The organism is Streptomyces sp. NPDC002643 (assembly GCF_053592555.1).
Genome location: NZ_JBSFVY010000043.1, coordinates 1 through 45164 on the forward strand (window position 1 = coordinate 1; position 45164 = coordinate 45164).

The following is a 45164-nucleotide window of genomic DNA, read 5'->3' on the forward strand; positions in this document are numbered from 1 at the left end:
CTTTATTTCGGGCCTCCGGCCCTGAATGACGGCCCTGCGGGCCGATGAAAAAGCGGGGCGCAGCCCCCGCTTTTTCAGGGGCGCGGGGAACTGCGCGACCAGCCCCCACTCACCCGCACCCGCCCGACAACCTCACCCCCCGAGCTCTTGGGCGACAGTCCACCCCCTCAAGCAGCACCACCCTTGCGGCTCCTGAGCCACCACACCCCCGCGCCCAACACCAGGACGGCCCCGCCGATACCCAGAGGCACGGCGAGGGACATGCCGTCGACGTCCTCCGTGGTGTCGGCCGCCGCCGACGGAGTCGAGTCGTCGGCCTCGGCCGCCGGCTCGTCCGACGCCGCCGCCGTGGCCGAGGCCTCAGACGGGCTCGGCGTCGGGGACACCGGCGTCGCCCCCGGTGCCGCCGCCGCCAAGGCGAGGCGCGGTGCCGGATGGCCATGACCGTGGCCGTCCCCCTCGGCCTCCTCCTCCAACTCGATCCAGCGGTCGACCATGCCGTCGCTGTACGACTGGAGGGTCTTGAAGACGAGCGACTCGGCGTCCGGCAACTGTCGTACGGTGACCGTGTACTCGACGTCCTCGCCCACCGGGAGCTTCTCGCCGGAGACCGTCCAACCCCGGTCGGTGGGGGCGAACTTCCAGCCTTCGGGGCCCTTCTCGTAGGTGATGTCGGCGGGGGTGATGCCCTCGGGGAGGATCACCTCCAGCCCGGTGATGCCCGCGGACGCGGACTCCGACTCGGCGGAGAAGATCAGCTCGACATTCTGGTCGAGGGCCCGGGCGCCCTCCGCCTCGACCTCCGCGTGCGCCGCGGCCGGTCCGGCGGTGGCGACGGTGACCGCCAGCGCGGCCGCGGTGAGGACGCCGAGACGGCGTGTGCTGCGAGCCAAGGTCGGGCGGTGCACAGCTGACTCCCTGTGTCGAAGACGTGAAGACGGCATTCGGAAGACGACATTCAGAAGACCGCATTCAAGCGCAGGGCAAGGGAGTTGGCCAAGGGTGGCCCTGTGCCGCGTGTGACGGTGGAGGTGTGCGCCCGGGTGTGTGCTGTTCACCACCGCTTGCGCGCCCCCGTCTGCGCTTGTCAGCCCCCTTGTACGGGCACTACTGTCACCACGCCTCGGTGAACGGGAAATCCGGTGTGATGCCGGTGCGGCCCTCGCCACTGTGATCGGGAAGTCCGGCTCCAGCCCTTACGGGCAGCCACTGGGTCCTTGTGACCCGGGAAGGCGGAGCACGGGCGGTGGTACCCGTCAGCCAGGAGACCGGCCGAGGCGCGTCAACCATCCACGAGGTGCTGGAGAGGGTCTGCTGAGCCATGCACATTGCCGAGGGTTTCCTCCCCCCGGCGCACGCGATCGCCTGGGGCGTAGCGTCCGCGCCGTTCGTAGTCCACGGAGTACGGTCACTCACTCGTGAGGTCAGGGAGCACCCCGAGAGCACCCTGCTGCTCGGTGCCTCGGGGGCCTTCACCTTCGTCCTGTCCGCGCTGAAGCTGCCGTCGGTGACCGGCAGTTGCTCCCACCCCACCGGCACCGGGCTCGGTGCCATCCTGTTCCGGCCGCCGATCATGGCCGTACTGGGCACCATCACCCTGCTGTTCCAGGCACTGTTGCTCGCGCACGGCGGTCTGACCACGCTCGGCGCCAATGTCTTCTCGATGGCGATCGTCGGCCCCTGGGCGGGATACGCCGTCTACAAACTGCTGCGGCGGTACGGTGTGCCGCTGATGGTCGCCGTGTTCTTCGGCGCGTTCGTCGCCGACCTGTCCACGTACTGTGTGACCAGCGTGCAGTTGGCGCTCGCGTTCCCCGACCCGAGCAGTGGTTTCCTGGGCGCCCTCGGCAAGTTCGGCTCCATCTTCGCCGTCACCCAGATCCCGCTGGCCATCAGCGAGGGCCTGCTCACCGTGCTCGTCATGCGGCTCCTGGTGCAGTCGAGCAAGGGTGAACTGACCCGGCTCGGCGTACTTCTGAGCGGCGGCAAGCAGAGCCGGACCGGAACCGGGGCGGTGGCGTGATGAGCGAGAAGACCACCGGCGACAAGACCACGGGCAAGGACACCATCAGCAAGACCACCATCAGCAGGAACACGAAGATCAACCTTCTGCTGCTGCTCGTCGTGGCCGCGCTCGCCGTGCTGCCGCTGGCCCTCGGCCTCGGCGACCACAAGGAGGAGCCGTTCACGGGCGCGGACGGGGAGGCGGAGACCGCGATCACCGAGATCGAGCCGGATTACAAGCCCTGGTTCTCCCCCCTGTACGAGCCGCCGTCCGGTGAGATCGAGTCCGCGTTGTTCTCGCTCCAGGCCGCGCTCGGCGCGGGTGTCCTCGCCTACTACTTCGGCCTCCACCGGGGGCGCAGGCAGGGTGAGCGGCGCGCGCTTGAGCGGAATGCCGGGAGCCCGGCCGGTGAGACCGGGAGCCCGGCCGGTGAGACCGCCGACGAGTCCGACGAGTCCGCGGCCGAAGGGGCCTGATCTCCCGTGCTGCCGATCGACGCGGCGGCGCACAGCAGTCGCTGGCGCCGCCGTCATCCCGTGGACAAGGCCGTGCTCGGGCTCGGTCTCACCGTGCTCGCGATCTCGCTGCCGCCCTGGCCCGGTGCCGCACTCGTCCTGGTGACCGCGCTCGCCGCGCTGCTGGGCCCGGCCGGTGTCCCCGGCCGCCGCCTCTGGCGGGCCTACCGGGTGCCGTTGGGTTTCTGTGTCACCGGAGCGCTGCCGTTGCTCGTCCAGGTCGGCGGGCCGGACGGCTTCGTGACGCCGGCCGACGGCGGCCCGGCCCGTGCGGCGGAACTGCTGCTGCGTACCTCCGCCGCCTCCCTCGGCGTCCTCCTGTTCGCCTTCACCACCCCCATGTCCGATCTGCTGCCCCGCCTGGTCAGGGCCGGGGTGCCCGCGCCCGTCGTGGACGTGGCGCTGGTCACCTACCGGATGAGCTTCCTGCTCCTGGACTCGGTACGCCGTATCCGTGACGCCCAGGCGGCCCGGCTCGGGCACACCACCCGTGCGGCCACCTGGCGTTCCCTCGCCGGGCTCGGCGCCACGGCGTTCGTGCGGGCCTTCGACCGGGCGGCGCGACTGCAGACGGGGCTGGCCGGGCGGGGCTACGACGGCACCCTGCGCGTCCTGGTCCCCGAGGCCCGGGTCTCGGTCCGCTTCACCGCGACCAGCGTCGCCCTTCTCGCGGCCGTGGCCGCCCTCACCTTCGTACTGGAAAGGCCGCCGGCATGAGCGAGGCCGTACTGGTCGCCCTGCGGGGCGCGTCGTTCGCGTACGAGGACGGGCCGACCGTGCTCAGCGCACTCGACTTCGAGGTGCGCGAAGGGCGGGCGCTGGCCCTGCTGGGCCGCAACGGCACCGGGAAGACGACCCTGATGAGGCTGCTCAGTGGTGGACTGCGGCCCCACGACGGCACGTTGACGGTCGACGGGCAGCCGGTCACCTACGACCGCAAGGGGCTGACCCGGCTGCGGACGACCGTGCAGTTGGTGGTGCAGGACCCGGACGATCAGCTCTTCGCCGCGTCCGTCGCGCAGGACGTGTCGTTCGGGCCGCTGAACCTCGGGCTGCCCGACGAGGAGGTGCGGGCCAGGGTGGAGGAGGCGCTCGCGGCGCTCGACATCGGCGCGCTCGCCGACCGGCCGACCCATCTGCTGTCCTACGGGCAGCGCAAGCGGACCGCCATCGCCGGGGCCGTCGCGATGCGGCCCCGTGTCCTGATCCTGGACGAGCCGACCGCCGGCCTCGACCCCGACGGCCAGGAACGGCTGCTGGCCACGCTGGATCAGCTCCGCAGGTCCGGTACGACGGTGGTGATGGCCACGCATGACGTCGACCTCGCGCTGCGCTGGGCCGACGACGCGGCACTGCTCACCCCGTCCGGCGCCCGTACGGGACCGGCGGCCACCGTGCTGGCCCGCACCGACCTCCTCCAGCAGGCGGGGCTGCGGCTGCCCTGGGGGGTGGCGGCGGCCCGGCTGCTGCGCGAGCAGGGGCTGTTGACGCGGGAGGCTGCCGGTCCGCGTACGCCGGAGGAGCTGGCCGCGATGGTCGGCCATGCGTGATGAGGAACTGGCCGCGATGGTCGGGCTTGAGTGACGAGGAACTGGCCTCGATGGTCGGGCTTGAGTGATCATGACGGGATGGACACTCGTTTCCTTGGTATCGCCGAGCTGGCCGAAGTCCCGTCCGTGGCGGTCGTGGTCGACGTCATGCGTGCTTTCACGGTGGCCGCCTGGGCGTTCGCCCAGGGTGCGGAGAAGATCGTTCTGGCGGAGTCGTTGGACGATGCGCTGGCGCTTAAGGCCCGCCATCCGGACTGGGTGGCGATCAAGGACGGTCCGCCGGCGCCCGGGTTCGACACCGTCAACTCGCCGGGCCTGCTGCGGTCCATGGACCTCGGCGGTCGGACCGTGGTGCAGAAGACCACGGCGGGGACGGTCGGCGCCCTCGCGGTCAAGGAAGCGTCGCTGGTGCTGTGCGCAGCCTTCGTCGTGGCGGAGGCAACGGCCCGGCTCCTGCGGACCCGCGAGTGCGACGGTGTCACGTTCGTGGTCACCGGCGAGGACGGGCGGGCCGACGAGGATCTGGCGTGCGCTCAGTACATCGCTCGGAGGGCCACCGAAGACGGGACCGACGCGACCGGCTCCGGGACGGACGCGACCGAGTTCCTGCGCCGCGCCGCCGACTCACGCGCCGCCGCCGAGCTGACGGAGGGTGTGCGTCAGGGAGTCCATCCCGACGACGTCGCGCTCTGTGTCGAACTCGACCGGTTCCCCTTCGCCATGGTGGCGGCCCTGGAGGACTCGCTCATGGTCCTGCGTCCGTGCGCCGTGTCTTCGTGAGGTCAGGACGGTAGTCGGTAGGCGCGGACGGCGGTGCCCGCGAAGACCTCCTCCCGTTCGGCCGGGCTCAGGCCTGCCGTCAACGAGCGAGCCGCGTCCAGGACCTGGGTGTAGTCGGCGGCGAGACGGCAGACCGGCCAGTCCGAGCCGAACATCAGTCGGGCCGGGCCGAACGCCTCCAGCACGGTGTCGGCGTACGGGCGGAGGTCCGCGACGGTCCACCTGTCCCAGTCGGCCTCGGTGACCATGCCGGAGAACTTGCAGGTCACGTTCGGGAGGGCGGCGAGGGCGCGGATGTCGTCCGCCCACGGGTACAGCTTCCCGTCGGCGATGGGCGGCTTGGCCAAGTGGTCGAGGACGAAGGTCAGTTGGGGCAGCCGTCGTACGGTCTCGATGGCGGCGGGCAGTTGGTGGGGGGTGACCAGGAGGTCGTAGGCGAGGCCCGCGTCGGCCACGGCGGTCAGGCCGCGCTGTACGGCGGGGCGGAGCAGCCAGCGGGGGTCGGGTTCGCCCTGCACCTGATGGCGGATGGCCACCAGGTGTTCCCCGCCGGGGAGTTCGCGCAGTTCTGCGAGGGTGTCGGCGATATCGGGGGCGGTGAGGTCGGTCCAGCCGACGACCCCGGCGATCAGATCGCTGTCGGCGGCCAGGGCGAGGAACTCCGGGGTCTCCTCGGGCACGGTGATCGTCTGTACCAGCACCGTGGCGGTGATCCCGGCCGCACGGGCCTCCGGCTCCAGGTCGTGGAGGAAGAAGTCGCGGCGCAGAGGGGCGAGTTCGGGGCCGGTGATCCAGTCCTGGTCGCGGACGGAGAGGTCCCAGACGTGGTGATGGGCGTCGATGAGTCGTGGGTTCTCGGTCACAGCTCCCACACCACCGGAAGCGAGGCGTCGGAGCCCTCGGTGGAGTAGTCGTGGACGACATCGAGGAGTTCGGCCATCCGGGCCTGCCAGGCGATGTTGACCGGCAGCTTCTCCAGCTCCGCGATCATCGCCGCGTAGTCCTCCACTTCGAGGAGGTGGAAGAGGTCCGTACCGCTGCGCCAGATCGTCCACTCGCTGACCCCGGCGGCCCGGATGGCGGCGGTCAGCTCCTCGGGGACGTCACGGTGGGCCGCCTCGTACTCCTCGATGCGGTCGGCGCGGACCTTGGTGTGCAGGGCGACCCTCACGACGGCTCCTTGGACTGGGGGACGGGGGTGTCCTGGGCGAGCAGCCCCTCCGCTCGCAGCTCGTCCCACAGGGCGTCCGGGATGGGCTGCCGCATCAGACGGGCCGCGTCGCGCACCTCCTCGGCGGAGCGGGCGCCGCTCAGTACGGCCGCCACCGCCGGATGGGCGGCCGGGAAGCGCAGGGCGGCGGCGCGCAGCGGCACACCATGGCGTTCGGTGATCGCCTTCAGCCGTAGCGCCCGGCCGATGACGGCTTCGGGCGCGGGCGCGTAGTCGTAGGTGGCACCCGGTTTCGGGTCGATGAGCAGGCCGGAGTTGAAGGCGCCGCCGATCAGCACACCACGTCCCCGGGCTGCGGCTTCCGGCAGCAGTTCGGCAAGGCCCTCCTGTTCGAGGAGGGTGTAGCGGCCCGCCAGCAGGACGACGTCGATGTCGGTCTCGCGCAGGAAGCGCAGCGGGACCGCGCACTGGTTCATGCCGACGCCGATCGCGCCCACGACGCCTTCGCCGCGCAGTCGCTCCAGCGCCGGGTAGGCCTCGCGGAGGGCCTGTTCGGCGTGGTCGTCGGGGTCGTGGATGAGGGCGATGTCGACGCGGTCCAGGCCCAGGCGCTCCAGGCTGGCCGCGAGCGACCGTCGGACGCCGTCGGCGGAGAAGTCCCAGACGCGCCGGTGGGTCGCCGGTACGGCGAAGCCGTGGGCGAGGTCGTCCCCGCGCGGGCCGTCGCCCGGGTCGTCGGGGACCAGGAGCCGTCCGACCTTGGTCGAGATCGTGTACGACTCCCGGGGGCGCCCCCGCAGCGCGGCGCCCAGTCGGCGTTCGGAGAGGCCGAGCCCGTAGTGGGGTGCCGTGTCGAACGTACGGATGCCCTCGTCCCAGGCGGCGTCGATCGCGGCGGCGGCCTCCTCGTCCGTGACCGGGCGGAAGAGGTTGCCGATGCCGGCGGCGCCGAAGGCCAGCTCGGTCGTGCGGACGGCCGTACCGGCCAGTGTGCTCGTCCTCATGAGTTCGTCGCCGGGCGCAGGCGCAGGCCCTGCATACCGCCGTCGACGGCGAGGGCGGTGCCGGTGACGGAGGCGGCGGCGGGGCTCGCGAGATAGACGATGGCCGCGGCGACCTCGTCGGCGGTGACCAGGCGGCCCATGGGCTGGCGGGCGTTGAGGGCGGCGCGCTCGGCCCGGGGGTCGTCGGCGGCGTCGAGGAGGCGGCCCACCCAGGGCGTGTCGGCGGTGCCGGGGTTGACGCAGTTGACTCGGATGCCCTCGCGGACGTGGTCGGCGGCCATGGCGAGGGTCAGCGAGAGGACGGCGCCCTTGCTGGCGGAGTACAGGGCGCGCTGCGGCAGGCCGGCGGTGGCGGCGATGGAGCAGGTGTTGACGATCGCCGCGTGGGAGGAGCCGCGCAGATGGGGCAGCGCGGCTCGGCTCATGCGGACCATGCCGAGGACGTTGACGTCCATCACTCGCTGCCACTGGAGGTCGGGGTTGTCCTCGACGGTGCCCTGGGCGCCGATGCCCGCGTTGTTGACGAGGATGTCGAGGCCGCCGAGCCGTTCGACGGCCTCGGCGACGGCGGCCCGTACGGAGGTGTCGTCGGTGACGTCGGCCTTGAGGGCGAGCAGCGGGGCCGATGCCCCGGCGGGGTCCACGTCGAGGACGGCCACGGCGGCGCCCCGCGCGGCCAGCAGCCGGGCGGTGGCCAGCCCGATCCCGGACGCGCCTCCGGTGACGATCGCGCGGAGACCTGACAGATCCGTCATGCGACGTCCTCCCGTCCGGCGAGATCCGCGGCCCAGAACTCGCCGTCCGGGTAACGGTATTCGGCGAGGGACCGGGGGTGCATGGTGGCGGAGAATCCGGGGGTCAGCGGGGCGGCGTAGTGGCCCTCGCGCATCACCACGGGTGCGGTGAAGTGCTCGTGGAGGTGGTCGACGTACTCGATGACCCGGTCCTCGGTGGTGCCGGAGAGGGCGAGGTAGTCGAACATCGACAGATGCTGGACCAGTTCGCACAGGCCGACGCCGCCGGCGTGCGGGCAGACGGGTACGCCGAACTTGGCGGCCAGCAGCAGGATCGCCAGGTTCTCGTTGACGCCGCCGACGCGGGCCGCGTCGATCTGGAGGATGTCGAGGGCGCCGGCCTGGAGGAGCTGTTTGAAGACGATGCGGTTCTGGACGTGTTCGCCGGTGGCGACTTTCACCGGTGCGACGCCCCGGCGGATCGCCGCGTGGCCGAGGATGTCGTCGGGGCTGGTGGGTTCCTCGATCCAGTAGGGGTCGAGGTCGGCGAGGGCGCGGGTCCATTCGATGGCCTCGTCGACGTTCCAGCGCTGGTTGGCGTCGATGGCGATACGGACGCGGTCGCCGACGGCGGCGCGGGCGGTGCGCATCCGGCGGAGGTCGTCGGCGAGGTCGGCGCCGACCTTGAGCTTGATCTGGGTGAAGCCGTCGGCGACGGCCTGCTTGGCGAGCCGGGTGAGCTTCTCGTCGGAGTAGCCGAGCCAGCCGGGTGAGGTGGTGTAGCCGGGGTAGCCGCGCTCCAGGAGCCTGCTCTCGCGCTCGGCGAGTCCGGTGCGGCCCTCGCGGAGCAGTCTCAGGGCGTCCTCGGGGGTGAGGGCGTCGGTGAGGTAGCGGAAGTCGACCTGGGAGACCAGCCACTCGGGTTCCGCGTGGGCGAGGAGGCGCCACAGGGGCTGTCCGGCGCGTTTGGCGGCGAGGTCCCAGACAGCGTTGACGACGGCGCCGATGGCCATGTGCATCACGCCCTTCTCGGGACCGAGCCAGCGCAGCTGGCTGTCGCCGATCAGGTCGCGGTTGACCGTGCCGGGGTCGGCGCACAGCTCGTCCACCGAGCGGCCCAGCAGGTGGGGCCGCAGGGCTCCGATCGCGGCGACCTGGATGTCGTTGCCGCGGCCGATGGTGAAGGTGAAGCCATGGCCTTCGAGCCCGTCGGCCGCGTCGGTGCGCAGCACGACGTAGGCGGCGGAGTAGTCGGGGTCCGGGTTCATCGCGTCGGAGCCGTCCAGTTCCCGTGAGGTGGGGAAGCGGATGTCGTAGGTGTCGACCGCGATGATCCGGGCGGGGGTCGGTGTCAAAGGGGTGCCTTTCACGCTTGTCATGCCTGCCCGAAGGTCTGGCGCTGGCCGCCGAGTCCGCTGATCTCCAGCTCCACGGTGTCGCCGCGGCGGAGGTAGGGGTTGCCGGGCAGTCCGAGGGCGACACCGGCGGGGGTACCGGTGTTGATCAGGTCGCCGGGCTCCAGGACCATGTAGCGGCTGAGGTAGGCCACGACCTCGTGGACCGGGAAGATCATGTCGCGGGTGTGTCCGTGCTGGCGTTTCTCCCCGTTGACGCTCAGCCGCAGTTCCAGGTTCTGCGGGTCGGTGATCTCGTCGGCGGTGACGAGCCAGGGGCCGAGCGGGTTGAAGGTCTCGCAGGACTTGCCGAGGTCCCACTGGGGTGAGTACTCCAGCTGGAACTCGCGCTCGGAGACGTCGTGGCTGACGGCGTAGCCCGCGATGACGTCGGCCGCCTCCTCGGGGCCCGCCAGATAGCGGGCGCGGCGGCCGATGACGACGCCGAGTTCGACCTCCCAGTCGGTCTTCACCGAGCCGCGCGGGATCAGTACCTCGTCGTGGGGGCCGATGACGGTGCCCGGGTCCTTCATGAAGATCACGGGGCGTTCGGGGATGGCGGCGCCGGTCTCGGCGGCGTGGTCGCGGTAGTTGAGCCCGACGCAGACGATCTTGCCGGGGCGGGCGACGGGGGCGCCGATCCTGAGGCTTTCGGGGTCGAGTTCGGGCAGTCCGCCCGCCTCGACCGCGGCGCGGGCCCGGTCGACTCCGCCAGAGGCGAGGAAGGCGCCGTCGATGTCGGGGGCCACGGAGGACAGGTCCAGCAGTCGGCCGTCAGCAGTGCGGACAGCGGGCCGCTCCTGTCCCAGGGTGCCGACACGTAGCAGTTTCACTGGGGCAGCTCCCTTGCCATGGAGGTTTCATCATTCATCGGAGGAATGGCGCATCGTGACTCTAGGCGCAGGACGGCGCCCTGACAACGTGTTCCTCGGCCGACTTTGATCCACACCAGGCACAAGCACACCCCGTACCGTTACGCGATTGGGCGGGGACGACCTCTTGTCAGCCGTGTCACAGCGGTCGTAACGTCCTCGACGACCCGAGATACATCGGAGGAATCCCCCGGCAGATACACCAGGGCAGTGGCCGTTCCACGATCCGCCGCCCCTTCACCGGTTGCCCCTCATCCCTCCCCCGCCGATGGCCGGAGCATGCCCGCGCACGGTCGGCTCACGGGGCTCCGCCCTGCTCACAAGGACCGTCCTGACCAAGGACCGGCCAAGGACCGGCTAAGGAGAGAACCCGGCCATGAAGCTCGTTCGCACCCGCTCCACCGCCGCAGCGGCCTGTGCCCTCGCGGCTCTCAGCCTCCTCACCGCATGCAACCGCGACAGTTCGGGGTCGAGTGGTGCCGGCGGCTCGGGCGGTGACAAACCGGCCATCGGCATCGATCTGCCGCGTTCCGACTCGGACTTCTGGAACTCGTACGCCGACTACCTGGAGAAGGACATCAAGTCCGACGGCGTCAACGCGCTGCCGCTGAGCAACTCGCAGAACGACATCACCAAGCTGGTCGCCAATGTCCAGGTCTTCCAGAACACGGGCGCCAAGGCCGTGGTGATGGCCCCGCAGGACACCGGCGCCATCGCCTCCACCCTGGACACCCTGGCCTCGAAGAAGATCCCCGTGGTCAGCGTCGACACCCGCCCCGACAAGGGCGATGTCTACATGGTCGTACGCGCCGACAACCGCGCCTACGGCACCAAGGCCTGCGAGTTCCTCGGCGAGCAGCTCGGGGGCAAGGGCAAGGTGGCCGAGTTGCAGGGCGCGTTGGACTCCATCAACGGGCGGGACCGCTCGGAGGCGTTCGCCGAGTGCATGAAGGAGAAGTTCCCGGACATCAAGGTGTTCGAGCTGCCCACCGACTGGAAGGGCGACGTGGCCTCGGCCAAGCTGCAGAGCCTGCTCGCCCAGCACCCCGATCTCAACGGCATCTACATGCAGGCCGGCGGTGTCTTCCTGCAGCCGACCCTCGCCCTCCTCGAACAGAAGGGCCTGCTGAAGCCCGCCGGCGAGAAGGGACACATCTCGATCATCTCCAACGACGGCATTCCGCAGGAGTTCGACGCCATCCGCAAGGGCCAGATCGACGCCACGATCTCCCAGCCGGCCGATCTGTACGCCAAGTACGCGCTGTACTACGCCCAGGCAGCGGCGGACGGCAAGACGTTCGAGCCGGGGAAGACCGATCACGATTCGACGATCATCGAGATCCCCAACGGTCTTGAGGACCAACTGCCCGCGCCGCTGGTGACCAAGGACAACGTGGACGACAAGACCCTGTGGGGCAACACGGTCGGCCAGTGACTCGCGAAGTCCCCACACCAAGAAGGACGGTATCCACCATGGCGGAGACCGCGACCGCCCCGGCGACCGGGAACTCCGTTCCGGTGGCCGAGGCCATCGGGATCACCAAGAGGTTCGGGGCGACGGTGGCGTTGCGCGACGCCCGGATCACCGTCGCCCCGGGCGAGTCGCACGCGCTCGTCGGCCGCAACGGCGCCGGCAAGTCCACACTCGTGTCCATCCTGACCGGGCTGCGCCCCGCCGACACCGGCACCCTGCGCTTCTCGGGCCGACCTGCGCCGCCCGTCGGGGACATCGACGCCTGGCGCTCCAAGGTCGCCTGTGTCTACCAGCGCTCCACGATCATCCCGGATCTGACGGTCGCCGAGAACCTCTTCCTCAACCGGCAGAGCGACGGTCCGCTGAAGCCCATCCGCTGGAAGCAACTCCGGGGCCGGGCCGAGGAGTTGCTCGGCGAGTACGGCGTGGACGTCGACGCCGCCGCACGGGCGAAGGACCTCAACGTCGAACAACGCCAGTTCGTGGAGATCGCCCGAGCACTGTCCTTCGGGGCACGCTTCATCATCCTCGACGAGCCCACCGCCAAGCTCGACGCCCGGGGCATCAACCGCCTCTTCGACAAACTCCGCGACCTCCAACAGCAGGGCGTCGCCTTCCTGTTCATCTCGCACCACCTCCAGGAGGTGTACGACCTGTGCACCACGGTCACCGTGTACCGGGACGCGGCGCACATCCTGACCGCTCCGGTCGCCGAACTCGGCCACCAGGAACTGGTGGAGGCGATGACCGGCGAGTCCGGCGGCACTGTGGCCCCGACCGTCGACAGCGGCCGTACGGCGGTGAAAGCGGACGCCCGTGAACTCCTCGCCCTCCAGGGCCTGACCCTGCCCGGCGCCTGCCGTGACCTGTCACTGACCGTTCACGCGGGCGAGGTGGTCGGCCTCGCGGGCGCCGCGGCCAGCGGGAACGTGCGCGTCGGCGAGGCGATCGCCGGGCTGCACCGCGCCGAGGAGGGCACCATCGAGGTCGGCGGCCGGACCGTACGCACCGGCAGTGTGCCGTCCGCGCTGGCGGTGGGCGTCGGCCTGGTGCCGGAGGACCGTCATCTCCAGGGTCTGGTCAACGACCGCAGTGTCGCCGAGAACGCGACCCTCACCGTCACCGGTCAACTGGGCCCGTACGGGACCGTGTTGCCCTCCCGGACCCGGATCTTCGCCCAGCGGATGATCCGGGACCTCGACATCAAGACCCCGGGCGCGGCGACCCCCGTCTCGGCGCTCTCCGGCGGCAATCAGCAGAAGGTCGTCGTCGCCCGCGCGCTGGCCACCGACCCCCATGTGCTGGTGGCGATCCGCCCGACCAACGGGGTGGATGTGAGGTCGAAGGAGTTCCTGCTGCGTCGTATCCGTGAGGTCGCGGACGGCGGGAAGGCCGCGCTGATCGTCTCCGACGAGTTGGACGACCTGAGGACCTGCGACCGGGTGGTCGTGATGTTCCACGGGCGGACGGTCGCCGAGTTCGGGCGTGGCTGGCGGGACGAGCAGGTGGTCGCGGCCATGGAGGGCGTGGTCGGAGTGTCCGTCCGGGCCGTGGCCGAGGGGGCTGTCGAGGGTGTGGCCGAAGCGCCTGCCGTGGGCGCCGCCGAAGCATCCGTCATCGAAGAGCACGGAAGGTAGTCATGTCCGCCACCACTGATGTCACCGATCCCGCGGCGAACGTGGCGCCGGAGCCCCCGGCCGCTGGGACCCGTCGAGGGCTCGACCTCGGTCGGTTCCGTGAACTGTCCCTGGTCCCGGCGATCCTCGTACTGGGCCTGATCGGGTTCATCGTCTCACCGGCCTTCCTGACCGCCGACAACCTCATCGGTGTGGCCCAGCAGTCCACCGAACTCAGCCTGCTGGTCCTGGCCACCGCGCTGATCCTGATCTCCGGGCGGATGGATCTGTCCCTGGAGTCGACGATCGGCGTGGCGCCCGTGATCGCGGTGTGGCTCGTCCTGCCGACCAGCGGCGCCCGGTTCACGGGCCTCGGTCTGCTCCCCGAATGGACGGCGATCCCCCTCTGTCTGCTGGTGGGTGTGGTGATCGGCGCCGTCAACGGCTTTCTGATCCTGAAGCTGCGCCTCAACGGTTTCATCGTCACCCTCGGCATGCTGACCATGCTCCGCGGCCTCCAGGTGGCCCTGTCCGAGGGCCAGTCCATCGTCGAACTGCCCTCCTCCTTCACCTACTTGGGCAAGGCGTCCTGGCTCGGTGTCCCGGCGGCGATCTGGATCTGTCTGGTGCTGTTCGCCCTCGGCGGCGGCGCGCTGGCGTGGCTGCGGCACGGACGGGCGCTGTACGCGATCGGCGGCAACGCGGAGGCGGCCCGTACGGCCGGTATCCGGGTCGACCGGATCGTGTGGGCGGTGCTGATCCTCGGGAGTCTGCTGGCCGCGTTCGCGGGCATCCTGTACAGCGGCCACTACGGGTCGATCTCGGCGACCCAGGGCAGTGGCTGGATCTTCCAGGTGTTCGCGGCGACCGTCATCGGCGGGGTGAGCCTCAACGGCGGCAAGGGCACGGTGTTCGGCGCGCTCACCGGTGTGCTGACACTCCAACTCGTCGTGAACGTCATGACGTTGGCGGGTGTACCGCCGCTCTGGAACCAGTTCCTCAACGGCGCGATCATCATCGTCGCGCTGATCATCTCCCGCTTCGCCTCGGGTGAGAAGCAGGAGTAGAAGCAGGGGTGGTGGCCCCCGGCGGACTGGAGTGTCGGACAGGCGTGGCCCATCGGCAGAGAGGGACCGTCGTGGCGCTGACGGACGAGGCGATGGACAAGATCAAGGCGATGATCGTGGCCGGTGATCTGCCACCGGGCTCCCGGCTGCCCAAGGAGGAGGATCTGGCCGGGCAGTTGGGGCTCTCCCGCAATTCGCTGCGCGAGGCGGTCCGGGCGCTGACCGCCATGCGCATCCTGGTGGCCAGACAGGGCGACGGCACGTACGTCTCCAGCCTGGAGCCCCATCTCCTCCTCGAATCGCTCTCCTTCGCGTCGGATGTCTCCCAGGGGCGGACGGCCCTGCAACTCCTCCAGGTACGGCGCATCCTCGAACCCCAGGCGACCGGCCTCGCGGCGGCGCTGCTCACGCCGGAGGACCTTCAGGAGCTGGGCGCCCTGCTGGAGTTGTCGCGGGCGGCGGCCACGGTCGAGGAGTTCGTGGCCCACGACATCGCGTTCCATCTGCGGATCGTCGAGGCCGTCGGGAACCCGGTGCTGTCGATGCTGCTCCGGGTCCTGTCCACCCGTACCCAGCGGGCCCGTATCGTGCGCGGCACCCGCACCGAGCGGGCCGTGGAACACGCCCACCGCGAGCACGAGGAGATCCTGCGCGCCCTGCGGAGCCGTGACGCCCAGCTGGCGGTGTCCGCGGCGACGGTGCATGTCGCCGCGGTCGAAGAGTGGCTGGCGTCGGTCAGTCGTCGACCGCGTCCAGCACCTCACCGAGGTCGACGAACTTGAAGCCGGTGCCCGTGCGGACGCCGCCCTCGCCGTCCGGGACCTCCGGGGTCTCGTGGCCGTCCTGGACGACGAGCAGGCCACGCGGATAGCGGTCGCCCAGCGGGGCGTTGAGGACGGCCGCGCCGTCGCACTCCTCCACACCGTCCAGCGTGTCCGTCGCGGCCCCGATCCGGAAGCCGCCCTCGTACTCGTTGCCCTCGCTCACCTCGCGGTCGTACAGGGCGAAGGTGTTGTCGCCCTGGCTGGAGGCGAGCAAGTAGCCGTCCCCGCCCTTCTCCTGATAGATCGTCAGCCCCTCGACATCGGCGGACAGCCGCTTGCCGCCGTAGCCGGGGTCGGCGCCCGGCTCGCACTCCTCGGTCTCCTCGTCGTAGGTGCCCGGGACGCCGTACTCCTTGACCTTGTCCATCAGGACGGGCTTGCCGGTGAGGTCGGCGCGCAGCCGCCAGATGCCGATGTCCTCCTGACCGGCGTACAGGGTGCCGGTGGCCGGGTCGACGACCATGCCCTCGACCTGCGGCAGTTCACCGGGCTCGCCGCAGGGGCTCCAGGTCGTACCGTCCGGCAGCCGGAAGGAGGCGGGCAGGTCGAGGGTGCGGACCTTGCGATAGCCGACGGTGCCGCCGGCCGCCGGGACGAGTTCGAGAAGGGCGAGGCGGGTCCGCTCCCGCCGGCTGACCAGGGCATAGGTACGGCCGCTGCTCCTGTCGGTCCAGGTGGCGAGGCCGTACGCGGTGCGCTGGTCGTTGATCTCGGCCTGATCGGCGGAGAAGACGGGCGCGGCGGCCGGGTCGGTGATGTCGGTGAGGGGGCCGCCGGGGCGGGAGGGGTCGATGCGGTAGATCCGCAGCCGGTCGTTGCCCCGGTCGCTGACCACCGCCACATCCGTCGGCCCGGCGGAGGTGGGCAGTCCGGTGACGAGGTCGACGTTGTTGTACCGGCCGGGGGCGTCGTCCTCTCCCGGTGGCGTGGGTGCGGCGATCGACTGTACGAGGCGGGCGTCCAGGTCGTACACCTTGAGGCCGCCCTCCTTCGCGGTGGCGACGACGAGGCTGCGGCCCGGGTCGGCGGGGTCGCGCCAGATCGCCGGGTCGTCGGCGTCGGCGTTGCCGCCCGCCTCGTCGTCGTGGAGCGCGGCCGTCTCGCCGGTGGCGGTGACCGTCGGCAGCGCGGCGGCACCGGCCCCGGCCGGGGTGGCCACGAGGAGGGTCAGCAGCAGCGGACCGGGGGCGAGCACGGCAACGCTTCTCACAACTCGGCGCGTTCTCACAGGTGTTCCTCACGGTCGTGGATGGCGTGACACGCAGATGGTGCGGAGAGAATCTTGCGCGCAGACAGATGTGACTTGTCCATGCCATGCGCCCGATATGGCGGCGCTTCGGCTGAAGTTCGCCCGGTGGTCGGTTGACGCATGGCCGACGGGGTCGGTTGACACCCGACCCGCGGCCGGTTGACGCACGGACGATGCGAGGTGGGCGGGCCCTCCGTGTAGCGTCGGAGGGCTGGTCCATCGGTCGTTCGGGGAGGGTGGTGCGTTGGCGGGGCGGGTGCGGACGATCTGGGAGGAGACTCCGCGTGGGCCTCGTACCGGGTGTCCCGCTGGCCCTGGTCGTACTCAGCCGGGTCGGGATGGCGCAGGCCGAGGCGGTGGAGGCCCGTGCGAGCGGGCGTCTCGCCGTACGCGTGGCCGGCGACTTCGCGGCATCCACTCCGCGACTGGTGCCCGGCCCTCGGACCGGTCTCGACGAGGCGGCGACCGGGCTGCTCGCGCTGGAACGCGCCGCGCAAGAGGCGATCCGGAACGAGGAGTCGGAGCAGAACGACTCCGGACTCGCCGAGCTGCGGCGGCTGTTGGAGGACGGCACATACGAGCGTGCCCTCGGCGGCTTCAGGGACACGGTACGGCCGGGGCGGCGGGCGGTACCGGCGGTGGCGGAGGTCTCGGCACACTGGTCGTTCCTCAGCACGACCGTGCGCAGCCGGATGCTGGAGACCGGCGGGCCCTGGCTCGATCCCCATCTGGCCGCCCGGATCGAGGAGTACGCGGCCCGGTTGACGGCCGACCCTATATGGACGGCTGGCTGCGGGACCTCGACATCGCGGTACGACGGTTCGGGAACGGCACGGACGTCTCCACCACCCTCCACGAGTTGTGGCGGCAACTGGAGACCGGCTCGGAGGTGGCCGAGGCGCTCGGTGGACTCGGCACGCCGAGCCGGGAGGCGGCCGAGGCCTTGCGGAGGCCCTGACTTCCACGGTTCGGGGCCGTACGGGCGCCCGGCGAGCCCGGCATCGGCACGGGCTCAGTCGGTGATCACGGGGCTGCGGTGGACCCACTGGTCGTCGTGGACCGCCTGGTGCATGAAGGCGGCCACATCCGCACGGCTGATCGTCGGGTTGCCCTTCATCGGCAGCCGGTCGTCCGCGGCGAACGCGCCCTTGGCGGGACCGTGCGTCAGCCGGGTCGGGTAGACCACGGTCCAGTCCAGCCGACTGGAGCGGACGGCCTCGTCGGCGATCTCCTTGTCGGCGTAGATCGCCCGCAACAGCGTGCTGTAGATCAGCTTCTGCGGACCGCTCGACCAGTCGTAGGTGTATCCGACGCCGAACGACGACAGCCATACCAGGCGCGAGACCCCGGTGTCCTCGGCCGCGTCGATCACGGCCGCCGAGGCGCGCGAGAACATGTCGGTCGGGCGTATGGACGTGCCCCGGCCGAGTGCGGAGACGACGGCGTCCTGTCCGGCCATCGCGGTGTGGATGTCGTGGCGCGAGGTGGCGTCACCGCGGATCACCTCGACGCGGCTGTCGAGGTCGCCCACCGCCGCCGGGTCACGGACGAGGGCGGTGACCGAGTCGCCGGAATGCAGGGCCAGTTCGACGAGGTGGCGACCGGTGGGGCCGGTGGCGCCGAGGACGAGCAGCTTCATGACACACGAGCCTTTCGAGGGCGAAGCAATAAACGGACAGCTGTCCGCTACCAGGAAACGTAGCGGACAACTGTCCGGTTCGCAATGCGCACCCCCGGCCACCCACAGCCCTCACCCCCGCCCGGGCGCCCCCGCGCGCAGCCCGTCCATGATGAGATCGAGGAGGCGGGCGGCCCGGGCCTGCCAGTCGCCCTTGAGATCGATCTGCCAGATGCCGGCGATGGCGAGGACGAAGTCGTCGGCGGTGATGTCCGGACGGATGGTGCCGGCCTCACGATTGGCGTCCAGCAGGAGTTCGATCGCCCCGACCACCGAGGCATAGCCCGGCTTCTCGGGGCCCCCTGTCGCACCGGTCGCCCGGCGCAGCGCGTCGGCGAGACCCGCCTTGGCGATCGCGAAGCGGGCGAGACGGTCCATCCATGCGCGCAGCGCCCGGTCGGCGGCCCGGCTCTTCAGCAATTCGGTCGCGCCGTCCACGAGTTGCCGCACCTCATGGCGGTGGACCTCCAGGACCAACGCCTCGCGATTGGGGAAGTTGCGATAGAACGTGCCCTGACCGACACCCGCCTTCTTGGCGATCGCACTCAGCGGAACATCCGCCGAACGCGACAACTCGACCAACGCCACCTCCAGAATCCGCTCGCGATTGCGCTGCGCGTCCGAACGCTGGGGCGCGTCACTGCTCGACTCCACTCGCCCTCCTCCCAGGGCCCCGATCGAACCCTCGCTCCACCGGACAGCAGTCCGCTACGGTCATCGATAGCGGACTACTGTCCACTTAGACCCACTTTAGCGCGCACCGCGCGGCCATCGCGGCCCTCGCGGCCCTCGCGGCGGGGCACCGTACGGACGAGACTTCGCTTCCCGCCCTGTTGTACCAAGCAGCTTCTCAATACAATCCCTGTCGTTCGTCTCGCAGATCACCTTTCGATCGCGGACCACCTTCCGAGGACGGGAGCCGTTGTGAACCTGCCCGCCATGCCTGCCAAGCCCTCCGAGCCCTCCGAGCCCTCCGACCGCCGGCCCATACCCAGCGCCCCGCCCACCCGTCGCACGATGGTCGCCGTTCCGGTCGCCGCCGCTCTGGCCGCCGCGTCCACCGCGGTCTCCGCGTCTCCGGCCGCCGCCGCTCCGGCCGCCGACGCCGTATGGACCGGCCGTCGCCGCCGGGGCTCCTTCGCCTATGTCGGCTCCCGCACCACGGCCGCCCGTGAGGGCAGGGGCAAGGGCATCGAGGTGTTCGAGGTGGGCCCGGACGGCGAGGACTGGGTGCCGCTCCAGACCGTCGAGTTGGACAACCCGACGTTCCTGGCCACCGACCGCACCCGGCGCTTCCTGTACGCGGTGCACGGCGACTTCACCTACGTCAGCGCCTACCGCGTCGACCCCGGCAGCGGGCGCCTGACCGCCCTGGGCCGGCAGGAGACCGGCGGCCGCAACCCCGTACATCTGGCGGTGGACCCGACCAACCGCTTCCTGGTGCTGGCCAACCACTCCACCGGCACCGTCGCCACCCTGCCCCTGCTGGACGACGGACGGCTCGGCCCCGTCGCCGATCTGCTGCCCCTCCCCGGCACCCCCGGACCGCACCGCGTCGACCAGACCGGCGCCAAGCCCCACCACGTGCCCTTCTCACCCGACGGCCGTTTCGTCGTCGTACCCGACAAGGGACTGGACCGGATCTTCACACTCACTCTGGACGCCGACTCCGGAAAGCTGGGCTTCGGGCCCGTCCCGTCCGTCGCCACCCGCGAGGCCGCGGGCCCCCGGCACATCGCCTTCCACCCCCGCCTGCCGTACGCCTACGCGATCGACGAACTCCGCTCGACCGTCACCGCGTACGGCTGGAACGCCGGGCGCGGTGAGCTGACTCCGCTCCAGATCCTCTCCAGCACCGCGCCGGACATGACCGGGGACAGCAGGGGCGCGGCGATCCTGGTCAGCCCGGACGGGCGGTTCGTGTACGCGTCGAACCGCAGCGGTGCGGGGGACTCGACACCGGGTGGGCCCGAGCCGGACACCGTCGCCGTGTTCAGGGTGTCGGCGAAGGACGGGACGCTGCGGCCGGTGGAGTGGACGTCGACCGGGGGCATCCGGCCCCGGTTCATCTGTCTGAGCCCGGACGGGCGGAAGCTGTACGCCGCGAACGAGCGCGGCCACACCATCGTCATCCACGACGTCGACACCGTGACCGGCCGGCTCCGGCCCAGCGGCGGTGTGGTGCGTACCGGGTCGCCCGTGTGTGTCCTCTTCGTGGAGCGGGATTCGCGCGGTTCGTAGGATGAGGGCGTCTGCCGGACCGTCGAGGTTCGCCGAACCACCATGTGAAGAGCGCAGGAGCGATGTCGCGGCCCGATCTGACCACCGCCATGGCCACCCGACTCGTCGACCTGATGCGACGCGGCGGTCTCACCGAGGGGGCCCATGTCACCGAGCAGTGGGCGGCCGACGAGCTGGAGGTCTCCCGTACGCCGGTGCGCAAGGCGATGCTGTTCCTGACCGAGGTCGGCATCCTGGAGCGGGTCCCCAACCGGGGGTTCTTCCTCGCCCGGGACGCGCACACCCTCACCAGGGCGGAGCTGAGCGGGGGCGACGACGTCGAGACCTCGGCGTACTTCGAGATCGCGGACGACTATGTCGGCGGGCGCTTCTCCGGCGCGTTCACGGCGGCCGACATCGCCCGCCGCTACCGGCTCACCGCGCGCCAGGCCGACCGGGTGCTGTCCCGGATGGAGAACGAGGACCTGGTACGGCGCAAGGCGGGGGGCCGGGGCTGGGAGTTCCAGCACGTCATGGCGACCGTCGAGGCGCATGACCAGAGCTACCGGTTCCGGATGATCATCGAGCCCGCCGCGCTGCTGGAGCCGGGCTTCACCGTGGACGCCGAGGCGTTCGCACGGCATCGGCAGCAGCAGGAGGCGCTGTTGCGCGGAGACATCCTGCTGCTGCCACGCGCCGAGCTGTTCCAGGTCAACGCCTCGTTCCACGAGATGCTGGTGGGCTGCTCCGGCAACCAGTTCCTGCTGGACGCGGTCCGCCGCCAGAACCGGCTGCGCCGTCTCATCGAGTACCGCCACCAACTGGACCGCTCCCGGCTCGCCGACCAGGCCCGCGAGCATCTGAGCCTCCTCGACCTGGTGGAGAGCGGCGACCTCAAGGAGGCCTCCGCCTTCCTGAGCGCCCATCTGAACAAGGTGCGCTCGATCAAGACGGGCATCGACGAGAGCTGAACCGGGCCCGACCGCCCGGCACCACCGGCCCGCCCGCCACAGGACCGCACCACACCCCTCGCGAGAGGGCACCGCCCACTCACGTAGCCGCACGGCACCACCCACTCATGCGACCGCACGGCCCACTCATGAGATCCGCACGCACGGACCAGTTGTATCAATCAACACCTTGAGACAATATGTGGGCGACCAAGCTCGCCGGCGCTCTCGCCGCGCCTCAGGACCGCAGGGGACCATGAACGCCGACCGCACCGCCGACCGCACCGCCGTGCTCACCGTCGAGGGCCGTTCGTACGGCTATCAGCCCCTCGACCGGATCATGCCGACCGCGGAACTCGACGCACTGCCCTACGCGATACGGGTACTGCTGGAGAACGTGGCCCGCAGGGCGCCGGAGGCGTTGGCGGATGTGGTGGCCCGGGCCCGGGCGGGACGCGGCGAGTGCGAGGTTCCCGTGCACCCGAACCGGATCATGCTGCACGACACGACCTGTCTGCCCGCCCTGGCCGACTTCGCCGCCATGCGGGACAGCGTCGCCGAACTGGGCGGCGATCCGGAGCGGTTGCAGCCGTCGATCCCGGTGGATCTGACCGTGGACCACTCGGTGATCGTCGAGGAGTACGGCCGCCCGGACGCCGTGGAGCGCAATCTGCTGATCGACTTCCGTCGCAACGGCGAGCGCTACGAGATGGTCAAGTGGGCCGAGCGGAGCGTGCGGAACTTCCGTGTCGTACCGCCGGGGACCGGCATCATCCACCAGGTCAACATGGAGGCGCTGGCCAGGGTGGTGTGGGTGACGGACCCCGACGGCGGGGGTCTGCCCCGGCTGCACCCGGACGTCCTCGTCGCCACCGACAGCCACACCCCGATGATCAACGCGCTGGGTGTCGTCGGCTGGGGCGTCGGCGGTCTGGAGGGACAGGCCGCCATGCTCGGCGAGCCGGTCACCATTCCCTACCCGGACGTGGTCGGCGTCCGCCTGACCGGACGGCTCCCGCAGGGTGTCGGCGCCACCGATCTCGCCCTCACCCTGACCGAACTGCTGCGCGCCACGGGCGTGGTGAACAAGTTCGTCGAGTTCTGCGGCGACGGCGTCACCACCCTGGGCTGGGCCGAGCGGGCCGCCGTCTCCAATATGGCCCCCGAGTACGGCGCGACCTGCGTCTACTTCCCCTACGACGACGAGACCGCCGCGTATCTCCGGCTCAGCGGCCGGGAGGAGGGACACGTCCGGCTCGTCGACTCCTATCTCCGCGCTCAGGGCCTCAAGCGCACCGACGCCCGCCCCGTCCCCCACTACGACCAGGTACTGGACCTCGACCTCGGCACGGTCGAGCCCAGCGTGGCGGGCCCGGACCTGCCGCACCGGAGGCTGCCGCTGTCCGGGGTGCCGGAGTCGTTCCGGGGGGCGGCGGGCCGTACCACGACCACGACGACGGAGTCGTTCGGTGGGCCGCTGCCCGACGGTCCGGTCGCCATCGCCGCCATCACCAGCTGCACCAACACCGCCAACCCGGCGCTCGTCATCCAGGCGGGGCTGCTCGCCGAGCGGGCCGTCCGCAGAGGGCTGACCTCCAAACCGTGGGTCAAGACCTCCCTCTCCCCCGGCTCACAGGTCGTCGAGGCGTATCTGCGCGAGGCCGGGCTGCTGACCTCCCTGGAGAAGACCGGCTTCCATGTCGTCGGCTTCGGCTGTATGACCTGTATCGGCAACTCCGGCCCGCTGCATCCGACGATGGAGGACCTCGCCGAGCGGGGCGCCATCGAGCCGGTCGCCGTCCTGTCCGGGAACCGCAATTTCGCCGGCCGGGTCAACCCCCGTGTCTCCCTGTCGTATCTGGCCTCGCCTCCCCTCGTCGTGGCCTACGCGCTGGCCGGGTCGATCCTGCACGACTTCGACACCGAGCCCCTGGGCACGGACCACGAGGGCCGCCCGGTCCTCCTGAAGGAGCTGTGGCCCTCCGACGAGGAAGTCGCCGCGTATGTCGCGGAGTTCGTACGGCCGGAGATGTTCCGTACGAACGCGGCGCGCATCCGGCGGGGCACCAAGGAGTGGCAGGAGATCGAGGCACCCGGCGGCACCCGTTTCCCCTGGCACCCGGAGTCGACGTACATCCGCAGGCCCCCGCATCTCACGGAACTGTCCGCCCAGCCGCCGGCCGGGCCGAGGATCGACCGGGCCAAGGTGCTCCTCCTCCTCGGCGACAACGTCACCACCGACCACATCTCCCCCGCCGGCGCCATCCCCGCCGGCAGCGCGGCCGGACAGTGGCTCACCGAGCGCGGGGTCGCCCGGCGGGACCTCAACCAGTACTCCACGCGCCGCAGCAACCACGAGGTCATGCTGCGCGGCGCCTTCACCAACGCGGCCGTCACCAACCTCCTCCTGGAAGGCGGTCCCGAGGCTCGCCCGGCGCCGGGCGGGCACGCCCGCACCGCCGACGGCTCGCGCGTCCTGCCCGTGCATCAGGCCGCGCCCACCTATGGGGAGGCCGGATACGACCTGGTCGTGGTCGCGGGGCGGAACTACGGGGCGGGGTCCAGCCGGGACTGGGCGGCCAAGGCCCAGGCGCTGCTGGGTGTGCGGGCGGTGATCGCCGAGTCGTACGAACGAATCCACCGGAGCAATCTGATCGGCATGGGCGTACTGCCGCTGGAGTTCGCCGAGGGCGACCACGCGTCGGCCCATCCCTTCACCGGTGAGCGGGAGTTGTCCTTCGAGGGGCTCGACGAGCTGACCGTGGGCACCAATCGGGTCACCCTCCATCTGCGGGGGCCGGGACAGGAGCACGCCACGGTCGAGGTGCGGCTGAGGGTGTTCTCCCGGCAGGAGCTTCAGTACCTGCGGCACGGCGGCATCCTGCCGTACGTGGTCCGCCGGGCCCTCGCCCAGTGAACTCCGTGCACGGGGAAAGCCGCCCACGAGGAAAGCCGTGCACGGGGAAAGGATGCATCCCGGCCCCGGGCCCGGGCCCCCACCGACGGCGCATGGGCTGTCTTCGTACGAAATCGGAAGCGACACACTCCGTTTACAAGACCGACATGGCTAACTACATTGGACGCGCGTCCACTCCAATGGATGACTTTCGGTACTTATCCCCGGAGACTGCCCATGCCCGTCCCCGTTTTCACCCCCGAGCATGCAGATCCCCCACTCCCCGGTACACCGACCTCCGAACGCGGCCAGCAGACCGCGGTCGACAAGGCGCTCGAACTGCTGAAGTCGCTCGCCGCACACGACCGGGAGATGGGTGTCAGCGAACTGGCCCGCCGGGCACAGCTGACCAAGTCCACGGCCTTCCGGCTGCTGCGCATCCTCCAGCGCAACCAGCTCGTCGCACGGGTCGGCAACAACTACCGGCTGGGCCCCCAGCTCTTCGACATCGGCAGCCGCGTCCACGGCCCCACTCCCCAGCTGATCCAGGAACGGCTGCTGCCCCATCTCGTCGACCTCTACGAACTGACCCGCGAGACGGTGCACCTGGCGGTGCTGCACGGCACCGACATCCTGTATCTGAACAAGCTCCACGGCCATCGCGCCGCACGTCTGCCCTCCCGCATCGGCGCCCTGCTGCCCGCCTACTGCACCGGCGTGGGCAAGGCCCTGCTGGCCTTCGACCACGACGCCGCCGAGGCCGCGATCACGGAGGGCCTGCCCGCCCGCACCGAGTACACCCTCAGCACCCCCGCCCTTCTGCGGGACGAGCTGCGGCGCATCCGACAGGACGGCGTCGCCCACGACCGGCAGGAGTTCGCGCCCGGTCTGACCTGTGTCGCCGTACCGATCATGGGCCCCCTCGGGCGCCCCGTGGCCGCGTTCTCCGTCGCCGGCTCCGACTGCGGCTTCGACGCCGCGCGCGCCGCCGCGGCCCTCCGCCGCGTCGCCCACACGGCGGCCCGCACGATCACCGCCGCGAAGGCCCTCGACGCGAGCCGCCAGATCTCCCGAGCGGGATTAGGACGACCGTCATAGGCCTGTGTAGCCTCCCGTTATAACGATCGCTATAGGGAGGGTGCCGTGACCGTCATCACCGTGAACACCGCCAAGGGCCGTCTGAGCCTCGAACAGCGGCGGAGGCTGGCCGGGACGCTGACGGACGCCGTGCTGGTGCCGGAGGTGGGCCGGTTCGCCCCGGCCGCGCGGCCCGGGTTCCAGGTGCACTTCGTGGAGCGTGAGGCCGACATGATGGCCATCGGCGGTGTCCTCGTCGCGGACGCCGGGCCGGGGGTCGATGTGATGGTGATCGATGTGGCGGTCATGGACGGCGACTGGCGCCAGGAGGTCCGCACCGAGGTAGTCGAACGGGTGCTGGCCGCGCTGGCCGAGGCCTGCGGGGTCGAGAAGCCGCCGCCTTCGTGGTGGGTGAACTTCCGGGTCATCGACGAGGGTAGCTGGGGTTCCGGCGGAGGCGTCCTGTCGATCCTGTCCCTGCTGCGGACCGGTGTGTTCACGGAGGAGAAGGCGAAGGCGGTCCGGGCGGCGCTCGGCGTCTGAGCCGCAGCATCCGAGCCCCCTGCACCCAGCCCCTGCCCGTGCCCCTGCCCGACGCTTCCGACGCCGGGCGGGGGCCGCACCGCCGATCACGTACTCGGCAGGGCCCGGCCCAGAATCCCGTTCAGATCGGCCGAGTTGGGCAGGGTGCCGAAGGAGTGCCCCCAGTCGCCGGCGAGCCGGGTGGCGCAGAAGGCGTCGGCGACGGCGGGCGGGGCATGGCGGACGAGGAGGGATGCCTGGAGGGTGAGGGCCATGTGCTCGACCAGACGGCGGGCTCCCGTCTGGTCGGTGAGCGGCAGCCGGTCCTTGAGGCGGCCCACGGCGGCGTCGAGGCGGGCGTCCGCGCCTTCGCTCAGGGCGAGTTCGGTGAACAGGGCGTCGACGGTGGCGGGCTCGCGGGTCAACGCCCGTAGGACGTCGAGGGCGTTGACATTGCCGGAGCCCTCCCAGATGGAGGCCAGGGGTGCTTCGCGGTAGTGGCGGGGCATGCCCGAGTCCTCGACATAGCCGTTGCCGCCGAGGCACTCCAGGGCTTCGGCGGTGAAGGCCGGGCCTCGCTTGGTGACCCAGTACTTGCCGACGGCGGTGGCGATCCGCCGGAACATCCGCTCGCCCTCGTCCCCGCGCAGCCCCCGGTCGGCCGCACCGGCCAGACGCAGGGTCAGGGTCGCGGCGGCCTCGGACTCCAGCGCGAGATCGGCCAGGACATTGCGCATCAGCGGCTGTTCCAGCAGCCGGGCCCCGAAGGCGCCGCGATGGCGGGCGTGGTGGCCCGCCTCGACGAGGGTCTTGCGCATCAGCGCGGCCGTGCCCATCACACAGTCCAGCCGGGTGCAGTTGACCATCTCGATGATGGTCTTCACCCCCTGCCCCTCGGGCCCGACCCGCCAGGCGACGGTGTCGTCGAACTCCGGCTCGGAGGACGCGTTGGAGCGGTTGCCGAGCTTGTCCTTCAGACGCTGGATACGGAAGGTGTTGCGGCTGCCGTCGGGCAGGACGCGCGGCACCAGGAAGCAGGTCAGACCGCCGGGCGCCTGGGCGAGCACCAGGAACAGATCGCACATGGGCGCCGAGGTGAACCACTTGTGCCCCCGCAGGGTGTACACACCGGGCTCGGCGCTGGGAGCGGCCGTCGTGGAGTTCGCACGGACGTCGCTGCCGCCCTGTTTCTCGGTCATGCCCATCCCGGCGAGCAGCCCGCGCTTCTCGGTGGGCACCCGCAGCCCGGGGTCGTACACACGGCCGGTCAGCAACGGCTCGTACACGGCGGCCAGTTCCGGCTGGCGGCGCAGCGCGGGCACCACCGCGTACGTCATCGCCGTGGGGCAACTGTGCCCGGCCTCGGTGTGGCCCCACACCAGCGCGCCGGCGATCCGGGCGACATGGGCGCCGGCCCGCTCCTCGGCCCAGGCGGCGCCCGCCAGGCCCGCGCCCACGGCGACCTCCATCAACCGATGCCAGCTGGGATGGAAGTCGACCTCGTCGATCCGGTGGCCGTAGCGGTCGTGGGTGCGCAGCTCCGGCTCGTACCGGTTGGCCTGCTCGGCCCACTCCTGCGCCTCGGCGCCGCCCGCCCGGCGGCCGAGCCCGCGCACGTCCTCCTCGGCCCACTCCGCGCCCTCCCTGCGCAGCCCCTCCAACAGGGCCGCGTCGTCGGACGCGTCGTACGGGGTCAGGGGCGGGGGCTGGTTGGTGACGTCGTGCGTGGCGCTCTGCGGCCGGTCGTGCGCGAGTGTCGGGACCATACGATGAGTATTACACCAACCCTACGACTGACGCCATCGTGTAACAACGAGTTCGGGCCCGTACAGTACGGCTCATGCGCACGAGGACTCCGGACGGGCCGGCCGAACTCACACTGCGGCCGCTGTCCGCGCGGTCGGTCGTCCTGAGTCTTCTGCTGGGCACACATCCGCCGGCGCTGCCGGTGAAGGAGCTGGTACGGCTGGTGGAGCCGTTCGGGGTGGCCGGGTCGACCGTACGGGCGGCGCTCAGCCGGATGGTGTCGGCCGGGGATCTACGGCGTACGGACGCGGTGTACCGCCTCAGCGAACGGCTTCTCGAACGCCAGCGGAGGCAGGACGAGGCCGTGCATCCGGAGGTCCGGCCATGGGACGGCGACTGGGAGATGGCCGTGGTCACCGGCCCGGGCCGGGAGCCCGCCGAACGCGCCGAGCTGCGCACCCGGTTGACCGCACTCCGCCTGGCCGAACTGCGCGAGGGCGTCTGGCTGCGCCCCGCCAACCTCCACCGCAGCCGCCCCCCGGCCCTGGGCCCGGCGGTCCAGCACTTCACGACCCGACCCGAGCAGGCCGCGGACGAACTTGCGGCGACCCTATGGCCGTTGGACACCTGGTCGGCCACCGCCGAGGCCCTGCTCGCCCACATCGAGCACACCCAAGACCCCGCCGCCCGCTTCACCGCCCTGGCGGCAGCGGTACGCCACCTACTGGCCGACCCGGTCCTGCCCCCGGAACTCCTCCCGGCCAACTGGCCGGGCCCGCGCCTGAGGACCGCATACGCGGACTATCGACGGGAGTTGGCAGAGACAAGCTCCAGCGCCCCTAAAGGGGCGCGGGGCGGAACATCTTGCGGCTCCGCCGCGTGGGCGCGACCAGCCACGACGGCGCCGCACCCGACAAACAACCCATCACGGCAGCCCTAGCGGAGCGCAAGCGCTCCGCTGATGGCGCCCTCCAACTGCTCCGCAACCCGATCCAACGGCCGAACATCCCGCTTGGCCCGGCACATGACGATCGCCCCCTCCGTAGAGGCGACAACGAGGGTGGCAAGCCCGGCGGCCTGACCGGCAGGCACACCATGGGCCCGCAGGGAGTCCACAAGAAGCTGCTCCCAGACCTCAAATGCCTCGGCGGCGGCGAGAACAGCCGGCGGAACCTCGTCACCGGGAGGCTCCTCCACGGAAACGGCCAGGACAGGGCACCCGGCACGAAACTCACTGTCGACGACGATGCCGCGCCACAGCGCGAGAAAGGCACGCACCCCCTCGACGGGCCCCGCCTCCAACTTCTTGCGCAGGATGCGCGCCGCGACCGTACCGCCGTGGCGAACCGCCTCGGTGGCCACCTGCTGCTTGCCCTCGGGGAAGTAGTGGTATGTCGAGCCGAGGGGCGCCTTGGCGTGTTTCGCCAGCTCACGGATGCTCGCCGCGTTCAGGCCCCGCCTGGCGATCAGATCCGCGGCACCGGCCACGATCCGCTCACGGGACGGCGTTTCGGCTCTGGCCAAAACAGTGCTCCCTTCCGGCCCCCTCTTGGCTATGTCGACCGTCATAGTCTAGCATGACCTCCGGTTATAACGACCGTCATAGCCCCGCTGGACGCCGAAGGAGACGTCGTCATGCCGATGATCCGGCTCACCGCCCCCGCTGGTTCGCTGACCGAGGAGGGTCGCGAGAAAGTTCAGCGCGAGCTGGCCGCCGTACTGCTGCGCGGGGAGGGCGCGCCCGACACGGCGTTCTTCCGCGCCCAGGCGTGGAGCTATCTGGTCGAGTTGCCCGAGGGGGCGCAGACCACGGCGGAGGACGAGGCGCCGCGCTTCCTCGTGGAGGTGACCGTTCCGCAGGGGGCACTGTCGGAGCGGCGCAGGGCCGGGCTGGTCGAGGAGGCCACGAAGACCGTGCTCGACGCGGCCGGGCTCACCCGGGACGAGGCGCTGCGGGTGTGGGTGCTGGTGCACGCGCAGCCCGACGGCACCTGGGGCGCCGGCGGCTCCGTGATCCGTTACGCCGACCTCGTCGCCCTGGCGAAGGGACAGCGCGGCGATGCGTGAACTGACGTACGTCGCCCGGAACAAGGTCGAGTGGCGCGAGGCCCCCGACCCCAGGCTCGGGTCGGATCAGGAGGCGATCGTCGCGCCGGTGGCCGCCACCTCGTGTGACGTGGACACCGCGATCCTGGCCGGTCACGCCACGCGGCGGCAGCCGCACATCAAACACAGCATCGATCCCCCCTTCCCCCTCGGCCACGAGTGTGTGGCCCGGGTCGTCGAGACCGGCGACGCCGTCACCGCCGTCTCCCCCGGCGAGCTGGTGGTCGTCCCCTGGTCCCTCAACTGCGGCACCTGCGACAAGTGCCGCGCGGGGCTGACCGCCCACTGCGCCTCCGTACCGCACATGGCCATGTACGGCGCACCGCTCGGCGGCACCTGGGGCGGGCTCTTCTCCGATCTGGTCCGGGTGCCCTGGGCCGACGCCATGCTGGTGCCGCTGCCCGCCGGCCTCGACCCGGTCGCCATGGCCTCGGCGAGCGACAACTGGTCGCTGTCCTGGCGCCTGGTCGCACCCCACCTCAAGAACCGGCCCGGGGCCCGCGTCCTCGTCGTCGCGCGCGGCAGCATCGGGCTGTACGTGTGCGACATCGCCCGCGCGCTGGGCGCCTCCGATGTGCTGTACGTCGACCCCGACCCCGAACACCGCAGGCTGGCCGAGGGGTTCGGCGCCCGGACGGCCGAGGCGGTCGAGTCGGTCCCGCAGGGCTTCGACCTCGCCGTGGAGGCCACCGGACGCGTCGACCAACTCGCCGGCGCCCTCAAGGCCCTCGCGCCCGAGGGCATGTGCGAGTCGGCCGGCAATCACTTCCGGCCGGGCGAACTGCCCCTGCTGGACATGTATCTCACGGGTGTCACCCTCCGCATCGCCCGCGACAACGTCCGCGACCACATCCCCGCCGCTCTCGAACTGGCCCGCTCCGGCGACGTCGATCCCCGGCGGGTCGTCTCCCACGTCCTCGACTGGGAGGAGCTTCCCGAGGCACTGCCTCAGAAGCACCTCAAGCCCGTCTTCGTACGCGACGTGAACGCTTGACGGCAGCCCGGGACGACAACCGACGGGCCCCGCGGACACGGTTCAACCGCCCTTCGGGCTCCAGCCCCTCGTACCACCTACCGAGAAACACCGATGAACACGACTCTCAGCGACCCGCCCATGCCGACCGACGACGACCTCCCCCGACCGACGGAAGGAGAACTGGAGCGCCGGCGCGCGGCGATCGCCGCCCTCGGGCATGAGCTGCGGCTGCTGGTGGACGCCGTCGTGCGGACCACGGCCCCGGCCGAAGTCCTGCGCGGTGTGGCGGAGGGCGTGCGCCGGATCACCGGGCGGCTGACCGGTGGACGGCGGGCGAGGGGCGAGGTGCCCGTCGTGGACGAGTTCCCGGGAGAGCCGCGTATGTACAGCCCCGTCACCGGGGCCGGCAGTCCCCTCGCCCCGCCGATGCTGGTGACACCGGGCGACGGCGGTCTCGTCGGACTGTGCGCGCTCGGTATCGCGCACGAGGGGCCGCCCGGCTATGTGCACGGCGGGATGAGCGCGATGCTGCTGGACGAACTGATGGGCCGGGCCTGCGGAGCGGCCGGTCACCACGCCATGACCGTCTCCCTCCGCACGCGCTACCACCGGCCCGTGCCCGTGGACACGCCCCTGCGGGTGTTCGCCCGGGTCACGGGAGCGGAGGATCGCAAGATCTTCGTCGAGGGGTCGATCAGCCGGGAGGGCGACAGGGACGGGGACACGGCCCCTGTCCTGGTCACCGGGGAGGCCGTCTTCGTCTCCCCGGACCCCGAACGGGCCCGCGCCCTGTTTCCGGAGCTGCGTTGAACCGCCGGGTGCGGTAGGGAGTTTCCCTCGTCGCGCGCGGACATCACGTCCGCAGCCGATCACCCGCCGGCGATCACCCGCCGGCGATGTCCGAGCCTGCTGATACGGTGCCGCCTCCGGCCGAGAAAGATCACGAGGGGACGGCGACGGTGCGTGAAGTGACATGTCATGAGGTCAGCGGGGATCGGATCGCCCAGGCTCTGGACGACATCGGCAAGCGGACCTACGGCCGGTGGCACCGGATGCGCTACGGCGACCTGTCCCTGGACTCGCTGCGGGAGTTGGGCGACGAACTCCTCGACCACGTGGCCGCCCGCACCGTGGCGGACCCCGCTCTCGACGAGGCAGCGTTCACGGCGCTGCGGACCGCCGCGGAGTGCTACCACGGGGTGCTGAGCGTCGGCTGCTTCCCGGACGGCGACCAGAAGATCCCGCTCTCGCTCGTCGGTCAGGCCCTCACCAGCGAGGACATCGCCTTCTCGGACATCGTCGAGGAAGCGCCCACGGCGCGGACATGGCTCGACATGTTCGAGGTGTGCGTGGTCAGCGGCCTGGTGTGGGACTGGCAGCGGGTGATCGGTCTGCTGTTGCGCGGGGACTACGCGCCCGCGATCCACGAAGGGGTGCCCTATTCGGAGTTCACCTCGGCCTCGGCCCCGGCGGATCTGGCCGCGATGGACGCGCTCTGCCTCTATCTGACCGAGGAGAGCGGCCATCTTCCCCGGCACTGGCCCACGGTGCCCCTGTGCGCGCCGGACGCCGGGGAACGCGCGGCAGCGGCCGGGCGTCTGGACGCCGTCGGCTCCCTGACCCCGGACCAGCGTCTCCTGCGCGTCCTCCTCGACGACGACCAGCCCGCCTTCGAGGAAGCCCTCGCGGCCCGGCTGGTCGAGCACCGGGAGAGCGTGGGCACCGATCCCGCGCCCCGAACTCTGCTGCCGCTGGGCGCCCTTGCCCTCGTCGCGCTGGCGACCCAGGCGCACGGCTGGGAGTTGGCCGTACGCTCCGGCTATCTGCCCTCCGGCCTGCTGAGTTCCTGGGACGCGCTGCGGCGGAACGCGAAGACCGAGAAGAACGAACTGGGCGGCTGGGTGGCCCGCTAGGTGAACCGGCCCATGAGGGCTCCCTGACGATGCGCCCAGTTGGTTGAACGGTCTACCTTATATGTCAGATCCAGCCAACTCGGGGAGTCCTCATGCCGGTTGAACGCCCGCTCATCAACAGCGATGTGCCGCACTCCGCGCGGATCTGGAACTACTGGCTGGGCGGCAAGGACTGCTACGAGATCGACCGGCAGGTCGGTGACCGGATAGCGGGAGCGCCAACCCCGCGATCCTCGATATCGCGGTGGCCCAACGGGCGTTCCTCGCACCCCCGAGGGCGCGACCGCCTACATCGACGCCGACCTCCGCGACCCCGAGGCCATCCTGGAGCAGGCCGCCAAGACCCTGGACCTCCCTGCTGGCCCCCGGCGTGGTCTCCGTCACCCGCTGGCGCCCCACCTCACACAACAACCAACTCCCGCCCGAGGTCGACGACTTCGGCGGAGTGGCCCGCAAGCCGTAGCGGTCGGCGCGTGAGCGCGCCGGGCTTCACACCGTCGGTTCCACCCCGATGACCAGGAGGGCGATGTCGTCGTCGGGGTCGGTGACGCGGTCGACGAGATGGTCGGCCATCGTGTCCAGGTCACCGGGGTCGGCGCGGGCGACGAGGTGCGCCAGGCCGTCCACGGCGTCGTCCAGGTCGAGGCCGGGGCGTTCGACGAGCCCGTCCGTGTAGAGGACGAGGACGGAGCCGGGCGGCAGGGGGAACTCCACGGCGGGATAGTCGGCCTCGTACTCGATGCCGAGCAGCAGGCCGGGCGGCACCCGCAGCACCTCGGTGCGGCCGTCGGCGTACCGCAGCACGGCCGGCGGATGCCCGGCGCTGGCCAGCCGGACGACCTGCCCGGCGAGATCCAGATGCGCGTAGAGGCAGCTGGCGAACCGGCCGGGTTCCAGGTCGACGAGCAGCCGGTTGGTCGCCACCAGGACGTCGCCCGGCGGCGCCCCGGCGGTCGCGCGACCGTGGACGGCGGTCCTGACCTGCCCCATCAGCGCCGCCGCGTCGATGTCGTGCCCCTGGACGTCGCCGATCGCGGCGGCGGCCGTGGTGTCGTCCAGACGGATCAGGTCGTAGAAGTCGCCGCCCACCTCCACCCCGTGCCCGGCGGGACGGTAGCGGGCCGCGACACTCAGACCGGGGAGGGACGGCAGATGCCGGGGCAGCAGCGCGGCCTGGAGCTGATGGGCCACGGTGTACTGGGTGTCGTAGAGGCGGGCCCGTTCGAGGGCCTGGCCGACGAGGCCGACCAGTGCCGTGAGCGCCGCGCGTTCGGTGGGCGGGAAGTGCTGGGGACGGTCGTAGGCGAGGACGAGTGAGCCGATGGCGTGGCCGGAGGCGATCAGCGGCAGGAACGCCCAGGACACCTTGTCGTCGAGGTGGACGGCACCGGGATACGCCTCCCGCAGTTCGTCGAAGCTCCGGAAGAACTGCGCGTTTCCGGTGTCCAGCACCCGCACGGCGGGAGTGCGTGCGGAGAGGGGCAGGCCGTCGAAGTGGGCCATCAGCTCGGCGTCGTAGCCCCGGTAACCGAGGATCTTCAGCCGCCCGTCGCGGGGAGCCATCACGGCCATCGCCCCGGCGCCGAGGGCGGGCATGAGCTGGTCGGCGGCCTGGTCGACGACGTCGCGCACCCCGATGGCCTCGGTGAGCGTGGCGGCCAGATGCATCAGGTGGTAGAGGAGTCCGGCCCGCCCTGGCCCGGCCTCGGAGGGCACCCCGGTCGGGGCGGCGCCCGTACGGGACGACTCCGCCGAGGGCCCCTCCCGCTGCCCGGGCCGCCCCTCGGCCCGTCCTTCGCCGGGGACGACGCGGAGGCTGATGCCGGACGGGTCCGGGTAGAGCTCCAGGACGAGCGGGCTGTCCGGTGGGCGCACCGCCCTGACGACGGTGGGCTGCTCGCTGAGCAGGGCCGAGCGGTAGCGGTCCTCGATCTCGGGGACGTCCAGCCATGGCAGCGCCTCCCAGGGCACGGTGCCGATCAGATCGGCGGGGTCGGCGTCGAGGAGCCGTGCCGCCTCGGGGGTGACGAAGGTGAACCGGCCGGAGACGTCCAACGCGCAGGCCCCGCCCGGAAGTCGGTCGATGAACGCGGCCAGCAGATCCACCTCGGCCGGGAGCGTGGCGCTCCGCGAGGGGCGGGGCAGGATACGGGCCTGATCGGGCGGCTCCGGTCCGCCGTGCTCGGCCGTGCTCCGCAGCAGCCGGGCCAGCCGACGGCTCCCCGCCTCGATGGCCTCGCGCTCACCGTCGCCGAGCCTCGGCGGGTGGGCGCTCGGCCACAGCAGCACCAGCCCGCCGACCGGCGTGCCGTCGGCGATCAAGGGAGCCGCCGCCAGTGCGAAGGGGTACGGCAGCACGAGGGACGTACGCGGGTAGCGGCGGGCCATCTCCTCCATGTCGCCGACCCAGACCAGCTCGCCGTCACGCACGGCGTCCGCGACCGGGACGGGCTCGGCCGGCCCCACCCGCGCCCACAGCAGGGCCATCTCACGGGGCGCCCCCGTGAGGGCGACCAGCCACAGGGCGTCACCGGACGCGGGCAGGACGTAGAGCAGTCCCCGGGAGGCCCCGCTGTCCTCGACCACCTCAAGCAGCGCCGCGTCCACCGAATCGGACGCGACCTCGGACGGGGCCGTACGCCGGTTCACCCCGTCTCCCGAAGAGCGCCCCGGTCGAACGGCCGAACGAACACGCACCGAACGCTGCCCATGCCAGAACCCTAATCCGAGTCGCCGGACCCCACCTGACCACGCAGCCCAGAAGGCAAGCCCGATCACGCGCCCCAGAGGGGCATGCCACCGCTGGCCGCCACTCAGGGCCCAGGCCCAGGCCCCGGCCCTATCCCGGTCGGCGGCTGTCTGGCGGCCCCGGTCCGATTCCGGACAACCGCTGGGCGGCACCGGCCCGAACCCGGACGGCTGCCCCGCGCAGGTCCTCCTCACCGACGTCGGCAGTAGAGGCAGGCGGTATTCGATGGCAGACCGTGGCTCCCGCCTGCAAAGCTCTGGCCATGAGTCCCGAGTCCAACGGCGTGGCCGGCACTTCCTGGCTGGGCCACCCGATCGACGCCCGTCCCTTGTTCGGACCGGAGCTGGCGGCGCTCCTCGACACCCTGCGTGGCCTGCGGCCCGCCGACTGGAGCAGGACGGCGGTCCCGCGCTGGACCGTGCATGACCTGGCCGCCCACCTCCTCGGCGACTACTACAGCCGCCTCGGTCGCGCCCCGGACGGATACCGGCGTGTCTTCCTGCCCGGAGAGACGCTGGAGGCGTTCATCCACCGCACCAATCAGGAATGGGTCGACCTCCGCGCCGATGACAGCCCGGCCGCGCTCATCGATGCCCTGGAAGCGGCCGGGACCGAGCTGGCCCGGCACTTCGCCACCGCCGACCTCGAAGCGCCCGCCCTCGGCGTGTCGTGGGCGGGCGCCGACCCGACGCCCGGATGGCTGGACATCGCCCGGGAGTTCACCGAGCACTGGACGCACCGGCAGCAGATCCGCCACGCCATCGGCCACGACACCGACCCGGAACCGTATGCCTTCTCCACGGTCCTGGACACCTTCATGCGAGCCCTGCCCCACACCCTGCGGCAGACGACGGCACCAGCCGGGACCCAGATCGAAGTACTCGTCGAGGGGCCGTCCGGCGGCAGATGGACCGCCACCGCCACCGCCACTTCCACTTCCGCTGCCACGACCACGGCCGGCCGCTGGTCACTGGCCCACCCGCCCACCGGCAGCCCGACCGCCTCGGTACTCCTGGACCCGGAAACCGCCTGGCGCCTGTGCACACGCGGCATCGAACCCGCCACCGCTCTCGGCCGGGCCCGCGTCCAGGGAGAGCACCGCCTCGCCGAAGCCGTCTGCCAGGTCGTGTCCATCGTCTACTGACGGCCGGGAGCGGCACCCACCCAGCGGTGATAGGCGTCCACGTCGACGTTGCTGCCGCACACGATGGTGACCACATGTCGCCCGGCGAAGCGGTCGCGGTCTTCGAGGATCGCCGCGATACCGAGCGCGGCCGACGGTTCGACGACGAGACCGGCGCGGTCGAGAAGCAGCCGCATACCGGCGATGATCGACGCCTCCCGGACGAGGACGGCGTCGTCGGCGACCAGGAGGAGATCGTCCACGACAGCCGGGATGGGACATCGCCCGGCGACGCCGTCGGCGATGGTGTCGGTCGAGTCGGTGGTGACGACGCGCCGCCTGCGCCACGAGTGCGTCATCGCCGGTGCGCCCAGCGGCTGAACGCAGATGACCTCGACATCGGGCGCCAGGGCCTTCAGCACATGCCCCACGCCGGTGGCCAGGGCACCGCCGCCGAGAGCGATCAGGACGGCGTCGAACGACGGCGCGCTGTCGACCAGTTCCAGTCCGATGGTCGCCGCGCCCTCGCAGGTCTCGATGTCCAGGCTGTCTTCGAGCAGCCGGATGCCGTCGCGGCGCGCGATGGCCGAGGCCCGCACGCGCGCCAACTCGTGGTCCCCGTCCACCAGTTCCAGCCTGGCGTCCAGTGCGCGGATGCGATCGAGCTTGGCCGCGGTCGCGAACCGGGAGGCCACGACGGTGACGTCGAGTCCCCGGCCGCGAGCGGACCAGGCGAGGGCCTGGCCGAGGTTGCCCGCGCTGGCGCACACCACGGCCCGTGGGCCATGGTCGGCGAGCAGGCTCGCGACGACCTCGGTGCCACGGCCCTTGAAACTGCGGACCGGGTTCGCCGTTTCGAGCTTGACGCTCACCGCACACCCGAGATCGGGCTCCAGCGCCTCGCAGCGGTACAGCGGAGTGTCGAGAAAAACCGGGTCGATCATCCGGCGAGCCGCCCGAATCCGGGCGGTGTCGAGGCGCGTCTTCAGCACGACACGGCAGCGTAGCGCCACCGACCGCCCACCCTGCACCCTCCGTCCCCGCACCTCCGGCTCGCGACCGGTGGACGGGTCGCGCACGCAGAAGGCCGCACCGGAGGGGCGGACGGGCTCAGCGCCCGTGGTTGTGCATGACGTGCTTGGTGCGCGAGTAGTCGTCCAGTGCGTAGAGCGACAGGTCCCGGCCGTAGCCGGAGCCCTTGAAGCCGCCCCAGGGGACTTCACTGGCCAGCACCAGATGGGAGTTGACCCAGACGGTTCCGAAGTCGAGGCGGGCGGCGATGTCGTGGCTGCGGCGGGCGTTCTCGGTCCAGACCGAGGCCGACAGTCCGAGCGGGACGTCGTTGGCCCGTCGTACGGCTTCCTCCTCGTCGGTGAAGGTCTCGACCGTGATCACGGGGCCGAAGATCTCCTCGCGGGCGACTTCTGCTCCTTCGGGGACGTCGACGAGCACGGTCGGGGCCACGAAGTAGCCGGGGCCGTCGAGGGCGCCGCCCCCGGTCGCCGCCCGCACGCCTTCCTTCGTCGCGCGCTCCAAGTAGCCCGTGACACGGTCGAAGTGGGCCTTGGAGACCATGGGGCCGACCTCGATGTCCTCTCCGGCCTGCGGTTCGCCGACGACCAACGTCCGTACCCCGTCGACGAGTTGTTCGACGAACCGCTCGGCGACGGATGCGTGGACGAGGACGCGGCAGGCGGCCCCGCACTCCTGGCCGGAGTTCCAGAAACCGGCGACGCGCAGCGACGAGGCGGCGGCCGTGAGGTCGGCGTCGGGGAAGATCACGACCAGGCTCCGGGCCTCCTGGGCGGCGGACAGGCCGGACGAGATCGCGGTCTCGGTGCAGAGGGTGCCGAGGTAGTCACCGGCCAGCAGGACTCGGCCACTGCGGCGGGTCAGTGTCTGCTGGAGCCTGCCGCGGCCGGGGAAGCAGTACGGGGCTCCGGTGGGCCAGCGCTGCACCTCGGCCTCGACGACCTTGTCGGCGAAACCGGGCAGGACCTGGTCGAGGTCGTCGAGGTAGATCCGGCGGATCTTGTCGTCGTCGTGCTCCAGCAGTTCCCGGGCGAGGCTGCCCGGTGAGAAGGTCATGATGCTGCTGCCGGGCCGGCGTTCCGCCGCGTAACCGTGTACGGCGTTGGACATGTTGAGCGCGACGTTGAAGGACCGCTTCGGCGTGGCGATGCCGTAGGCGTCGTCCCCGAACGCCTCACGGTCCCGTCTGCGTATGTTCGTCACGGTCCTGGACATGGACTACAGCCAGGCCTGCGACACCATCGCGGGCGAGGACACCGCCGTACACGACGCCTTGTGCGCCGCCGACGGGAACGAGGCGGCCCGGCTGTGGCGGGTCAAGATCGAGCGCTGCGTCCGCTACATGATCGCCCAACTCCCCGAGGACGACGTGGCCCCCTACCTCTGGACCACACTGGCGGGCAGGCCCCGCATGTGCCCGGGAGAACCACGGGGCACCGCACACTGAGGCGGAGGGACCGGGGTGTCGCGCATGGTCAGAACCGGCTCAGGTTTCGCGGCGTCCCGATCACACGGCTGATCGCCGAACGGTTTCCCGCCACTCGGCCATCACGTCGTGGGACCCGAAGGCGTAGACCGCTGGTTCGACGAACCAGCGGCGGAAGCTGGGGTCCGGGTCGTGGACGGCTGCGGCCGGCAACGGGGCGACAGGAAGCAGCGGCGGCTGACTCGTTGTGCTCTTCGTCAGCCATGGCGGCGTTCTGGACCGGGCCAGACCGAGAAGGTACGGGGTGTTGGTTGCTTCCCGCCGAGTGAGACGATCACGTTGTGGCTGGTGTGCACTGCCCCGATGGGCGGCAACACGACCCTGCTCGCCACGGTGACAGCCGACGCTGAACGCAGGCGGCCTGATGCCCCCGTTGCTTCTTCGTGTCACTCGGTCCGGGCTTGGGGGAGGAGAGGAGGCCGGGCCGGTTGCTCCCAGAGGTCGGTCAGGTGTTTGTGGAGGATGTCGTGGGCCTCTTGCGGGGTGAGGTGGCCGATGAGGACGTGTGTGGTGAGGCCGTCCGCGAGGGCGAGGAGGGTGCGGGCCTCGCGTTGTGGATCGAGGGGGACCGCGCGGTCGGTGCCCTTGTCAGCTTCCGAGATGAGGCGGGTGAACGCCTCTTGCAGGGCTGCGTAGTTCGCCTTCAGAGTCTCGGCGAGCGCCTTGCTGACGACCGCCTGCGCGACGAAGGCGAGCCAGACCCTGGCCTCGGCGCGGTGCTCTTCTCCGAGCAGTGAGATCTCGGCGGCCGCGTGGCCCAGAGCGGTGGCGGCCGACTGGGCCGGGCTCCTGACGAGGCGGGCCCGTACGCGTTCACTGATCCGCTCGCCGATGTGCCCGAGCGCGAAGACGAGCATCTCTTCCTTGGTGCGGAAGCACCGCTGGACGGCGCCCATGGACACCTCAGCGCGGGCGGCGACATCGCGCAGGGTCACGCCCTCAAGGCCGCGCTCGTCGGCGAGGTGGCAGACGGCCTCGGCGATGAGGCGGCGTCGGCCCACGTGATCCACCTGCTTGGGCATGACCGTTCGCCTCCCCGCCCCACGGCGCTCTGCTTCGCACCGCACCTTATTCGATGCGCCTGTATCGGTTCCAGGCTACGGTTGCGGTCGCGGTTCCGATACATGTGCATCGGAAGGTAGGGGAGGAAGGAAAAGCCATGCGGGACGCCCTGTGGAAGATGTCGGCCGCCGCCCAGGCGGAGGCCGTGCGCGGCGCACATGTCTCGGCACTCGAACTGGTCGACAGTCACCTCGATCGCATCGCCGAGGTCAACCCGCAAGTGAACGCGGTCACGCAGCTCCTGGCGGAGCGCGCACGCCGGGCCGCGAAACGGACGGACCGTCGGCGGGCCGCCGGTGAAGCGCTGGGGCCGCTCGCGGGGGTGCCGTTCACCGTGAAGGAGAGCACCGCCGTCGAGGGTGTGCCGACCACGTTCGGCACGGAGCGCTTCCGCGACCTGGTGGCGCCGGCCGACGCGCCCCCGGTGGCACGGCTGCGCGCGGCCGGGGCCATCCCCATCGGGCACAGCAACATTCCCACCCTGATCCTGGCGGGCATGCACACGCGCAGCGAACTGTTCGGCGACACGGTCAATCCGTGGGACGGCGGCCGGACCCCGGGCGGTTCCAGCGGGGGCGACGCGGTGGCCGTGGCCACGGGCATGGCGGCGCTCGGACTCGGCAACGACTCCGGCGGATCGGTGCGCGTCCCGGCCCAGTTCTGCGGTGTGGCCGGGCTGAAGCCGTCCACAGGCCGGTTTCCGGCGGACCACCGCGTCCTCGGCCCGGACGATCCGGGCCCGGCGTCCCAGATGCTGGTCACCGACGGCCCGCTGGCCCGGGGCGTGGGCGACCTGCGGCTGGCTTACGAGGTGCTGGCCGGGACCGATCCGCGCGACCCACGGGCCGTACCGGTGCCCGCGTACGGCGAAGCGCTCCCCGGGCCGGTGAAGGTCGCGGTCGTGGTGGACCCCGGCGGGCACGGCGTCCACCCCGCGGTGCGCGGAGCCATCGAGACCGCGGCCGAAGCGCTCCGCGACGCCGGATACGACGTGCGCGAGGTACGGGACGTGCCACGGCTGGACGAGGCTCTTGAGGCGTACGGCCGGATCACCGTGACGGAGTTCGCCCCGACCTGGCCGGTGGTACGTCAACTGCTCGGCAAGGGCGGGGACCGTTACATCGCGATGGCGATGGAGCGGACCCCGCCCGCGAGCGTGGAAGAGTTCATGAAGCTGATGGGCACCTGGATGAGCGTCCGCCGCTCGTGGGCCGAATTCCTCGACGCGTACCCGCTGTTGCTCGGCCCCTCGTTCACCGAGCCACCGGTCGAGCCGGGGCTGGAGTCGCGCGACAGGGCAGGCCGGGACCGGGTCGCGTCGGGAATGCGCCTGTGCAGTGTGACCAGCTTCGTGGGCGTGCCCGGTGTGGCCGTACCGACCGGCGTGGCCGACGGGCTCCCCGTCGGAGTGCAGATCGTCGGGCGCGCGTTCCGGGAGGACCTGTGCCTGGACGCGGCCCAGGCGGTCGAGGACCGGCTCGGAGTGCTCACACCGGTCGACCCGCGCGTGGGAGGCCGGGCCGATTGAGCCGTTACGCCGGGGAGGACGCGCACGGTGGCCCTCGTACCCCTCCCCCTCAACACGCCGCCCCTCGCCCGGAGGTCTGGCTGAAAACGAACCCGTTCGCCATAAATCGCTTTCAACGGCAGCCCGAGATCGCGGTACGTGTAGAGACGCCCGAGGCTCCGACGAAGAGCGGCGCCCGAAGGACAACCGGACAACCGGATTGGACACCATGAACACGGCCCCCACCGAGGACCATCCGCCCTCCTGCCGCGACTTGGTCGGTCTCCTCGCCCAGACCGACCGGCGTGCCGCCTACGCGGCCCTCGCCCTCGGCGCGACCTCCGTGGCCGAGGTCGCCGAACTGGCCAAGCTCCGCCCACCGGCCGCCGCCGCGGCGCTGCGGAAGCTGACGGACGGCCGGATCGCCGCCTTCGACAGCGAGAAGCGCATGTACACGCTGCTCGACGACACGTTCCGGCACGCGGTCCAGGCCGAGGTCAGGGTCTCCGGTCGGGGCGGCGGGGACGGGGCGGGCTCCTACTTCCGCCGTGGCCGGCTCACCTCCATTCCGGGCAAGGCGGAGGTACGCGGCCGCGTCCTGGCCGTGGTGAAGGACTCGTTCGAGCCCGGCGTGACGTACTCCGAGGCCAAGGTCAACGCGATCTGCGGCGAATGGTTCGACGACTGGGTGAGCCTGCGCCGTGCCCTCGTGGACGAGGGTCTGCTGCGCAGAAACGAGTCAGGCACCGCCTACGAGCGCGTCTGTCAATGAGGGAATGAGGGGCTGTGACAACCCGGGGTGAGACCCTCAGGCGCGACAGGTGAACCGGCCGAGGAAGTGAGGAAGTGCGGAGCGGTGCCGTACGGGTTGGTGGGCACCACGCCGGCTTCAGCCACCCGACGATTGCCGCCCAGGGAGAACCCTTCGCCCCAAGGGCCGCTCCCATGAACGCCGTTCCGGCCGATCCGGCCGGCCCGAGGACGACCGGATACAGTGCGCGAGACGGCAGCCCGGACAGAGGGGGGAAGCGTGACCGACACCAGCAGCACCCGGCCCGCCGAGGGTGAAGCGCAAGCGCCGAGGCACAGCCGACTGCACCGCCTGATGCGCTACATCCCCGTGATCGCCCCCGTCCTGCTGTGGGCCGTGCCCTGCTGGGTGCTCCTGTACACCGGCCAGCACTGGCCGTTGCCCGTCACACTGCCCGGCACCGTCGTGTTCGCCCTCGGCCTCATATGTATGCCGCTCGCGATGGTGCGCGGTCACGGCCGGCGCCAGCAGGACCGGGCGGCGATCATCGGTGACACCCTGCTGGGCACCAGCTGGGTCCTGTTCACGTGGTCCGTTCTGCTCGGCGTCCTGTTGCGGCTCGCCCTGACCGTGGCGGGCGTCGAGGAGGGTCAGGACCGGGCCCGTATCGTCACTTGGGCTGTCCTCGGCGTAACCGCCGCACTGCTCGCCTGGGGCTACACCGAGGCCCGCCGCGTGCCACGCGTACGCCGACTCGACGTGCAACTCCCGCGACTGGGTGCCGCGCTGGACGGCACCCGCGTCGTCCTCATCACCGACACCCACTACGGCCCACTCGACCGAGCCCGCTGGTCGGCACGGGTGTGCGAGACCGTGAACACCCTGGAAGCCGACCTGGTCTGCCACACCGGCGACATCGCGGACGGCACGGCCGAACGCCGCCGCGCCCAGGCCGCCCCACTCGGTACCGTGCGGGCCACCCGGGCCCGCGTGTACGTCACCGGCAACCACGAGTACTACAGCGAGGCCCAGGGCTGGGTCGACCTGATGAGCGAGCTGGGCTGGGAGCCGCTGCGCAACCGCCATCTGCTGCTCGAACGCGGAGGCGACACTCTCGTCGTCGCCGGAGTGGACGACGTCACCGCCGAGTCCTCCGGCCTGGCAGGCCACCGCGCCCACCTCGCCGGAGCCCTGGACGGCGCCGACCCCGACCTGCCGGTCCTGCTCCTCGCACATCAGCCCAAGTTCGTCGACCAGGCGGCAGCCGACGGCATCGACCTCCAACTCTCCGGCCACACCCACGGCGGCCAGATCTGGCCCTTCCACCACCTGGTCCGCATCGACCAGCCCGCCCTAGCCGGTCTCAGCCACCACGGCACTCGCACCCTCCTCTACACCAGCCGCGGCACCGGCTTCTGGGGCCCACCCTTCCGCGTCTTCGCCCCCAGCGAGATCACCCTGCTCGTACTCCGCTCCCCGCACCCGCCCACCTCTGCGTAGCACCGGGCGGGCGACCATGTCGTACCCGTTTCGACGCCACGTACATGAACAGCACCGTGCCCGCGATGCGGCACCCCGACTTCGACGTCGAGGACGGTGTGGCCCTCGTCCCGGTCAACCGGCTCGTGGACCTTGGTTGCGCGCCCGAACGCTTCACCGTGATCGGGGCCGGGAAAACAGGCCTCGACGCGTGCTTGTGGCTGCTCAACCACGGCGTCGACCCTGACGGCATCACCTGGATCGCATCGCGTGACGCCTGGCTCGTCAACCGCGGCCAGGAGAACCAGGCAGACTCCCGCCGGCTGGCGACGGAGCTGCAGGCATGCCAGTCGGCGGACGACGCGATCAGCGCGCTGGAACAGCTGGGCGCCATCATCCGACGTGACCCCGAAGTCACGCCCAGCGCCTTCCGGTGCGCGACAGTCAGCGCCGCCGAGCTCGCCCAACTCCGGCTCCCGTGTCTGCTCGCCCCCAGCGCCGCCGTCACCGGGAAGCTCAAGTGCCTCGGCCTCGACGACGACACACGCAGCGGCCTGGCCCCGCCGGCCCTCAACCCCAATACCTCCGGCGATCTGCTGGCCTTCCACGGCATCCGTATGGACCGGCTGCACCGGTGGTCCGACTCTCCCGAGCTGTTCGAATGGCTCCTCGGCCCCCGTCTGTCAGCGGCGCTGCCCGACCTTCCGAAGATGAAGGACCAGGGCAACCGCGCCACGGCAGCACTCCTCGCCGCCCACCTGGAGGACCTCCTGAAGAAGGACGGCACCCCCGCATGACCACCATGTCATGGACCGAAGCCGGCGGAGCCGAGGCAGAGGCCACATCGTCGCGGGTTCGAGCTCACCGGAGCTCCGACTGTCGGAATGCCGCCCCGGACCATTACGCGGCTGGCGGGCTACGACAGCGGTCGGTCTCCCGTGAGCGGGTCGCTGCCCTGGACGCGCCCTCCACTCAACCGGCGGTTATCGCTCGAATTTGAACGAAACCCGCCACTTGTGTAGACCAAGGACGGCGGCGGAAGGGTTCCGTTGTCCTTGGACACCGGGGAAGCCGCCGCGCGGCCTTCCCGCCGGTCGCATGGGGGGCCATGTCGGGCGGTGCCACGTACCGGGCCGCCTGTCGTCGCACCCTCTCCCGCGGCCAGTCCGGATGCCGGTTGCGCAGCTGGGCGACGCGTTCCTCGAAGTAGCTGAGCTGCAACTCCGGCGCCCGGTACCCCTCCACGATCACGAGCCGATAGCCGGCGGGCAGGGCGTGCCCCGCGATCGCAGCCGCCCGAGTACGCCCGTACGGACCCGCGCGTACAGGCCCGCGGCATCGGCCTGCCGACCGTCCACGTCAAGCCAGCAGACGGTCCGCAGATCCACCAGCGGCTCCCCGCCGTCCTCGACGGGCACCGCCCCGATCCGCTCGTCGTCGAGCAGCACCATCTCGGTCACCTCAGTCCTCCCTCTCTCGCCGGGGGCGCCGGTGTGGGCGCCGTACCGCGGACCACAGGTGAGCCGGGGCTCTCCAAGATCGCTTCAGTTCGTCTTCAGCCGGGCTGCAGACACATCGGTCCGGCCCTCGGCCAGCAACCGCTGAGCCGCGCACACCAGGGAGGAGCGCGACCGAG

43 protein-coding genes, 1 pseudogene and 1 riboswitch are annotated in these 45164 nt (G+C 71.2%); of the genes and pseudogenes, 27 read left to right on the forward strand and 17 right to left on the reverse strand.

Features of this window, described 5'->3' with window-relative positions; genetic code table 11:
- Positions 1–167: 167 nt before the first annotated feature.
- Positions 168–908, reverse strand: a complete 741-nt coding sequence (locus ACWD4G_RS39845) for a DUF1775 domain-containing protein (protein ID WP_451302574.1) — start codon at positions 906–908, stop codon at positions 168–170.
- A gap of 199 nt (positions 909–1107) precedes the next feature.
- Positions 1108–1291, forward strand: a riboswitch (cobalamin riboswitch).
- Between the two features lie 30 nt (positions 1292–1321).
- Here ACWD4G_RS39845 and ACWD4G_RS39850 point away from each other — a divergent pair.
- From ACWD4G_RS39850 to ACWD4G_RS39870, 5 genes are all read left to right on the forward strand, one after another.
- Complete coding sequence (locus tag ACWD4G_RS39850) at positions 1322–2023, forward strand: energy-coupling factor ABC transporter permease (protein ID WP_451302576.1); 702 nt, start codon at positions 1322–1324, stop codon at positions 2021–2023.
- A 59-nt stretch (positions 2024–2082) separates the two neighbouring features.
- Positions 2083–2481, forward strand: a complete 399-nt coding sequence (locus tag ACWD4G_RS39855) for an energy-coupling factor ABC transporter substrate-binding protein (protein WP_451302693.1) — start codon at positions 2083–2085, stop codon at positions 2479–2481.
- 6 nt (positions 2482–2487) lie between these two features.
- Positions 2488–3237, forward strand: coding sequence for a cobalt ECF transporter T component CbiQ (cbiQ, locus tag ACWD4G_RS39860; protein WP_451302578.1), 750 nt, complete (start codon positions 2488–2490; stop codon positions 3235–3237).
- Positions 3234–4070, forward strand: a complete 837-nt coding sequence (locus ACWD4G_RS39865; protein ID WP_451302580.1) for an energy-coupling factor ABC transporter ATP-binding protein — start codon at positions 3234–3236, stop codon at positions 4068–4070. The genes cbiQ and ACWD4G_RS39865 overlap by 4 nt, the downstream gene beginning before the upstream one ends.
- A gap of 78 nt (positions 4071–4148) precedes the next feature.
- Positions 4149–4850 carry a 2-phosphosulfolactate phosphatase gene (locus ACWD4G_RS39870; protein ID WP_451302582.1) on the forward strand — a complete coding sequence of 234 codons (702 nt, stop codon included), beginning with the start codon at positions 4149–4151 and terminating at the stop codon, positions 4848–4850.
- Between the two features lie 2 nt (positions 4851–4852).
- Here ACWD4G_RS39870 and ACWD4G_RS39875 read toward each other — a convergent pair whose 3' ends face one another.
- The 6 genes from ACWD4G_RS39875 to ACWD4G_RS39900 are packed head-to-tail and all read right to left on the reverse strand — an operon-like array spanning position 4853 to position 9986.
- Entirely contained in the window at positions 4853–5713 is an 861-nt protein-coding gene (locus ACWD4G_RS39875) for an amidohydrolase family protein (protein ID WP_451302584.1), read from the reverse strand.
- Positions 5710–6021 carry an L-rhamnose mutarotase gene (locus ACWD4G_RS39880; RefSeq protein WP_451302586.1) on the reverse strand — a complete coding sequence of 104 codons (312 nt, stop codon included), beginning with the start codon at positions 6019–6021 and terminating at the stop codon, positions 5710–5712. The genes ACWD4G_RS39875 and ACWD4G_RS39880 overlap by 4 nt, the downstream gene beginning before the upstream one ends.
- Positions 6018–7025 carry an aldo/keto reductase gene (locus tag ACWD4G_RS39885; protein ID WP_451302588.1) on the reverse strand — a complete coding sequence of 336 codons (1008 nt, stop codon included), beginning with the start codon at positions 7023–7025 and terminating at the stop codon, positions 6018–6020. Before ACWD4G_RS39885 ends, ACWD4G_RS39880 begins: the two co-directional genes overlap by 4 nt.
- Positions 7022–7780 carry an SDR family NAD(P)-dependent oxidoreductase gene (locus ACWD4G_RS39890; protein WP_451302589.1) on the reverse strand — a complete coding sequence of 253 codons (759 nt, stop codon included), beginning with the start codon at positions 7778–7780 and terminating at the stop codon, positions 7022–7024. The genes ACWD4G_RS39885 and ACWD4G_RS39890 overlap by 4 nt, the downstream gene beginning before the upstream one ends.
- Positions 7777–9114, reverse strand: a complete 1338-nt coding sequence (locus ACWD4G_RS39895; RefSeq protein ID WP_451302695.1) for an L-fuconate dehydratase — start codon at positions 9112–9114, stop codon at positions 7777–7779. The genes ACWD4G_RS39890 and ACWD4G_RS39895 overlap by 4 nt, the downstream gene beginning before the upstream one ends.
- A gap of 20 nt (positions 9115–9134) precedes the next feature.
- On the reverse strand, positions 9135–9986 hold the full coding sequence (locus ACWD4G_RS39900; RefSeq protein ID WP_451302591.1) for a fumarylacetoacetate hydrolase family protein: 852 nt from the start codon (positions 9984–9986) through the stop codon (positions 9135–9137).
- 415 nt (positions 9987–10401) lie between these two features.
- Between ACWD4G_RS39900 and ACWD4G_RS39905 the strand changes: the two genes are divergently transcribed.
- The 4 genes from ACWD4G_RS39905 to ACWD4G_RS39920 all read left to right on the forward strand — a co-directional run bounded on the left by ACWD4G_RS39905 (position 10402) and on the right by ACWD4G_RS39920 (position 14964).
- Positions 10402–11460: a sugar ABC transporter substrate-binding protein gene (locus tag ACWD4G_RS39905; RefSeq protein WP_451302593.1), complete on the forward strand. Its 1059-nt coding sequence runs from the start codon at positions 10402–10404 to the stop codon at positions 11458–11460.
- Positions 11461–11498: 38 nt separating this feature from the next.
- Complete coding sequence (locus ACWD4G_RS39910) at positions 11499–13136, forward strand: sugar ABC transporter ATP-binding protein (protein WP_451302595.1); 1638 nt, start codon at positions 11499–11501, stop codon at positions 13134–13136.
- A gap of 2 nt (positions 13137–13138) precedes the next feature.
- The gene (locus ACWD4G_RS39915) at positions 13139–14182 is read left to right on the forward strand and encodes an ABC transporter permease (RefSeq protein WP_451302597.1); all 1044 of its coding nucleotides are present in this window, start codon (positions 13139–13141) and stop codon (positions 14180–14182) included.
- A 71-nt stretch (positions 14183–14253) separates the two neighbouring features.
- Positions 14254–14964: a FadR/GntR family transcriptional regulator gene (locus ACWD4G_RS39920; RefSeq protein WP_451302599.1), complete on the forward strand. Its 711-nt coding sequence runs from the start codon at positions 14254–14256 to the stop codon at positions 14962–14964.
- Here ACWD4G_RS39920 and ACWD4G_RS39925 read toward each other — a convergent pair.
- Entirely contained in the window at positions 14918–16201 is a 1284-nt protein-coding gene (locus ACWD4G_RS39925; protein ID WP_451302601.1) for a phytase, read from the reverse strand. The two genes, ACWD4G_RS39920 and ACWD4G_RS39925, sit on opposite strands and share 47 nt — an antisense overlap.
- Positions 16202–17033: 832 nt before the next feature.
- On the opposite strand from ACWD4G_RS39925, the gene ACWD4G_RS39930 reads away from it, so the two are divergent.
- Positions 17034–17213: a hypothetical protein gene (locus tag ACWD4G_RS39930; RefSeq protein WP_451302603.1), complete on the forward strand. Its 180-nt coding sequence runs from the start codon at positions 17034–17036 to the stop codon at positions 17211–17213.
- Positions 17214–17267: 54 nt separating this feature from the next.
- Here ACWD4G_RS39930 and ACWD4G_RS39935 read toward each other — a convergent pair whose 3' ends face one another.
- Together ACWD4G_RS39935 and ACWD4G_RS39940 are read right to left on the reverse strand one after the other, a co-directional pair.
- Positions 17268–17894: an NAD(P)-dependent oxidoreductase gene (locus ACWD4G_RS39935; protein WP_451302604.1), complete on the reverse strand. Its 627-nt coding sequence runs from the start codon at positions 17892–17894 to the stop codon at positions 17268–17270.
- Positions 17895–18005: 111 nt separating this feature from the next.
- Positions 18006–18587, reverse strand: coding sequence for a TetR/AcrR family transcriptional regulator (locus ACWD4G_RS39940; protein ID WP_451302606.1), 582 nt, complete (start codon positions 18585–18587; stop codon positions 18006–18008).
- A gap of 285 nt (positions 18588–18872) precedes the next feature.
- Between ACWD4G_RS39940 and ACWD4G_RS39945 the strand changes: the two genes are divergently transcribed.
- The 5 genes from ACWD4G_RS39945 to ACWD4G_RS39965 all read left to right on the forward strand — a co-directional run bounded on the left by ACWD4G_RS39945 (position 18873) and on the right by ACWD4G_RS39965 (position 25619).
- On the forward strand, positions 18873–20174 hold the full coding sequence (locus ACWD4G_RS39945; RefSeq protein ID WP_451302608.1) for a lactonase family protein: 1302 nt from the start codon (positions 18873–18875) through the stop codon (positions 20172–20174).
- Positions 20175–20236: 62 nt separating this feature from the next.
- The gene (locus tag ACWD4G_RS39950) at positions 20237–21124 is read left to right on the forward strand and encodes a GntR family transcriptional regulator (RefSeq protein WP_451302610.1); all 888 of its coding nucleotides are present in this window, start codon (positions 20237–20239) and stop codon (positions 21122–21124) included.
- A gap of 235 nt (positions 21125–21359) precedes the next feature.
- Entirely contained in the window at positions 21360–24020 is a 2661-nt protein-coding gene (acnA, locus tag ACWD4G_RS39955; RefSeq protein ID WP_451302612.1) for an aconitate hydratase AcnA, read from the forward strand.
- A gap of 216 nt (positions 24021–24236) precedes the next feature.
- Positions 24237–25097 carry an IclR family transcriptional regulator gene (locus ACWD4G_RS39960; RefSeq protein ID WP_451302614.1) on the forward strand — a complete coding sequence of 287 codons (861 nt, stop codon included), beginning with the start codon at positions 24237–24239 and terminating at the stop codon, positions 25095–25097.
- A 45-nt stretch (positions 25098–25142) separates the two neighbouring features.
- A complete protein-coding gene (locus ACWD4G_RS39965; protein ID WP_451302616.1) occupies positions 25143–25619 on the forward strand; it encodes a tautomerase family protein in 477 nt (158 codons plus the stop codon).
- An 86-nt stretch (positions 25620–25705) separates the two neighbouring features.
- Here ACWD4G_RS39965 and ACWD4G_RS39970 read toward each other — a convergent pair whose 3' ends face one another.
- A complete protein-coding gene (locus ACWD4G_RS39970) occupies positions 25706–27364 on the reverse strand; it encodes an acyl-CoA dehydrogenase family protein (RefSeq protein WP_451302618.1) in 1659 nt (552 codons plus the stop codon).
- 74 nt (positions 27365–27438) lie between these two features.
- On the opposite strand from ACWD4G_RS39970, the gene ACWD4G_RS39975 reads away from it, so the two are divergent.
- A complete protein-coding gene (locus tag ACWD4G_RS39975; RefSeq protein WP_451302620.1) occupies positions 27439–28284 on the forward strand; it encodes a PaaX family transcriptional regulator C-terminal domain-containing protein in 846 nt (281 codons plus the stop codon).
- On the opposite strand, the gene ACWD4G_RS39980 is transcribed toward ACWD4G_RS39975, so the two are convergent.
- Positions 28281–28868, reverse strand: coding sequence for a TetR/AcrR family transcriptional regulator (locus tag ACWD4G_RS39980; RefSeq protein WP_451302621.1), 588 nt, complete (start codon positions 28866–28868; stop codon positions 28281–28283). The genes ACWD4G_RS39975 and ACWD4G_RS39980 overlap by 4 nt on opposite strands.
- A 111-nt stretch (positions 28869–28979) precedes the next feature.
- Between ACWD4G_RS39980 and ACWD4G_RS39985 the strand changes: the two genes are divergently transcribed.
- The 5 genes and pseudogenes from ACWD4G_RS39985 to ACWD4G_RS40005 all read left to right on the forward strand — a co-directional run.
- Positions 28980–29411 carry a tautomerase family protein gene (locus tag ACWD4G_RS39985; RefSeq protein ID WP_451302623.1) on the forward strand — a complete coding sequence of 144 codons (432 nt, stop codon included), beginning with the start codon at positions 28980–28982 and terminating at the stop codon, positions 29409–29411.
- The gene (locus ACWD4G_RS39990) at positions 29404–30444 is read left to right on the forward strand and encodes a zinc-dependent alcohol dehydrogenase (RefSeq protein WP_451302625.1); all 1041 of its coding nucleotides are present in this window, start codon (positions 29404–29406) and stop codon (positions 30442–30444) included. The genes ACWD4G_RS39985 and ACWD4G_RS39990 overlap by 8 nt, the downstream gene beginning before the upstream one ends.
- A gap of 93 nt (positions 30445–30537) precedes the next feature.
- Positions 30538–31236 (forward strand): PaaI family thioesterase, encoded by a 699-nt coding sequence (locus ACWD4G_RS39995; RefSeq protein ID WP_451302626.1) that lies wholly within the window; start codon positions 30538–30540, stop codon positions 31234–31236.
- A gap of 149 nt (positions 31237–31385) precedes the next feature.
- Positions 31386–32339: an immunity 49 family protein gene (locus tag ACWD4G_RS40000; protein ID WP_451302628.1), complete on the forward strand. Its 954-nt coding sequence runs from the start codon at positions 31386–31388 to the stop codon at positions 32337–32339.
- Positions 32340–32431: 92 nt separating this feature from the next.
- Positions 32432–32693, forward strand: a pseudogene (locus ACWD4G_RS40005) (SAM-dependent methyltransferase); the annotation flags it as partial.
- Positions 32694–32828: 135 nt separating this feature from the next.
- Here the strand turns inward: ACWD4G_RS40005 and ACWD4G_RS40010 are convergent.
- Positions 32829–34988 carry a SpoIIE family protein phosphatase gene (locus tag ACWD4G_RS40010; RefSeq protein ID WP_451302630.1) on the reverse strand — a complete coding sequence of 720 codons (2160 nt, stop codon included), beginning with the start codon at positions 34986–34988 and terminating at the stop codon, positions 32829–32831.
- Between the two features lie 362 nt (positions 34989–35350).
- Here ACWD4G_RS40010 and ACWD4G_RS40015 point away from each other — a divergent pair, with 362 nt between their 5' ends.
- The gene (locus ACWD4G_RS40015; RefSeq protein ID WP_451302632.1) at positions 35351–36232 is read left to right on the forward strand and encodes a maleylpyruvate isomerase family mycothiol-dependent enzyme; all 882 of its coding nucleotides are present in this window, start codon (positions 35351–35353) and stop codon (positions 36230–36232) included.
- Here the strand turns inward: ACWD4G_RS40015 and ACWD4G_RS40020 are convergent.
- Together ACWD4G_RS40020 and ACWD4G_RS40025 are read right to left on the reverse strand one after the other, a co-directional pair.
- The gene (locus ACWD4G_RS40020) at positions 36226–37203 is read right to left on the reverse strand and encodes a threonine ammonia-lyase (protein WP_451302634.1); all 978 of its coding nucleotides are present in this window, start codon (positions 37201–37203) and stop codon (positions 36226–36228) included. The genes ACWD4G_RS40015 and ACWD4G_RS40020 overlap by 7 nt on opposite strands.
- A 118-nt stretch (positions 37204–37321) precedes the next feature.
- Positions 37322–38446 carry an aldehyde dehydrogenase family protein gene (locus ACWD4G_RS40025; protein ID WP_451302636.1) on the reverse strand — a complete coding sequence of 375 codons (1125 nt, stop codon included), beginning with the start codon at positions 38444–38446 and terminating at the stop codon, positions 37322–37324.
- Between ACWD4G_RS40025 and ACWD4G_RS40030 the strand changes: the two genes are divergently transcribed.
- Complete coding sequence (locus tag ACWD4G_RS40030; protein ID WP_451302638.1) at positions 38436–38690, forward strand: hypothetical protein; 255 nt, start codon at positions 38436–38438, stop codon at positions 38688–38690. The two genes, ACWD4G_RS40025 and ACWD4G_RS40030, sit on opposite strands and share 11 nt — an antisense overlap.
- Positions 38691–39115: 425 nt before the next feature.
- Here ACWD4G_RS40030 and ACWD4G_RS40035 read toward each other — a convergent pair whose 3' ends face one another.
- The gene (locus tag ACWD4G_RS40035; RefSeq protein WP_451302640.1) at positions 39116–39751 is read right to left on the reverse strand and encodes a TetR/AcrR family transcriptional regulator; all 636 of its coding nucleotides are present in this window, start codon (positions 39749–39751) and stop codon (positions 39116–39118) included.
- A 137-nt stretch (positions 39752–39888) separates the two neighbouring features.
- Between ACWD4G_RS40035 and ACWD4G_RS40040 the strand changes: the two genes are divergently transcribed.
- From ACWD4G_RS40040 to ACWD4G_RS40055, 4 genes are all read left to right on the forward strand, one after another.
- Positions 39889–41319, forward strand: a complete 1431-nt coding sequence (locus tag ACWD4G_RS40040) for an amidase (RefSeq protein ID WP_451302642.1) — start codon at positions 39889–39891, stop codon at positions 41317–41319.
- Positions 41320–41527: 208 nt separating this feature from the next.
- Complete coding sequence (locus ACWD4G_RS40045; RefSeq protein WP_451302644.1) at positions 41528–42070, forward strand: DUF2087 domain-containing protein; 543 nt, start codon at positions 41528–41530, stop codon at positions 42068–42070.
- Positions 42071–42328: 258 nt separating this feature from the next.
- Entirely contained in the window at positions 42329–43549 is a 1221-nt protein-coding gene (locus tag ACWD4G_RS40050; protein ID WP_451302646.1) for a metallophosphoesterase, read from the forward strand.
- 44 nt (positions 43550–43593) lie between these two features.
- Positions 43594–44325: a hypothetical protein gene (locus tag ACWD4G_RS40055; protein ID WP_451302648.1), complete on the forward strand. Its 732-nt coding sequence runs from the start codon at positions 43594–43596 to the stop codon at positions 44323–44325.
- A gap of 450 nt (positions 44326–44775) precedes the next feature.
- Here ACWD4G_RS40055 and ACWD4G_RS40060 read toward each other — a convergent pair whose 3' ends face one another.
- Positions 44776–44988: a hypothetical protein gene (locus ACWD4G_RS40060; protein WP_451302650.1), complete on the reverse strand. Its 213-nt coding sequence runs from the start codon at positions 44986–44988 to the stop codon at positions 44776–44778.
- Positions 44989–45164 lie beyond the last annotated feature (176 nt).

Excerpts from the sequence above, each read along its gene's own strand:
- ACWD4G_RS40015 (WP_451302632.1), top strand. The coding sequence starts at position 35,351 with ATGAGTCCCGAGTCCAACGGCGTGGCCGGCACTTCCTGGCTGGGCCAC.
- ACWD4G_RS39945 (WP_451302608.1), top strand. The coding sequence starts at position 18,873 with ATGCCTGCCAAGCCCTCCGAGCCCTCCGAGCCCTCCGACCGCCGGCCC.
- ACWD4G_RS39870 (WP_451302582.1), top strand. The coding sequence starts at position 4,149 with ATGGACACTCGTTTCCTTGGTATCGCCGAGCTGGCCGAAGTCCCGTCC.
- acnA (WP_451302612.1), top strand. The coding sequence starts at position 21,360 with ATGAACGCCGACCGCACCGCCGACCGCACCGCCGTGCTCACCGTCGAG.
- ACWD4G_RS39990 (WP_451302625.1), top strand. The coding sequence starts at position 29,404 with ATGCGTGAACTGACGTACGTCGCCCGGAACAAGGTCGAGTGGCGCGAG.
- ACWD4G_RS39960 (WP_451302614.1), top strand. The coding sequence starts at position 24,237 with ATGCCCGTCCCCGTTTTCACCCCCGAGCATGCAGATCCCCCACTCCCC.
- ACWD4G_RS39985 (WP_451302623.1), top strand. The coding sequence starts at position 28,980 with ATGCCGATGATCCGGCTCACCGCCCCCGCTGGTTCGCTGACCGAGGAG.
- ACWD4G_RS39865 (WP_451302580.1), top strand. The coding sequence starts at position 3,234 with ATGAGCGAGGCCGTACTGGTCGCCCTGCGGGGCGCGTCGTTCGCGTAC.
- ACWD4G_RS40040 (WP_451302642.1), top strand. The coding sequence starts at position 39,889 with ATGCGGGACGCCCTGTGGAAGATGTCGGCCGCCGCCCAGGCGGAGGCC.
- ACWD4G_RS40030 (WP_451302638.1), top strand. The coding sequence starts at position 38,436 with ATGTTCGTCACGGTCCTGGACATGGACTACAGCCAGGCCTGCGACACC.
- ACWD4G_RS40035 (WP_451302640.1), bottom strand. The coding sequence starts at position 39,751 with ATGCCCAAGCAGGTGGATCACGTGGGCCGACGCCGCCTCATCGCCGAG.
- ACWD4G_RS39885 (WP_451302588.1), bottom strand. The coding sequence starts at position 7,025 with ATGAGGACGAGCACACTGGCCGGTACGGCCGTCCGCACGACCGAGCTG.
- ACWD4G_RS39905 (WP_451302593.1), top strand. The coding sequence starts at position 10,402 with ATGAAGCTCGTTCGCACCCGCTCCACCGCCGCAGCGGCCTGTGCCCTC.
- ACWD4G_RS39935 (WP_451302604.1), bottom strand. The coding sequence starts at position 17,894 with ATGAAGCTGCTCGTCCTCGGCGCCACCGGCCCCACCGGTCGCCACCTC.
- ACWD4G_RS39930 (WP_451302603.1), top strand. The coding sequence starts at position 17,034 with ATGGACGGCTGGCTGCGGGACCTCGACATCGCGGTACGACGGTTCGGG.
- ACWD4G_RS39915 (WP_451302597.1), top strand. The coding sequence starts at position 13,139 with ATGTCCGCCACCACTGATGTCACCGATCCCGCGGCGAACGTGGCGCCG.
- ACWD4G_RS39995 (WP_451302626.1), top strand. The coding sequence starts at position 30,538 with ATGAACACGACTCTCAGCGACCCGCCCATGCCGACCGACGACGACCTC.
- ACWD4G_RS40055 (WP_451302648.1), top strand. The coding sequence starts at position 43,594 with ATGAACAGCACCGTGCCCGCGATGCGGCACCCCGACTTCGACGTCGAG.
- ACWD4G_RS39890 (WP_451302589.1), bottom strand. The coding sequence starts at position 7,780 with ATGACGGATCTGTCAGGTCTCCGCGCGATCGTCACCGGAGGCGCGTCC.
- ACWD4G_RS39950 (WP_451302610.1), top strand. The coding sequence starts at position 20,237 with ATGTCGCGGCCCGATCTGACCACCGCCATGGCCACCCGACTCGTCGAC.
- ACWD4G_RS39970 (WP_451302618.1), bottom strand. The coding sequence starts at position 27,364 with ATGGTCCCGACACTCGCGCACGACCGGCCGCAGAGCGCCACGCACGAC.
- ACWD4G_RS40045 (WP_451302644.1), top strand. The coding sequence starts at position 41,528 with ATGAACACGGCCCCCACCGAGGACCATCCGCCCTCCTGCCGCGACTTG.
- ACWD4G_RS39910 (WP_451302595.1), top strand. The coding sequence starts at position 11,499 with ATGGCGGAGACCGCGACCGCCCCGGCGACCGGGAACTCCGTTCCGGTG.
- ACWD4G_RS39975 (WP_451302620.1), top strand. The coding sequence starts at position 27,439 with ATGCGCACGAGGACTCCGGACGGGCCGGCCGAACTCACACTGCGGCCG.
- ACWD4G_RS39850 (WP_451302576.1), top strand. The coding sequence starts at position 1,322 with ATGCACATTGCCGAGGGTTTCCTCCCCCCGGCGCACGCGATCGCCTGG.